This is a genomic window from Mucilaginibacter sp. FW306-07-L (assembly GCF_058782065.1).
Genome location: NZ_JBYSXI010000001.1, coordinates 1,093,828 through 1,151,498, shown reverse-complemented (window position 1 = coordinate 1,151,498; position 57,671 = coordinate 1,093,828). Strand labels below are relative to the sequence as shown.

Here is a 57,671-nt window from a genome sequence, read left to right as displayed (position 1 = left end):
TGCGCCCCGATGGCAGCCATGAGCATTATGATAAACGCCACTTGTTCGCCCTTGGCAAAGAGCACGAAAAGTTTACCGCGGGCAGCAAACGCCTTATTGTTGACCTGAAAGGCTGGAATATTTGCCCGATGATATGTTACGACCTGCGTTTCCCGGTATGGCAGCGCAACGTAAACGGCGAGTATGACTTATTGCTGATTGTAGCCAACTGGCCCGAACGCCGCGCCCTGCACTGGCGTACGCTGATACCGGCACGCGCCGTAGAGAACCAAAGCTATGTAGTGGCTGTAAACCGTGTGGGCCATGATGGCAATGAGATATATCACTCCGGCGATTCGACCTGTATTGACCCGAATGGCAAGGTTATCTATTATAAACGCGATGAGGAAGACCTTTATACCTTTACCATTGCCGCCATTGAACTGGAAAAAACACGCCGCGCATTACCTTTTTTAAAGGATGCGGATAGCTTTACCATCAATTTATAAAGTAAAGTTTTTTAATCTCCGGCACGCTGTGTAGCGTAAACTGCTTTTATTTACGTATGAATAGAATAAACATCTTATTTTGCGTTAATTAAACCGGTAATACTACTAACCTACATGAAGTTTACATTCAGCAGCGCGCGGGCGGCCGCATTAATGTTATTATTTACCATTAATGCATCGGCACAAAAAAAGAAGGATTATACCCCGCTTGTAAACACCTTTATCGGCACGGCAGGCGGCGGGCATGCTTACCCCGGCGCGGCAACACCGTACGGTATGGTTTTACTTACCCCAGTTACCGGTTCGGGCCAAAGTGGTTATTTGTATACCGATAGTACCATACATGGCTTTACCCATGCTGTTTATGCGGATGCTGCGTGCATACCGCACAGTGAGATCCTGTTTATGCCGACCATTGGCGAGCCTGAACTTAGCCAGGCTAAACGGGCTGCATCCTTTAAAAAGAAAGAAGAAAAAGCATCCCCAGGATTTTATACCGTTGTTTTTAATAATAAAACAGAAGCGGAACTGACCGCTACCACACGCGCGGGCTTACAGGTTTATGATTTCCCCTCGGCCCCGAAAGCCAATATTATCATCGACCTGCAATACGGCGGCGATGTACTGGATAGTGAGATTGACATAGTGAACGACCATGAGCTGCGCGGATTCCGAATTTCAGGATCAGCCGGGCAACAGCGTAGGACGTACTTTTACGCCAAATTTTCAAAGCCCTTTAAAACCTATGGCATAGCCATGAATGGCACCATGCAAGCCGGACAAAAAAAGGGGTCGGGTAAGGATGTAAAACTGTATGTTCAGTTTGATGATCCGGGTGAAGTAGCTATCCGCACGGGGCTGTCGCATGTAAGCACCGCCGGGGCATTAAAAAACCTGGATGCTGAAATGCCCGATTTTGATCTGCGTAAAATGCAAAAAGCGGCCCGTGCAGCCTGGGCTGTTGAATTAGCACGGTTGGAAGTTACCGGCGGCGCGCCACCCGTACCAAGGGTTGAAGATCCCGCGGCTTCAATATATAACCCTTATGGCAGGCCATCAGCCAAAACCGTAAAACTGCCCGATTTTGCCGCCATGAAACAGAACATGTTTTACACCGCGCTATACCACACCATGCTTACCCCGGCTATAGCCAGCGATGTTGACGGCACCTACAGTACGGGCGGTACCCAAACCGCTAAAGCCGAGGGCTATGTTTATTATGAGGTGAATACGATCAATACCTTTGGTTCACGCTACCAGTTACTTACCCTTACCGACCATAAACGTACTGCCGATTTTATCAAGAGCTACCAGGCAACCAACAAGCCCAGCAGTAACCTTGCTTTTAACGAGTTGATAGTGGATGCATTGGTAAAAGGCATTAAAGGTATTGATGCTGACAAGGCTTTTATACAGTTAAGAACCGCGTTGGATAGATTGAATAATGAAGGCTTAAAGCAAAATGGCTTTGTGCCGGCTAACCAGCCAAATTCAGTAAGCAAAACCTTGTACTACAGCTATTATAACTGGCTGGCATCACAACTGGCACAGGCATTGAAAAAGCCGCAGGAAGCGGCTGAATACAATCGTCTTGCATCTTCATGGAAAAATCTGTTTAATAAAACCTCGGGCTTTTTTCAACCTAAAACCGGCGACAAATGGCAGGAACCCTTTAAACCTGTTGACACCGCTGCTTACGAACGAGGCAACGGCTGGCAATATGCCTTTATGGTGCCGCATGATGAGGAGGCATTGTTAGAGATGATGGGCGGCAAAGAAGCCTTTGAAGAAAAACTGGACAGTCTTTTTGGTACGCTGACCGAGCACCCTACTTATGTTGATGGCTTTACCGGGCAATTCAGCGTAGCGTATTTATACAACAGTTTTATACCGTACTTATACGCGTTTACTGATAATCCGCAAAAAACACAGAGTTACCTTAACCGTATCACCGGGCAGTTATACGCCCCGGAAGCCACCGGTTTATGCGGTAACGACTATAATGGGCAACTATCAGCGTGGTATGTAATGAATAGCCTGGGATTTTATAGCCTGGTACCCGGCGGCCAGTATTTTATCGGGTTGCCCCAATTTGATAAGGCTACCCTCAACCAGCCAAATGGTAAACCGTTCAGCATAGTGAACAGCGGCGCGGCAATAACCCGTAAAAACTTTTACCTGCAAGGCATGAACCTCAACAAAAGCGGCTACACTAAACTATATATCAATTACAGCGATATTGCCAAAGGCGGAGATTTTGAGGTGTTTACCGGCACCATGGCCAACAAGCTTTTTATGCAGGATCTGGAAAAGCCAACTTCAAAACAACAGCAAACGGCAGGCACGGCACAAAAATAATTTAACGGTTATAAAATTTAGATACCCGGTTTACGTTGTTAAATTTTGTTATCCTGTTATGATTTAGCTTCATAATTTTACATCTTTACCAAATGTTCAAACGCATAAAGTACCGCGTCCTGCGCTATCTTGTTATATTTATATATTTTGTAATTATTTTTTTCTGCGCCATCGAACTTAACTTTTTGTGGTTGTTCGGCTATTCGCCTGACATGGAGGATATAAAAACCCCTGTGCTTTCGGTTGGATCAGAAGTATATACGGCTGATGGCAAGCTCATCGGCCAGTTTTATAAAGAGAACCGCTCGCCGGTCGACTACAAAAACATCTCTCCTAACCTTATTAACGCCTTAGTAGCCACCGAGGATTCACGTTTTTACAGCCACGGCGGTGTTGATTTTCTGTCATTTTTCAGCAGTATGGTATCAACAGCCCAAGGTGATCGCCGGGGCGGCAGCACCATTACGCAGCAGTTGGCTAAAAACCTGTTCAGCACCCGTAAAAAGAAAGCGAGAGGCGTATTGAGCCGAGTACCGGGCCTGGGTACCGTTATCTATAAATTTAAGGAGTGGCTTACCGCTTACAAGATAGAGCATTTGTATACCAAGCAGCAAATACTTACCATGTACTTTAATACGGTGCCTTTTGGTAACAACTCCTTCGGTATAAAAACGGCTACTTTAAAATACTTTAACCAACAGCCCGATAAAGTTAACCCGGCGCAAGCGGCAACCTTGATCGGTATGCTGAAGGCTACTTCTACTTACAACCCTATCCGTAATCCCGAAAAATCAACCGAACGCCGTAACATAGTTTTGGCGCAGATGCATAAGTATAACTTCATCAGCGAAGCTGAACAGAAACGCTATACCTCATCGCCCATGAAACTTGATTTGAGTTACATTGACCAGGATTCGCACGGCGACTCCTATCTGCGCCATGCCGTTGAAAAATGGCTGGACAAATGGTGTAAGGATAATGATTATGACCTGTATGAGGATGGGTTAAAGATCTATACGACGATTGACTCGCGCCTGCAAAAGTACGCCGAAGAGGCCGTTGCCGATAAAATGAAATCGTTGCAGCGCCGCTTTAACAACGTATGGGGCAAACAAAACCCATGGCGCGATTCAAAGGGAAACGAGATCAAGGATTTTATATTGAAAGCCGAGCAGCGCCTGCCAATTTACAGCATCCTGAAAAAGAAATATAATGGCGATACTACCAGGATACAGGAGTACTTTAACACCAAAAAAAGGATGCGCGTTTTTACCTGGAAAGGCGACCAGGACACCACTTTCTCCAGCATAGACTCTATAAAATATTACGCCCGCATACTCAATACCGGTATGATGACGCTTGAACCATCAACCGGAAAAATTAAAGTTTGGGTAGGTGGTATTGACTACAAGCATTTTAATTACGACCACGTTATACAGGCCAAACGCCAGGCCGGCTCAACCTTTAAGCCCTTTGCCTACCTTACCGCGCTGGACAACGGCTTTACCCCCTGCGATAAGTTTACTGATAAGCCGGTAACTATCCGTTATAAAGATGAAGGCAAGGATGAGGAATGGTCGCCTAACAATGCTGATTTTAATTTCTCGTACCGCGAAATGTCGTTACGCTGGGCTATGGGTAGATCAGTAAACTCTATTACCGCGCAGCTTACCGAGCAGGTGGGCTGGGATAAGGTGGTTGAATACGCCCATAAATGCGGTATCGATAGTTACCTGAAATCAGTGCCATCGGTATCATTGGGCTCAAACGATGTATCGGTATATGAGATGGTACGCGCATACAGCACCTTTTTAAACAAGGGCGAAAAGCTTGACCCGCTGCTGGTAACCCGCATCACCGATCACCAGGGAAACGTAATTGAAGAATTTGAACTAAAAAAAGAACGTGCCATAAGCGAAGAAACCGCCTGGCTAATGCTCTATATGTTCAGGGGTGGTATGGAAGAACCGGGTGGCACATCACAAGCGCTTTGGGAGTACGACCTTTGGAAAAAGAACAACCAGATAGGCGGCAAAACCGGAACCTCATCTGACTATGTAGACGGCTGGTACATGGGTATCACCAAGGATTTAGTTACCGGCGTTTGGGTGGGTGCTGATGACCGCAGTGTACACTTCAAAACATCTGAAACCGGCGAGGGCTCACGTACCGCGCTGCCCATATTCGGTAAGTTTATGGAAATGGTTTACGCCGATCCGAAATCGGGCTATACCGAGGGGCCGTTCCCTAAACCCTGGGTTAAGATCACTAAACAGTACATGTGCCCGTCGCCACGCATCAGGATAGATACCGCGGTTGCGGACAGCAGCGAAGTTAGTGCCGACTCGACAAGTACTGAACCGGTACTCACCTTGCCTGATAACCCGGAAGGTGGCGAAACACCGCCACCGGGCCAATAATTTTCGCGCATATTACCAAACCTTGTATATTTCAGTAAATTAGCTTCATTCTATCATAGCGTTTATGAACAAACTTTACACCCGCATTTTAACCGGCAAATCAGCCAGATACCTATTTGTGGTTTTAAGTATGCTTACCATAGCCATGCTTAACCCGCAGCAAAGTAAGGCACAATATTTCGGTCAAAATAAAGTGCGTTATAAAAAGCTCGACTTCAAGGTGTACAAAACGCCGCACTTTGATATCTACTATTACATGAAGAATGATAGCCTGATTCGCCGTTTCGCGCAGGAGAACGAGCTTTGGTATACCTTACACCAGCAGGTTTTCAGGGATACCTTTACCCGGGCAAACCCCATCATTTTATATAATAACCACCCCGATTTTCAGCAAACTACCGCTATTGACGGCGAGATAGGCGTAGGTACCGGAGGTGTTACCGAGGGCCTTAAAAACCGTGTGGTAATGCCGGTTATGGAAACCAATCACACCACCCGCCACGTACTGGGCCACGAGTTGGTGCACGCGTTTCAGTACCATTTGTTATTGGGTAAGGATTCAACCAGCTACGAAAACCTGAACAATATTCCGTTGTGGATGATCGAGGGTATGGCGGAATACCTTTCCATCGGTAAAAAGGATGCTTACACAGCCATGTGGATGCGTGATGCTTACCTGAATAAGGATATCCCGACGGTAAAAGATCTGACGGAGAGCAACAAATATTTCCCTTACCGGTACGGCGAGGCCTTCTGGTCGTTCATTGGCTCCACTTATGGCGATACCGTGATTGTGCCTTTCTTTAAAAACACGGCACGTTTTGGCTTACAGTACGGCATCAGGCGCACCTTTGGGTATGATGATAAAACGCTGTCGACCCTGTGGAAAAACTCCGTTGAAGCGACCTACAAGCCCATGCTAAAAGATACCGCCCAAAAGGCCATCGGCTTTAAGGTGATCGATAACAAAAATGGCAGCGACATGAACGTTGCGCCAAGCGTTAGCCCGGATGGTAAGTATATCACATTTCTTTCCTCAAAGGATCTGTTCAGTATCGATCTGTTTTTAGCAGATGCCCAAACGGGGAAGATCACCAAGAAGCTGACGAGCAAAATATCCAACACGCACATTGATGAGTTTAATTTCATCGAGTCGGCAGGCGCATGGTCGCCGGATGGCAAGCAGTTCGCGTTCAGCGTATTTAATAAAGGGCGTAACCAAATGGTGGTGATAGATGTACCAAGCGGACGCATGAGGCATAATATACCAATGGGTAAGGCGGAGCAATTCAGTAACCTTTCATGGTCGCCGGATGGCAAGAATGTGGTTTTCCAGGGATTGTATGAAGGGCAGGGCGATTTGTATGCTTATAACTTTGATACTAAAAAAGTAACGCAGCTTACCAACGATAAATATTCAGACTATCAGCCAAGCTATTCAAAGGATGGCAAAAAGATCATCTTCAGCAGCGACCGTACCACTTACGACAAACGTACAGCGCAGGATATCCCCTTTAACCTGGCGGAGCTTGACCTGGCTACCGGTAAGGTTACTGATATTAAAATATTTGATGGGGCTAATAACCTCAATCCGCAATACTCGGCTGATGGCAGTAAGATCTACTTCCTGTCCAACCAGGATGGTTTCCGTAACCTGTACAGCTATGAGCTGGCTACCGGCAAAACCGATAGGCTAACTAACTACTTTACCGGCATCAGCGGTATTACCGAATTTTCGCCAGCGCTGAGTGTATCAAACAATGATGATATTGTTTACTCCTATTACCGCGCGCAAAAATACACCTTGTACAATGCTAAAGCCGCAGACTTTAAGCCGGAAAGCGTACAGACCGGCACGGTAGACTTTACCGCAGGTATGCTGCCCCCGCCACGCTCGGTAGGTGTTGACCTGATCAACTCTAACCTGAATAACTTTTTGGCCTATCCCCGCCTGCGTACAGATTCTATAAAAAGCGCGCCTTACAAGCCTATGTTCAAGCTCGACGCGCTGGCAAGCAGCGGTATAGGTATTGGTGTAAATAGCTTTTATGGCACCGGCCTGTCAAGCGGTATACAAGGTATTTTTAGTGATATTTTAGGACAAAACCAACTGTATGCCGCGGCATCAGTAAACGGGCAGATCTACGATTTCGGCGCGCAGGTGGCTTATATCAACCAAAAAGGCCGTTGGGATAAGGGAATCAGCGTATCGCACATACCTTATCAGTTCGGTTTTTATAATAATTCGGTAGGAACGAAGGAGATTAACGGCAACCAGGAAAGGGTTTATAATGAGGACAGCTACGTGATTCGCAATTTTGAGGACGCGGTAAACCTGTTCACCTCCTATCCTATTTCACGAATTAACCGATTGCAATTCGGCGTAGGTGCATCATACAATACTTACCGTACCGACCGTTACCGTAATACGTACGTAATAGACACCGCTACATCCGGCTTATACTACTACAATTACGAACGTAAAAAAATCCCTAATTCCGAAGTTGAAAACTTGGGCTTGGGCTTTAACCTGAATTCTTTCGCGTTGGTGAACTCCAGCGTGGCGTTAATTGGCGACAACTCATTTTTTGGTATAGCGGCACCATTAAACGGTTTCAGGTACCATATTGAAGCGCAATATGTATTCGGTACCTATAAATTCTTTGCCCCTACTATTGATCTGCGTAAATACATTCGTGTAGCGCCGGTTACCTTTGCCGGCCGTTTATATGGCACGGGTCGCTTTGGCGAGAATAACCTTTATCCTTTATATGTGGGCTATCCGTTCCTGGTTCGTGGGTATGAGTCGCAAAGTTTTTATAATGCCAACAGCCAGCCAACCAATGGATTTGGTTTTAACCAGCTTTCGGGCAGCCGTATAGCGGTGGCTAACTTTGAGGTTAGGTTGCCATTTACCGGTCCTGAAAAACTGGCGCAAATAAAGTCAGGCTTTTTATTTACCGATCTTAACCTGTTTTTTGATGCCGGTTTAGCCTGGAACTCGGGCAATGAAATTAAATTTCAGCGTGGGCCTGATTTGTTAGGATATGATGTACTAAGAGATGAAAACGGCACCCCGATAATTGATGGCAACGGCCAAACCGTTGAAGACCGCAACACACCGCTTTACAATACCAACCAACGTGTGCCCGTTTTAAGCGCGGGTATATCATTACGTGTAAATTTATTTGGCGCGCTGATACTGGAGCCCTACTTTGCCATACCGTTTAACCGAAGCGATGTTAAAAAACCTGTATTCGGCCTCAACTTTACACCGGGCTGGTAGTTATAAGTATATGTATAGGTTATTATTTATATTGATGCTGGGCTCAGCACAAATGGGTTTTGCTCAAAGCGCTACGGTTACCTCAAAGGTTGTTGAAGGCAGCATCATGGCATCCAACAAAACAGCTTTTGATAATTTGAAAGCAGCATCAGCCTTTTCAACATTCGTTAGTTTGGCAGAAGCTGCCGGCTTGAAGAACAGTTTAGCAGGAGCAAACGCGATAACTTTGCTCGCCCCCGACAATAAGGCTTTTGAGAATTTGCCTGCCGGAATATTAGATACCTTACGCAAACCCGAAAACCAGGCACGTTTGGTAACTTATGTAAACAGCTATATTATACAAGGTAAACTTACCTTGGCGGATTTTGCAAGGTTGATAAAAACAGGCAACGGACAAACACCATTAACTACCGTTGCCGCGACAAAATTATCCGCCAAAATAAATAGCAACCGCAATATAACGCTTACTGATGCACTGGGTATGCAAACCATAATTGGCAGGTATGATATATTGTCCAGCAACGCTGTGATACATACTATAACGGCAGCTTTCCCGGTAAGCCTGGTTCCAATCCCTTTAAATTAAAAACAGTTTTCTGTTTAAAACTATATAGATTAGTTTATACTGCTGATGCACCATTTTGAATGGATAGCATACAGCCAATACCTATATTAAAAGGTTACGGCAGACCTGCGTGAACCAAGCGCGGGGCGCATTTGCGGCCTTTGGCGCATATTATTTTCCGCATTTAAACCGATGGTCAGGTCTATCCACTCCTTATTTACTGATCTGATCATTTTCTCCTTTTGCGGGCGGGTAAAGGTACTTACATATTTAAAGCGCTCCATAGCCTGCTCTTCAGAATTGATCTCCTCAAAATAAACCAGGCGGCTTAACTGTTGCGCGCTGTCAAAAAACAGGGTTGGCATCTGTTTGTAAAAATCCAGTGTTTTTAGCAAATCAGCACAAAGGCCTACGTGTAAGTTGTTGCGGTTACGGTCAGTAATGATATAAATATAGCGTTTCATGATAATAAAATTTGCTGTTTAAAAAAAAAATTACTAATTTTATGAGCATAAAAATACTAACAATTTTAGTAAATCCAAATTTTATGTCAATTATTTCATCAAATATTAAATTTCTCAGAAAGAAGAAAGGTTTAACACAGCAACAGTTTGCAGATCAGATCGGTATAAAACGATCGTTAGTGGGCGCATACGAGGAGCAGCGTGCCGAGCCGAAATATGATTTACTAAAAATTATAGCAGCCTTTTTTGAGATCAGCATTGATGATTTTATTAATGAAACCATTGATGAGAAATGGGCACCCAAGCCAAAAGGCAACCCGGCCAATTTAAGGGTGCTCAGTATATCGGTTGATAAGGATGATAACGAAAATATAGAGCTGGTACCGATGAAAGCCAGCGCCGGTTACCTCAATGGTTATGCCGACCCGGAATATGTAGCCAAGCTACCTAAGTTTTACCTGCCCATGTTTAACCAGGGCACTTACCGCGCCTTCGAGATCAAAGGAGACTCGATGTTACCACTCCCCTCCGGCGCTATAATTATAGGCCAGTATGTTGACAACTGGGCCGAAGTTAAACCCGGCGAAACTTACGTGGTAATATCAAAAAATGATGGTGTAGTATATAAACGTATCGGCAACAAATTCAAGGATAACAAAAAGCTGAAGCTGATATCAGACAACCCGGCTTATGAGCCCTACGAAATTAGCGGTGAGGATGTGGTTGAACTGTGGAAAGCCAAGGGTTATATATCTACCCAACTGCCCGAGCCATTGCCTGAGCCTACTATGGAGAGCATGACCGCTATGATGGCGCAGATGCAGCGCTCCATATCAAAACTGCAAGGCAACAATTAAGTTACACGGCTGAAACTAAACTATTTGGCAGTACATTTATCAAAGCATCTATAACACAACTAAAAAACGATGAAAAAATTTTTGTTAATGTGCTGCCTGTTTTTAGGCATAGCGGCAGTAAGCCACGCCCAGGGCGGCGGCAGAAGGTTTAATCCTGAAGACAGGGCGAAACAGCTACAAACAACGCTTAAACTAAGCGACGATCAAACCACCAAGGTTACGGCTATTTACAAAACGCAGTTCACCAAAATGGACAGCCTGCGTAAAGCCGGTGGTGACATGCGCAGCTCGATGCGCCCGCTGATGGATTCAACCAACAAGCAGGTAAAAGCGGTTTTAACGCCTGAGCAAGCTACCGAGTTTGACAAAATGCAGCAGGAACGCATGAACCGTATGCGCCAGAACGGCGGCGGCGGCAAATAAGGCTGTCATTTTTAATTGAGAATACAAAAGCGGCTATCGGCCGCTTTTTTTATTTTTGCCCAAACACATCGGCATTTTGAAACGGGCGGCAAACATTATTCAGCAACGATTGGCAGACAGGCAACAGGCCGGTAATTACCGTACCCTGAAACCGGAGAACAACCTGATCGACTTTTGCTCGAACGACTACCTTGGTTTTGCCCGGTCGCCAAGACTGAAACAAAAAATAGCTGAAGAAATTGCCGCCTACCCCGAAAGCCACAACGGTTCCGCAGGTTCACGTTTGTTAGCCGGTAATTTGAAATATACGGATCAACTGGAGGCAAGCATAGCCGGGTATCATGAAGCTGAGAGCGGATTGCTTTTCAATTCGGGATATGATGCCAATATCGGACTGTTCTCTTCCCTCCCGCAACGCGGAGATACTATTATATTAGATGAACTGGCGCACGCCTCCATCATTGACGGCGCGCGATTGAGCAACGCCAACCGTTATACCTTTAAGCATAACGATCTGCAAAGTTTAGCGGATAAACTCAAGGCAGCTAAAGGCACCATATATATAGGTATCGAAAGTGTTTATTCCATGGATGGCGATGCATCGCCCATTGCTGAAATAATTAATCTGGCCGACAGCTACAACGCCGCCTTAATTGTTGACGAAGCACACGCCATCGGCTCATATAAAACGGGTTTGGTGCAGCAGCTTGGCTTACACAACAGGGTGTTTGCACGAGTGATCACCTTCGGCAAGGCTATGGGTTGCCACGGTGCCATAGTTTTAGGGAGTGATGATCTGCGGAATTACCTGATCAACTTCGCGCGGTCGTTTATTTATACTACCGCGGCATCCTTCCATCAAGTGGCATCTATAAAAACAGCCTATACGTTTTTGGGGGATGCAGATGAGGCTATATATACACTAAAAAGTAATATCGCGCTCTTTAAAAGCAGCATTAATAAGCATGAGGATTTTCCGCTGATTGAGAGTGAAAGCGCCATTCAGTGCATTATCTTAAAAAGCAACGAGAAGGCGAAGCAGATAGCCTCGGCACTACAGCAAAAAGATATTGATGTACGCCCGATTTTGAGCCCGACCGTGCCGCAAGGCAGCGAACGTATCAGGATCTGTTTGCATAGTTACAATACGCCGGATGAGATATTATTACTTACCGACACCATAAACAAATTCCTGAATGAGCGATAAGCAACCCTTATTTATTACCGGCATTGGTACCGGCATCGGCAAAACCATAACATCAGCCGTTGTAGTTGAAAAGCTGAAAGCCGATTACTGGAAACCCATACAATCCGGCGATCTGGATGATAGCGATACGCTGAAAGTGCAGGCGATGGTGAGTAACCCCATAACTATTTTTCATCTGGAAACATACCGCTTGACACAACCTTATTCGCCGCATAAATCGGCAGCTATTGATGGTATCACCATTAATCTGAATAAATTTGTACTTCCGCAAACCAACAACCAACTGATTATAGAGGGTGCAGGCGGCCTGATGGTGCCGCTGAATAATGAGCATTTGATAATAGATCTGATCAAGCATTTAGGTGCGAAAGTGATCCTGGTATCGCAAAATTACCTGGGCAGCATCAACCACACGCTGTTATCCATATCCTTATTAAAACAATATAACATTGATATTGAAGGCATCCTGTTTAATGGCGATAGCGATAATTATTCTGAAGATTTTATACTCAACTATACGGGTGTAAAATTGCTTGGCCATATTCCGCAATTATCCGCTATCAACAAAGAAACCATCGCGCAGGCCGGTGCGCAAATTAGCTTTTAAGCGTCTGCCATACGCCTGCAAGCGGTCGCTTTTATAAGCTATACGGGGATCCATCACAAAATCATGTCTTTCCATTTTTGAAAAAAACCCTTCCATTTTGGAAGGGTTTTTTTGTGGGTAATTTTTTGATAATTAATCAAAATATTGAAAATCAACACATTAATACAAACCATTCTTCAATGGCATCCGCTTTGGCTATAGCCTTTCAAATAACATAAAAAGCTATGATGCCCATTTTACTCGTGTTAGCCCTGATTGTTTGCATGTGGCTATTCTACAAATCAATTGACTGGTTCGAAAAAATCTGAAAACTATGATCGCATTATTCATCATTTCCATTGCCGTATTCATTTACATGATCTACGTGCTGCTGAAACCCGAAAAATTTTAACTGACAAAAAATGAACTCTGAAATTTTAGGCGTTGTCGCCTCTTTTTTGATCACCCTGCTTATTGCCATACCGCTGGGTAAATACCTGGCCAAAATGTTCGCGGGTGAGCGTGTGTGGACCGACTTTTTAAAACCGCTCGAAAACGGCTTATTCAAATTAGCCGGCATCAGGCCCGGTGAGCCTATGGACTGGAAACAGTTTTTAAAAGCCATGTTAACCATAAACCTGCTGTGGCTGGTTTATGGCTTTTTTGTATTGATGTACCAGGATAAATTACCATTCAATCCGGATGGTAACCCCGGCATGACACCTGATTTGGCTTTCAATACCATCATCAGCTTTGTGGTTAACTGTAATTTACAGCATTACTCGGGCGAGAGCGGGCTAACCTACCTGACACAACAGATAATTGTGATGTTTTTAATGTTTACCAGCGCGGCCACCGGTGTTGCGGCGGCAGTTGGTTTGTTCAAAGCCTTTCGCGATAAAACCACCACCAACCTGGGCAACTTTTGGGAGTTTTTTATAAAATCCATCACCCGTTTACTATTACCCTTTTCATTTATAGTGGCTATTGTTTTAGCTTTTAACGGCACACCCGCCAGTTATGAGGGTAAGGATCAGTTTATATCCCTACAAGGCGATACCGTAAATGTATCACGTGGCCCGGCAGCGCAAATGATCGCCATAAAACACCTGGGTACTAACGGTGGCGGCTGGTATGGTGCCAACTCAACCCATCCTCTGGAGAACCCGAACTATGTAACCAATATGGTGGAGATCATATCGCAAATGATCATCCCGATGGCGATGATACTGGCATTCGGTTACTTTATACGCCGTAAAAAATTGGGCTGGGTAATATTTGGCGTGATGACGGTGGGCATGTTTATGCTGATGATACCGACCATCAGCAGCGAGTTGGGCGGCAACCCCAACTTTACCAAAATGGGTATAACACAAGCCACAGGCGCTATGGAGGGCAAGGAAGTGCGTATAGGCCCGTTAGCTACCGGTTACTGGAGCACACTGACCACCATCGTATCAACCGGATCAGTAAATGGTATGCACGATAGTACCATGCCGTTAACAGGCGCATGGCAGTTGCTGGGCATGATGATCAACGGTTTCTTCGGCGGTTGCGGTGTGGGTATACTTAACTACTTTATATACTTGATTATAGCCGTATTTATTTCGGGGTTGATGGTTGGCCGTACGCCTGAGTTTTTAGGCCACAAGGTTGAAGCCCGCGAGGTTAAAATAGCCGCGCTGATTACCCTGTTGAGTCCGTTCCTGATTATGGCAGGTACAGCTATTGCAACTTACGTATTTAATAATCATGGTGATACCGACTGGGCGGTTAAACCGGCCAACTGGCTGAACAACCCCGGCTACCACGGCTTTTCGGAAATGCTGTATGAGATAACTTCTGCCAACGCCAACAACGGTTCGGGCTTTGAAGGTTTGGGCGATAACAACATATTCTGGAACGTAGCTACCGGCTTTGTGCTGATCCTGGGCAGGTTCCTGCCGATCATTGGCCCGCTGGCTATTGCAGGTTTACTGGGTAAAAAGAAATATATCCCTGAGTCGGCCGGTACGCTTAAAATAGATACAGTAACCTTTGGACTGATGACACTGGCTGTTATACTGGTGCTTAACGCGCTGTCATACTTCCCGGCGCTGGCCCTTGGTCCAATTGCCGAATACTTTTCAATGATCAAATAAACCCCACCAACCTCCCCGATGGGGAGGCTTTTAAAAACAAAACTCAATTCATATTTAAAGTCTCCTCCCTGGGAGGAGATTTAGAGGAGGTAAAATGAAATCACAATCCAATAAATTATTTGAGCCGGCACTGGTGCAAACCGCCCTCAAACAATCCTTTATAAAACTTAACCCGAAAGCCATGCTGCGCAATCCGGTTATGTTTACTGTTGAAGTGGGCACCTTGATTATGGCGTACATGAGCTTTTACAGCTTTACGCATACCGACCAGGGATCATTCACTTACAACTTTATCATCTTCATCATCCTGCTGCTTACCCTGCTGTTTGCCAACTTTGCCGAGGCCATTGCCGAAGCACGCGGCAAGGCACAGGCCGATAGCCTGCGTAAAACCCGCGAGGAAACTCCGGCTAAAGTTTTAGGTAAGGATGGTTCGATAACAACCAAATCATCAAACGAATTGCGCAAAGGCGACCTGTTTGTTTGCGAACCGGGCGACACCATCCCGACAGATGGTGAGATAGTTGAAGGCTTAGCTACTATTGATGAATCGGCCATTACCGGTGAGTCTGCCCCGGTGATCCGTGAGGCGGGTGGTGATAAATCATCTGTTACAGGTGGTACCAAAGTACTGTCTGATAAAATAAAGGTGATTGTAACTACCGAGCCGGGTGAGAGCTTTTTGGATAAGATGATCGCGCTGGTTGAAGGTGCATCACGCCAAAAAACACCTAACGAGATAGCATTAACCATTCTGCTGGCCAGCTTTACGCTGATATTTATCATAGTTTGCGTTACGCTGAAACCCTTTGCCAACTATGCCAACACGCCTATCACCATCGCCGCGCTGATATCGCTGTTCGTATGTTTAATACCGACCACTATTGGCGGTTTGCTATCAGCTATCGGTATCGCCGGTATGGACAGGGCTTTGCGTGCTAACGTGATCACTAAATCGGGCCGTGCGGTTGAAACAGCCGGTGATATTGACGTATTACTACTTGATAAAACAGGCACCATCACCATTGGTAACCGTAAGGCTACCCACTTTTGGCCGGCCATTGATGTATTGCCTGATGACCTGATTAAAGCAGCGGTACTGTCATCATTAGCTGATGAAACGCCTGAAGGTAAATCAATAGTTGAACTGGCAGCACAAAGCAAAGTGAGTATATCGCTTAAAGCGCCGGAGCATTCTGAGTTCATTAAGTTTACGGCCGAAACCCGTTCAAGCGGTATCAATACGCCCGACGGCTTGGAAATTCGCAAAGGCGCGTTCGACTCTATGCGTAACCTGGCACAGCGTACCGGTAATAACGTACCTGCGGATGTGGAGGAGAGAGTAAAAACCGTATCATCAAACGGCGGTACGCCACTGGTAGTAGCTCAAAACGGCCGCATACTGGGTACCATTGAATTACAGGATATTATTAAAACCGGCATTGCCGAGCGTTTTGAACGCCTGCGTAAAATGGGCATCAAAACGGTAATGGTAACCGGTGATAACCCGCTTACCGCCAAATTTATTGCCGAAAAAGCGGGTGTAGATGATTTTATTGCTGAGGCCAAGCCCGAAGATAAAATGAACTACATTAAACACGAGCAGCAGGAAGGCCGCCTGGTAGCCATGATGGGTGACGGTACCAATGATGCCCCTGCCCTTGCCCAGGCCGATGTTGGCGTGGCCATGAACAGTGGAACCCAGGCTGCCAAGGAGGCCGGTAACATGGTCGATCTGGATAATGACCCAACCAAGCTGATTGAGATCGTAGAGATAGGCAAGCAATTGCTGATTACCCGCGGTACGCTTACCACCTTTAGTATCGCTAATGACGTGGCTAAATATTTCGCTATCGTTCCGGCCTTATTCATCGCCTCGATACCTGCTTTGCAAAGCATCAATATTATGCAATTGCACAGCCCGGAAAGCGCGATACTATCGGCGGTAATTTTTAACGCTATCATTATCCCGCTGCTTATTCCGCTGGCTTTAAAGGGTGTGGAGTACAAGCCGATTGGTGCCAGCGCGTTGCTGCGCCGCAACCTGCTGATCTATGGTTTAGGTGGTGTGATAGCGCCTTTCATCGGCATTAAACTGATTGACCTCGTGATAGGGTTGTTTATATAAAGCCCCCTCCAAACCTCCCCGAGGGGGAGGCTTTTAATATCAAGCTAAAAAAAATAAAAAGTTCAAATCTCATTCAAAATGAAAAAATACATCATACAGTCAATACGCTTAACCGTTGTGCTAACTGTATTGCTTTGCGTAATATATCCGTTGCTGGTTGCCTTCGTTAGTAAGTTCTCAGCCGGAAAAGGCAATGGCGAAACCATTACTGTAAATGGCAAGGTGGTTGGCTATGCCAACGTAGGTCAAAAATTCGATCAGCCTCAATACTTTTGGGGCCGCCCGTCAGCGGTTGATTACAATGCGGCAGGTTCGGCAGGCTCAAACAAAGGTCCTACTAATCCTGACTATCTGAAACAGGTAAGCGACCGTGTGGATACGCTGCTGAAGTATCATCCTTACCTTAAAAAAGGTGATATACCTGCTGATATGGTAACCGCATCAGGCAGTGGCCTTGACCCGGACATTTCGCCTGAAGGTGCCGCTATCCAGATAAAACGTGTCGCTCAAAACCGTGGTTTAAATGCGGAACAAGTAAACCAATTGGTTAATCAACAAACAGAGAAACACCTGTTCGGTCCGGCTACGGTAAACGTGCTTAAACTTAACGTAGCACTCGATCAGCTTAAGAAATAATTCATCTACCTGTAAATAAATACCCATGTGCAAGGCAGGCTATAAACCTGCCCTGCATTTATTCCACCTATTATACATGAAAAATTTATTGATTGCTGCCGGTCTATTAGGCAGCGTTGCAACCGCACAAGCTCAGGACACGGTTAAAAAGTCGAGCAACCTTACCATAAGCGGCTATGCAGAACTTTACTACGGGTTTGATTTTAACAAACCTGCCGATAATAACCGTCCGGGTTTTGTTTATTCGCACAACCGCCATAACGAAGCAAACCTGAACCTTGGGTTTATTAAAGCTAATTATGATAATGGCAGCATCCGTGCCAACATGGCGCTGATGGCGGGCACTTATGCTAATGCCAATCTTGCTGCCGAGCAGGGCGTACTGAAAAACGTGTTTGAAGCCAATGCCGGTATCAAACTATCGAAAACGGCTAACCTATGGATTGATGGCGGTATCTTTTCATCGCACATTGGTTTTGAAAGTGCCATATCCAAAGATTGCTGGGTGCTTACGCGAAATATATCATCAGAAAATACGCCATATTATGAATCGGGCGCTAAAATGACCTACACCACCAACGATGGCAAGCTTACCCTTACCGGTTTATACCTTAACGGCTGGCAGCGCATTAACAGGCAAAACGGCAACAGCAAACCTGCCGGTGGCGTACAGGTTTATTACAAACCAACCGACAAGATTACGCTGAACTACAGCAACTACCTGGGTACCGAGGGTGCCGACTCAATAAGAGTTCGCCGCTTTTACCATAACTTTTATGGCATATTCCAGCTTACCGATGCATTCGGCATAACTGCCGGGTTTGATTATGGCACACAGCAAGCGGCTAAGGGCAGTAACGATTATAATCATGTAATATCGCCGGTAGCTATAGCGCGTTACCAATTTGCCGGTAAATACGCCGTTGCGGGGCGGGTAGAATATTACCAGGATAAAAACGGTATGCTGATAAGCACCGGTACGCCAAACGGCTTTAAAACCACCGGCTACTCGCTAAACTTTGATTATGCACCGGTAGCCAACGCGCTTATCAGGCTTGAAGGAAAGGTGTATAACAGCAAGGACAAAATTTTTGCACGGCAGGATGCTCTGGTGAACTACAATTCACTGGTAACCGCCAGCTTCGCGGTATCATTTTAATACCATAATACTTATGCGCCGGTAAACTAAAAATGGCTTGCCGGTGCTTACTTTTACAACAGTTAACAATAGTAATGGCCGGTAATAACCAAAACAGCGACAATTCGGTAAAAGAATTCATCGAACTGGTGAAGCGCTCGAGGCGCGGCAAGCTAAAGGTATATATTGGCATGAGCGCCGGTGTGGGCAAAACTTACCGTATGCTGCAGGAGGCTCATGCGCTGCTGAAAAACGGCATCGATATACAAATTGGTTACATTGAAACGCATAACCGCGCCGAAACCCATGCCCTGCTGGATGGCTTGCCGATGATCGCACGCCGTAATACCTTTTATAAAGGCAAAGAGCTGGACGAGATGGATGTGCAGGCCATACTGAACCGGCACCCTGAGGTGGTTATTGTAGATGAACTGGCGCATAGCAACATTGAGGGCAGCAAAAACAGCAAGCGCTGGCAGGATGTAATGGATATTCTGGAAGCCGGCATCAGCGTGATAACGGCTGTAAACATTCAGCATCTGGAAAGTTTGAATGAGGAAGCCGAGGACATTACCGGCATTGCCATAACTGAGCGCATACCCGACAAAGTTTTGGAACTGGCTGATGAAATAGTAAATATTGACCTTACCGCCGACGAGTTGATTGAACGCCTGCGTGCAGGTAAAATATATGATAAGAGCAAGATAGAACGGGCGCTGCAAAACTTTTTCAGGAGTGATAAGATATTGCAACTGCGGGAACTGGCGTTGAAAGAGGTGGCCCATCACCTGGAGCGGAAGATAGATATTGAGGTGCCCAAACAGATCAAGCTGCGGCCCGAACGTTTTTTGGCCTGCATATCATCAAACCATGAAACCGCTAAGGTGGTGATACGTAAAACGGCAAGACTGGCTTCATACTACCGTTCGCCGTGGATAGTTTTGTACGTGCAAAGCAGCAGCGAAAGCATGGAGCGTATTAAGCTGGATAAACAACGCCACCTGATTAACAACTTTAACCTGGCTACCCAACTGGGTGCCGAGCTGATGAAAATAAAAAGCGACCAGATCACGCAAACCATTATGCAGGTGGCCGAGGAGCGTGAAATTACCACCATTTGCATAGGTAAACCGCACCTCAGCCTTTTCCAGGTGATATGGCGTACCACTGTATTTAACCAGTTACTAAACAAGATAGCCACTACTGAAACCGACTTAGTTATACTGTCATGAAGATAAAGACCAAATTGCGGCTGGGCTTCGGCTTTTTGTTTGCCGTAGTGATATTTTTTGGAGCGCTTTCATTATTCTACATCAACGAGATAGCCAAAAGCTCGCAGGTAATATTAAAGGATAATTATGAAACCCTGCGCTACATCCGCGAGATGCGCCGTGAGTTGGATGAGCAATTCCTCCCGCTGGATAAGGCATCGGCATATAAATTCAGCCGATCCTTACTAAAGGAGCGAAACAACATTACCGAAACCGGCGAACGGGAAGCTGTTGAGCGTTTAACCGCCGCGTTCAGTAAAATCACAATGCCCGGTATAACAGCCCCCCAATTGGAGGCTACGGAAAGGCAGATCCGCGCTATCCTGATGGATATTGAGGATGTAAATATGCGAGCCATTGTGCGCAAGCACGCCGCCGCCCAGGCATCGGTACAAAGAACAACCGTTTTGCTGGGCTTCGCGGGTACTGTTACCTTTTTAATATTGTTCAGCTTCAGCGTGAATTTTCCGGGATTTATATCAGGGCCGTTACGCAAGTTGCAGGAAGGCATCTCCGAGATCAGCAAAAAAAACTATGCTACCCGGCTGGATTTCAGGCAGGATGATGAATTTGCCGATGTTGCCCAGGCCTTTAATAACATGGCTACCCGACTGCGCGATTGGGAGAACAGTAACCTGGCCACCGTACTATCTGAAAAGCGGCGGATTGAAGCTATTATTGAGCAGATGCAGGATGCCATTATCGGGGTGAATGAAAAGCAGGAGATACTATTCATAAATACCGCGGCTAAAAAAATACTGAGTTTACAGGATGACCGCCCCGAGGGGAAACTCATCAGCGAGCTTACCCGGCAGAATGATTTGCTGCGATCTATTATTGATGAGCAGGTAAAAGCCAAGCCATTTAAAATTGTGGTAGATGGCAAGGAATCGCACTTTCAGTTGCAAACCCGTGAGATAAGCGTACCTAACATGAAGCCCGCCGTAACCGACGGCATTAACCTGGCCAATACACCTGCCGGGAAGGTATACATCCTCGAAAATATTACCGAATTTAAGGAACGCGACGAGGCCAAAACTAATTTTATCGCCACCATATCGCATGAGCTGAAAACGCCTATATCTTCGATCAGGTTAAGTTTAAAATTATTGAACGATCAGCGTATAGGCCCTGTGAACGAGGAGCAGCGCCAACTGGTAAATCATATACAGGAGGACACCAACCGCCTGCTTAAAATAACCAGCGAACTGCTTGAACTGTCGCAAGTTGAAACGGGTAACATTCAGCTCAATTTTGTACCGGCCGAACCTGCACAGATAGTGGATTACGCTATAGACTCAGTAAAATTTCAGGCTGAGCAAAAGGGTGTAGCGCTTGAAGTGCTGACCGATGCTAACCTGCCTAAGGTACGTGTGGATATGGAAAAGACCGCCTGGGTGCTGGTCAACTTTTTATCGAATGCGCTGCGGTATAGTCCGGAGAAATCAAAGGTGGTTATCCGGGTTACAAAACATGGCCAATGGGTGGAATTTTCGGTAAAGGATATGGGTAAAGGCATTGACGAGCAATTTCAGAAACGCCTGTTCGACCGTTATTTCCAGGTACCTACCGATGGGCAAAACAAATCCGGCTCAGGCTTAGGGCTGGCTATCTCCAAGGATTTTATTGAGGTACAACAGGGGCAGATCGGGCTGGAAAGTGCATTGGGCGAAGGCAGCAGGTTTTACTTTTTGCTTCCGGTCATTTAACATCCATTAAAACCAACTATAACATTTTATAAACAAATAAAGGGAGCCGCCTTACGGCAACTCCCTCTTAGTAATAAGTATTCAGGTTATTTGGTAAAATCAAATTTTCCCTCAAACAGCTTGCCTACAACCGGCAGCGGTTTAAGTGCCTCATTGTTGGCTGTAATTATGCCCAGCAATAACAATACAAGCGTAATTAAGCTTACAATAAGCGAAATAAAGGCTAATGATGGGATTATAAAAGCAAGTATAGATACGGCTATACTTAATACTATCGACAGTATAACAAGCCCCAGCGATTGCCCAAGGTGATAATTAACCAAGGCACTTTTATCAGTACTTTTTTTATACTGCAAATACGCGATCACCCATCCTATGATGGTGATGTAAGACACGATGGCCATGCTTTTGTTAGTCATGATATTTGTTTTTTTAAGTTAAATGATGAAGCCAAAATTAGGGTGGCTGCATAACCTTACCAAATAACCAATGCCTACAGCGTGTCTACATCCAAGTTGCAAAACGTCTACAAATCATCTACAACAATAAGGTAAGTATTTGTGTTACAAGGTATATTATGCTGAAAGCAGCGTTAACCGAACGCGTTAATTAGCTCAATATGATATATTTACACTTATGCCTTTCAAAAACATATTAGCCGTAGCCTTTTTAATTACGCTTTTTAGCCTTAGAGCACCTGTATATGCGCAATCAGGTGTTATTGATTCATTGAAGCTCAGCCTGCAAAAAGCAAACCGCCAAACCAAGCCGGTATTAACGGCTGAAATTGCCCGAGCGGGCTTTGAAATGAATATTGACCGTTCTATTGAGCAGGCTATGCAGGCTATAGCATTGGCAAAAGGCATTAAAGATGCGGGCACCAAAGCCTTTTGTTATGCTACTATGGGGCACTTGCTGGTACAAAAAAACCAGGAAAAAAGAGCATCAGCCTATATTGATAGCGCCGTAAGGTGTGCCGATAGATCAAACAACCGTACGCTGGCGGCATTTGCCTGGCTGCGCAAAGGCTGGCTTGAGATGGTAAAAGGCAATAATGAAAAGGCCATGTCGGGGTTTTTGAAAGCCGAGAAGCTGATTGAACAGGCTGATGACCGGCGTTCGACAAGTTACAAAGTACTTATTAACCATTACATTGCCGGTATATACGCTTACGGCAGCGACACCCTTAAACAGCATAAGTACGCTGCTGCCAGCCTTAACGCGGCACTACGCAGCGGTTACCCGGATGACCTGCAAATGGGCTACATGAGCGTGGCGCACAGCTATTTTTCGGCATTTGAGCGTGATACTACCAGGCGAAACCTGTTATATACCTCTCTGAATTACTTTAGGCAGGCCGCTGATATTTATCAGCGCAACCGCGATAAGATCATGATACAAAGCAATGCCTCGGCCGTTGCTTTAAATATGGCTAACAGTTATTTCAAATATTACCCGGTTAGTTATAAGGATAGCACCCAAAAGTATGTGAACATAGCCCTTGACATTGCCCGCCGCACTAAAAGCAAAGAGGTTATTGCCAATTGCTATGGTATATTAAGTGAGTATGCGCTGCGCGAGCGGAACTTTAAACAAGCGGAATTCTATCTGCAAACCGGTATAGCCGAAATGGCAGGCTCATCATCGGGTGTGGATATTACCCGGTCGCGCATGATGCTGGGGCTGGCAAATGTAGCCGAAAAAAGCGGCGATATAAATAAGGCCCTCGCTTACTACAAGCAATACAGCGCTTATTACGCCAAGGTTTTTGATGTGCAAAAGCTGGCTATTACGCAGCAACTGGAGGAAGAGTATCAATCAGCACAAAAGGAAAATGAGATTTTAAGGCTGCGCGAACGGGCTGATTATAATAAACGCCTTAATTGGTTGTATGTGGCCATTGGCTCGGTAGGCATAATCTCGCTGGGCTTGTTGCTGAGCTCCTATCATTTCAGGTTAAAGGCATCGCAAAAGCAAAAGCAACTGTCTGAACAGAAAAAAGAAGAAGCTGAACTTTTGGCCCGTTTACAACAAGCCGAAGCCCAGCGACTGACCCTTGAAAAACAGGAAGTGGAGTTACAAGCCAACCTGCGTAAAGAGGAAAGCGCCAAACTACAGGCACAACAAGAACTATTGCAGGACCGTACCGAATGGCTGGAAAAGGAACTATTGGCAGGAACCTTGAAAATCGAAGAAAAGAACGCTATACTTGAACTACTGAAAGAGAAAGCCCGCGCGGCGGACTCGCCTGCCATAGGGCGGCAAATAGGCCGTATCATTAACCAAAACCTGCGGATGGATAAAAATCTCGACGAGCAGCAACAGGCTTTCAGCAACATCCATCCCGGATTTTTCAGCAGTTTGCAGGAACGGGCCGACAATAGCCTCACCCGCCTCGACCTGAAATATTGCGCCTATATATTAATGCGTTTGGATAATAAGGAAGTGGCCAACCGCCTTGGGGTTGAACCTAAAAGCATCAGGATGGCACGTTACCGCCTTAAACAAAAACTGAAACTCGACAAGGATATGAACCTTGACCAATTTGTACAATCACTTGAAAAGACGGATCAGTAATTAAGCATTAACAAAAATTTGTTTATAGAACAGCTTAATTACTCAACATTGTAATAAAACACATTACGACCGAGTATGCCCGAAGCTCCGATCCCTTCAACAGTAACTTTGTAACGCCCTTTGCTGTCGGCGTTAAAATAACCTACAGTGGCTTTACCCTCCTTGTTGGTTCGCACATCAGGATTCCAATATATGGTTGATCGAAGGTCAGGAATATTTGCATCATGCTTAACATCATAACGCGGCGAGTAAAATTCTTTTACACGAGCGAAACCCCGTGGTGTGGTTATAACATTGGATGGCGTATATGATTTTCGGGTAAATCCCCGTTTGGTTTGTATCACGATGGCCGGGCCACCTAACATTGACATTTGCGCCATGCTTGTTCTCACTACCTGAATTTTTAGGATGTCGGTTATATTCATACCGTTTCCATTCAAAAGATCACTTGCTTCTATCGAATCGATCTTTGATCCGTCAACGATCACCAGCATAGGTGACAGCTTATCACCTACCCTTGAATGCGGCCAGTTTGATAGCGTTCCGTTCTGTGAAAATGTTACGCCACGTAATTCACCCTGAAAACACATCCAAAGTGCACCGCACGCTTTTGTTGTATCAGGTATATATACCTGATCGGCAACGGCCTCGGGGATACTATACCCCCCTAACGCACCTATCCGATTAATTTGCTTGCCTTTTATTTTAACCTCGGTAAGCTGTTTGCCCTGGCTCAGCATACCATATTTCTGATCGTCTGCCTTACGTTTATCTGTAAAAGCTTTAGTATTCTTGTATATGTCGGTCAGCAGATCAGGCTGATTTTTATTAAACCCGGCATCAGGAGTGGTGGTTTTATTTAATATTACCTGCACATTGTTACTACCTTTTGCCGTTTTTCCCTGCACTACAAACTTAATCGATTGGGGTAACACTACATGAAAGGCAAACTTACCGTCAGCATCAGTTATGGTATCAGTTGGCGGTATGCCCGGCGAAAACAACAATACATTCCCCCCCGAAACAGGCTTACCACCGAGGGTTAGCAAACGGCCCGAAATCTCGGTTGCTAATTTTTCAGCCTTATACTGCGGAACTATCGGTTTGCCGCTCAATAGCTCTTTCCAGGTAAAGCGCCGGTATCCCTGCGTCATCATCAGGTTATCCAAATGGCGGGCTGCATCAGTATTAGCATCATTAAAATAGTATCCCGGCTGTTCAACATATCCCTTTAAATCCGCAGTAAGCAATAATTGCGATAAGATGCTGTTTTCATTATCATGCTGCCCGGGCAGCATACTTTCGTTTACAGCGGTTATTGAAAAACTGCCTATTACCGGTTTGCCATCAGGCTGTAAGGCATCAATATTAATATTAACTTTTTCGCGGGTTTGGTATTCCTTTTTTTCGGCGTGGGCGTTTAGCGCCATGCGGTCGTTTTTATTAATAAAAGTAATACGCTCATTTAACGGTTCGCTATTTTGGTTAAATAGGGTAAAATGTGTTATACCTGATAGTAATTCCTTTTTCTCAACCCAAACAGATGTCATGGATTTGGAAGGTTTAAACGTTGCGGCAAAGCCGATATTACCACCATTTTGTGCCAGTAACGCCACAGTTGCCCCCTGCTGTAACAATGAGGCCGGGGTGTAAACACGAACGAGCACACTATCACCTGGTAAGTTATGTACAGCAAGTAAATAACCATTATCGTTAGCGGCAGGCAATGGTACCTGTGCTGTTGAGCCATCAATATATGTTATTTTAGCAATGTATTTTTTGCCTGACTGCGGCATAAAATTAAAAGCCCCCATACCTAAATGCATGCTCTCGAATGATGCCACTTCCTGATTATTATTATCTGATATAACACCTTTTACATCAGTGCCCCGGCCATCTGGCGATACCGCTTTAAAGGCAATGCGGCTTACAAAGCCATTCACCATGTTTCCTCCCTCCGGAAAAAACTGCACATCACTTTGAACCAACCCCGGCTGTAAAGCAAAAACCTTGATCAGCTCGCGTTTACCCGGCATTTCAAGTGTTGTTTGTATATGCGTTTGTTTGTAGCTTGCTATTTGCTCTGCGCTTAGTTGCACCTTAATTGTACCATTAGCATCAGTTTCTAAACGTTTAATAACCGTTTTACTCCCTGTTTTAATGTCGCATTTTACATCCTTGTTGCCAATAGGCTCGCCGTTTTCATTGGTATAGCTTACAATGGCGTACACTCTTGGCTTACCATCGTTCTGTTCATACTGATAGGTAATGTTAGCCGCAACCTCGGGGTGCACCTTAACAACAGTTAAAGTATGATCGAAAAAGTAATCTTCGCCCGCATTACGCATCCATTCCGTATAAGCCCGCAAACGATAGTTACCATCAGTCAAACCATCTTCAAGTACAATGTTACCATTACTTAAACCGGCAACTACAGGCAGTTTAAGGCTTTTTTCAACCTGATTGCGCTCGTTTATAAGGTCGACATATACGGCACCGCTGAGTGTTGATAGTAAATGCTTTGCCCCAACAGTAATATAAGCTTTAAAATATAGCGTATCGCCTACCGCGTAGTAGGGCTTATCAGTATGCAGGTATATTTTTTCTTGAGGAAGATTAGCTTTCCATTCAGTAAGTGCTGTTGTTATCTTGTCGAGAGGGGTATCGTCAATTACAGTGAAGGCCGTTAGCGTGGCTATTGATAAACAAATTGCCACAACTATACGTTGCGATAAAGATTTAGGCATTAGTAAGCAGGTTAATTCCTACAATTTTATGAAATTACCCGCTAAAAAGCAAATTAGTTTAAAGTCCTGATAACTATTTGATATAAGATCAATCATTATCATAAAACAGCCAAACAAAACACTATATAGATGGGCGCTGATGCACGCTGAACGGAACCGCTATTTTTTTGCATTCGTTATTAAGGATCAGTTCCGCTGTTTTTGAGCCTAACAAATTAAAGTCGGTTGATATGGTAGTGATCCCGTTCAGGATGATCTGTTTGATGGCTGTTTCGTTATAGGATATAATACCCACATCTTTCCCGATCTCCAGCCCCTGCAATCTGGCCGCCTGTATCATCCGTACCAAATCATTCTCAACAACAGTTATATAGGCCGTTCTTTCAGTTATCGGTTGATTTTCGAGCGAAGGAATTATCTCCTGCTCAAAAAAATACGCGTCGCAAAAATGCTTAAAACCGCTTATAATAGCATTGGAGTGATAGGTACCTGAAGGAAAAACGAGTTTCAGCGAATCGTACTTTTTTAGCGGATCCAACAATTTCACCAGCGCGTTAAATATATCGCTCTCAAAATCTTCATATACCGTGATGTATTTACCAGTGATCTGCGGAACAGGCTTATCCATAATAACCAGCTTTTCACGCGGTACCAGCCTGATCACGTCGATAGATTCTTCTTCGTTCTCTATAAAATAAGGCACGATGATGATCTTATCGTAATCTGATTTTACCTTTTCGGTGATGATCTTTTTAAACAGGTAAAAATCATTGTTATACACATAAAAATCAATCGCCGCGCTTTTGCCGATAGTTTCAACAAAGGCATCGTAAATAATCTTTTTATGGGTACTAAGCTTATTAAAAAGCAGCAGCAGCTTTAGCGGCCGGTCAAAATCAGTTTTTTGTATAAAGGCACCCTTGCCGGGTATGGTACGCATGATGCCCGCCTTTTTCAGTTCGTTATAAAAACGCTCAATGGTATTCCTTGAAATATCAAGCGCGAAACTCAGGTCGTTGATAGAGGGCATAACATCGCCTTCAATAATTTTACCGTTCTCAATAGCCAGCAGTACGCTGTTAACCAGTTGCAGGTACTTTGGCGTGATGGAGTACTCATCAACCGATAAAATCTTTAAAAAATTCTTCATCAAATACGCTGGCTTCGCTCAAACAAAGTTAATGGCTTTATAATGCCCTAATGTAAATAAACCTGTTCACAAAGCAATCTGCTCCATTACAATCCTGTCGCTACGGTTTTCAGGCCTCTTTCTTTTATCAACTGATCGCGGACGTTCAATTTGCGAAATGCCACCACAGGGTCAATTGCACCTCCCGTACGTAAACGCGCTTCGGCTAACATCGGGCGCACATCGGTACGGTAAGCCGTTTGCAGCATATCCTGCGCCCCGGCGACATCATTATTTTGCTGTGCCGTGCGTAATGCGGACTGATCTATTAACAATGCCTGCGCGTAAGCTATCTTGATCGCCTCTACTGATTGCAGCAAATCCTCAACCGGGTCTTTTACGTTGTGCGATGCATCGATCATCCAGCCTATACCGGTAGCATGATCTAATCCCCGGGCATCCATACCCTCAACCAACTCATTAAATATCAGGAATAACTGGTACGGATTGATGCTGCCTACGGTGAGGTCGTCATCACCATATTTTGAATCGTTAAAATGAAAACCGGCCAGTTTGCCTTCCATCAATAATAAGGATACGATCTGCTCGATATTGGTGTTTGGCAGATGGTGGCCCAGATCAACCAGCGTACTTGCCTTTGCGCCTAATTTATTGGCCAGCAGATACGATTGGCCCCAATCGCCAATAGTAGTGGAGTAAAAATTGGGTTCGTAGGGTTTGTATTCTATCCAGATCTTCCAATCTTCCGGTAGCGCGTTATAAATTTCCTGCAGGCTCTCGCAGGTATTTTGAAACGCGTTACGAAAATTCAACTGACCAGGAAAATTCGATCCATCAGCCAGCCATACCGAAAGCGCTTTTGAGCCAAGCTCCACGCCATACTTTATTACCTCGATGTTATGTTCAACCGCCTGCCTGCGCACGGCTTTATCTACATGATGCAGCGAGCCGTATTTATAACTGAGCGGCTGATCCCTTTGATCCTGAAAGGTATTGGAGTTTACGGCATCAAAATGTAACCCTAACTGTGAAGCAAGCGACTTTATTGACGAGGCATTGTCCGGAATATCCCAGGGTATATGCAGCGAGATACTGTTACTTGAGCGGTTAAGCGCGTGGATCAGGCCTACATCCTCAATTTTTTCTTCAAGGCTGCGGGGCTCTCCCCCACCCGAAAACCTGCCGAAACGTGTACCCCCTGTACCCAGCGCCCAACTTGGAATAGCAATATTAAATGCCTCCAGTTTTTTAACTACTGCTTCAGCTCCGGAAACCTCGCCTGATATATAATTGAACTTACGCTGATGTGCCGAAAGCACATCACTGTTCAGGTTTTGAATTAATTGCTTCTCTAATTGCATACAGGTATAATTTGGTATTATAACCGGACAGCAATTGGTAGGCTGCCCGGTATAAATTTAGCATTAACGCACAAATCCGGCAGCTACACCACCATCAACATTTATTACATTTCCGGTTGATTTATTGAGCAATCCCCCGGTAATAGCTACACAGGCATTGGCAATATCTTCCGGCAGTATGATCTCGTTCAGCAAGGTACGTTTTGCGTAATAGGCAGGCAATTCCTCAACAGTAATGCCGTAAGCCTTGGCACGGCCTTCGGCCCAGCCGCCTGCCCAAATATTACTATCACTGATAACCGCATCGGGGTTTACTACGTTCACCCGTATCTTATCAGCACCCAATTCAGCAGCGTTTAAACGGCTTAAATGTAATTGGGCTGATTTGGCGCTGCCATAACCCGCGTTGTTAGGGCCGCTAACCAACGCGTTTTTACTTACTATGTTGATAATATCGCCGCCAATAGCCTGCTTTTTCATGATAGCGGTTGCAGCCTGTGTAACCAAAAACTGGCCTTTCACCAAAACATCATACAACAGGTCCCAGTCCTTTTCGGTATGGTCAGCTATGGTTTTTGAGATGGAAAGGCCGGCATTGTTCACTATAATATCAACCCCGCCAAATGCCAGTGCGGCGGCATCAAACGCAGCCTTGATCTGGCCGGCATCGGTAACATCAAGCACAGCGGTAGTGTAGGCATCCTTACCAAATTTTGCATGAAACTCCTGCGCAGCGCCTTCAAGGCGTTCGGCATTCATATCATTAAGTATTACTACCGCGCCCTCCTCTACAAATTTTTTAGCGATGGCCTTGCCTATCCCTCCGGCACTGCCGGTTACCAATGCCACACGGCCTGATAGTATTTTAGGCTTAGGCATCCGTTGCAGCTTGGCTTCTTCAAGCAGCCAGTACTCAATATCAAATGCTTCCTGCCGTGGTAACGAGGTATACTCAGATATCGCCTCGGCACCTTTCATCACGTTGATGGCGTTGATGTAGAACTCGGCAGCAACACGGGCGGTTTGCTTATCCTTGGCAAAGGTAAACATACCCACTCCCGGATACAGTATAACCACCGGGTTGGCATCGCGGATAGCCGGGCTATTATCGTGTTTGCAGGTATTATAATAGTCGGTATACATCTGCCGGTAGGCTTCAAATGCCGGGGCAAGCTGTGCTTTTAACCCATCCACATCACTCAGATCAGCATTTTTATCCAGTTCCAGTACCAGCGGACTGATCTTGGTACGTAAAAAGTGATCGGGGCAACTGGTACCCAGCGGAGCAAGGCGTTCCTGGTCATTGGAGTTAATAAATTCCAGCACGCGCACATCATCAGTAAAATGGCCAACCATGCGGGTTTTTGATGAGCAGAAACCACGCAGTACAGGTGCCAGGGCGGCCGCCTGTTTTTTACGGTCAGCCTCAGCAAGGCTATCTATTTTTTGTCCGCCAAAAACAGACCCTTTTTTGCCATAGTTCTGTTCCAGGTATTCGGCGCATTTTTCAATTACTTCAAGGGTATTGATATAGCTCTCGTAAGCGGTATCGCCCCAGGTAAATAAACCGTGCGAGCCCAGCATAATGCCCCGTATGCCGGGGTTAGCATCTAAACAAGCCTTTAGCTGCAAGCCGAGTTCAAAGCCGGGTTTCTTCCATTCCACCCAACCTATGGTGCCGCCAAAAAGTTCTTCGGTTATTTTTTTACCATCCTTTGCTGCCGCGATGGCAATGGCCGCGTCGGGGTGCAGGTGGTCAATATGTTTAAATGGCAAAAAGCCATGCAGCGGCGTATCAATTGAAGGGGCTTTTGATGACAGATCAAAAATACAGTGGTTAAACAACTCAACCATTTCGTCCTCAAACTCAACCCCACGATAAATATTTTTCAGGCTGCGCAGCCTGTCCACATACAGTGCTGCAAGGCCGCTTTTTTTCAAAGTTCCTAAATCGCCGCCGGAGCCTTTAACCCACATTACCTCTGCATCGGCACCCGTTAACGGGTCTTTAGCTATTACTTTGCAGGAAGTGTTGCCGCCGCCGTAATTGGTAAGCCGCAGGTCAGCACCCAGCAAGTTGGAACGGTATATTAACAGGGCTACCTCATCACCGGCGAGCTTTGCAGTCTCCGCCTCATCCCACAAATAGCTTACATGTTTAAATTGTGTGTTATTGAACGACATATATAATTGTATTATTTATTAACTTATTTTAATGAATTGCCATACCCTACAAAAAGTACCGACAGAATAATAGTAACGATGCCAACCAGCAAAGTAGTTATAGCCATTTTACTTACGCCTTTCCACTCTTTTAATATCAGGCCCCATAAATTGGCTATCAGTATGATGGATGCCATGTGCAATATCCACGAGCTGGCACCATTACCCAGCTTGCTCTCCCCCATGCCATAAAAAAAGAATTGCAGAAACCACGTTGTGCCTGCCAGTGCGGAGAACAGGTAGTTTTTAAATAACGGCGTACCACTATCCGTGTAATTACCGAAAGTTTTATTGCGGGCGTTCAGTATCATGCACCATATAAAGTTGGTGGTAAGGCCGCCCCACAGGATCACTACATAGGTAACATTGTTTGAGAACAGATAATTGCCCTGCCCCGGATGCTGTGCCTGCCATGCCGCATTGGCTACATCGGCCATGCTTTTACCGGCCTCAATACCAAAATTAAAGCAGGCACTTAATACGCCCGATACAATGGCTACCAGTATGCCCAAGCCAAAACGATATTCCTTATTACTTGAATTTAGCTGCCCGCGGGCGGTAAGATCACGCTCTTTTAAAGTGCCTGCCCTGCCGCAGATAACAATGCCAACCACACATATTAAAATACCCAGCAACACCATTTGCCCCCAGTGGCTGTTAAGCATTTCGGTTATGGTGGTTTTACCTTCTTCAGGATAAATGTTGTAATAAACTGATGGTATTATAGAGCCGAAAACGGCGCACAGCCCTAAGATGATAGTACTACCTAATGATACCCCCAGGTAGCGTACCCCAAGCCCGTAAGTTAAACCGCCAATACCCCACAGTAACCCGAAAAAATAGGTTAAAAGCAGTATTTGTCCGTTGGTTTGCCGTATGATTTCGCTAAAGTTCGGGATCGTTAACCAAGCTGCAACAGGCGGTACAATCAGCCACGAGAAAATGCCGCCAACTATCCAGAAACTCTCCCATGCCCAGCCCTTTACCTTTTTATAGGGGATGTAAAAGCTGCCGGAAGCAAAGCCCCCTATAAAGTGATATATGATTCCGAAAATAACTTGCATGTAGTTTAAATAGGTTAGTATAACAGGTTATTACGAAAGTATATATTAACGGATGATGAACCGTCCTTTACTGTCTTTAAATTACAACAAGCATTGATATTGCTAAGCCGGGTAATGTTTTAGTTCGATCAGGTTGTTTGGTTGCGGCAATGTATTCCATGCCTGGTGCACCGCCAACGCGGCGCCAACGGCAGTAGCCTGTGCTACAGAGGCCGCGAAAACCTTTAATTCAGGAAAAGCGGATGCGAGCAGTTGCATAAAAACAGGATTTTTACTGAACCCGCCATCTACAAACAACTGCTTTACCGGGGTGCCTTTTATAACCAGTTCGGTAGCATACTTTTGCTGTGCTACCAGATCCATCATCAGTTGATGGTAAGCTTCTGTATCGTCAGTAAAAGCATGCAAATCGCGCGTAGAGAATGGTTGGGGTTGGTTATTATGATCTTCGTTTTTAAGATGATGATCCTGTTCTGTTAACCTTGATATTATAGCAGTATCCAACTCTGTGTATTTGTATTTAGATGCTTCCTGACCAAAGTATTCAGCTATCCGTTTGGTTTGCTGCTCGTATTGGTACCCTGCAAATAAGCGGGAGGCTTTTACAGGCAAGCCCTGGTATTGCATATATTTAAGCGTGTCGTTAGCTAATTCATCCGCTGTAAGTGGTAATTGGTTAAACGGGTTAAGGCTTATGTTCCAGGTCCCTGTGGATAGCAGTACAAAAGGCTCATTAAAACTCACCAGATAAGGTATAAGCGCGGCCGAACTATCGTGCAGCCCGATGCCAACGTGTAGTTGATGCCCCTCTAATTCAATAGCTACTGTTTTATTGCCGGGCATTACCGGGGCGAGTACTGCCGTTAGCCCTTCGGCCTGCACCCAGTTATGATAATCGCCTTTATTAAAATTCCAAAGGACGGTATGGCAGCCAATGCTCGTCAGGTCCGAAAAGGCTTTATTTGTAAGCAAATAACTCAGGTATTGCGGCAAATGCAGGGCTGATTGTACTTTTTGGTAAATGCCGGGTTGCTCCTGTTTGAGCCGGTAAAGCTGCAAGCCGGAGTTAAGGTTGCCCAAAGCAGGCGAAGCGGTTTGCATGGCAATTGTAGCTTCATCACCATACGTTTGGTAAAACCGTTGCTTCAACTCATCAGGATAAGGTTTGAGGTAACTGTAAAGCGGCGTAAGTATTTTTCCTGCTTCATCCAGGTAAACAAAACTTGCCCCGTAAGCCGAAAAATTGACTGCCTTTAACTCGTATTGCGGTAGGTTGATCACTTCCTTGAGCGAGTTTAAGATCCACTGACCAAGGTTATCTATATCTTCGCATGGATCGCCATCCTCGTCTATAGTTTCATCAAAACAAGCCGAGCTTTCCTGAACAATTTTATACTGCTCGTTAAATAGAAAAAGCTTTTTGTTGGTTTTACCAACATCAAAAATAGCAATTACAGGTGTAACATCAATCATTAATTGGTATCAGTAAGGCGCGTAATAGCCGCTCGGCAAATACAATATGAATAAACAAACTAATTTATAAAGCAGGTTAGCGGCGGTTAATAATTTGCCCTAAGTTAACAGTAACGGGCAATTTCACTATCCTTAGCTGTCTGCTTAATGTACAAATAATTAAATAGTTTAAAATTTATCCGCCGCTTGATCGTCTTTACAGTATATACATGAAAAAAACACTTCTTCCCCTGCTCTTTGTTATTGTACTTAGCGCAGACCCTTATTTTTACCAGGCTGTTAAAACGCTCACCAATAACACCTTTATACTTAACTTTTATTGGTTTATTGACCTGCTGCTGATTGCCGGTTTGATTTACGTACGCACCATGCGCCGCCCCGGTAATGCCATGCCCAAACTCGCCTCCGCATTGATGACGTTTTTTATGATAGCGGTTATACCAAAGGTGTTTGCCATGCCGGTATTGTTGCTGGAGGATCTGACCCGGCTTTTCCAGGGATTTCCGCCGCGTTCAGTATGGGTGAGTGAACTGGCCGTGGCCGTAGCCGCTATACCCTTTTTCGGGTTGATCTACGGGCTTACCGGCGGCAGGCATAGGTACACCGTTCATCGTGAAACGCTTTATTTTAATGATCTGCCACCTGCTTTTGATGGCTTTACCTTAACCCAGTTGTCGGATGTTCATTCCGGGAGTTTTACCAGTGCTGAGGGTGTTGAAAAAGGTGTCAATATGGTGAATGCCCAGCAAAGCGACCTGATCGTATTCACCGGTGATCTGGTAAATAACCAGGCTACTGAAATGGATAGGTGGATACCCGTTTTTGCCCGCCTCAAGGCGGCTTATGGCAAATATTCAGTTTTAGGCAATCATGATTATGGTGATTACATACAATGGGAAAGCGAGGCAGCCAAGCGCAACAATCTTACCCGACTAAAAGAAGTGCACCACGATATTGGCTTCCGCCTGTTGCTGAATGAGAGTGTATCTATACAAAAAGACGGGCAGCAAATAGCACTCATCGGTGTTGAGAACTGGGGTAAGGGCGGCTTTCATAAATATGGCGATCTGGCCAAAGCAACCCAAAACGTACCTGACGATGCCTTTAAGATACTCTTATCTCATGATCCATCTCATTGGGACGCGGTTACGCTTTCGCATCCGCAGCATATCCATCTTACACTTGCCGGGCATACGCATGGCGCGCAATTTGGCATTGAACTTTTTGGCTTTAAGTGGAGCCCCATAAAGTATGTTTATGAACAATGGGCGGGTTTATATAAAAAGCTGGGCAGCTATTTATATGTAAACCGCGGCTTCGGCTTTTTAGGCTTAAAGGGCCGTGTAGGTATCTGGCCTGAAATTACGGTGATCACCCTGAAAACGGCAACACACTAAACCAAGCCCGTTGCTTCGGCAATACGGCAGGCTTCCATGGCGTTGCTTACGTTTAGCTTTTGAAATATATTTTGCCGGTGCCTGTTAACCGTATGTATGCTGAGCGATAGTTTACCGGCTATCTCCTTGCTGCGGTGCCCATACTTTATCAGTTGGATGATCTCCTTTTCGCGCGGCGACAAAAATTCGGTTATTTTGTCTTGCCCGTTATTAATAACCGCCCCGGTACGTGTGTTGATGATCAGGCCATCAGGTGCATCAAACCCCGGATAGTCAAAAATGATATTATACAGGCAAAGTGCAAACCAAATGCTGCCATCAGCATAACTGCTGATGTATATTACCCGGTGTTTAAGCGTTAAATTCTTCCCCTCGCCTATTATTACCCGAAGCCTGGTAATAATTTCGTAACCGTCCCGGTCGGCAACGCTTAATGAATTAAGATGCTGAAAAAAGCGCAGCTCAAGCCGGTATTTTTTTTGCAGGTCTTCTGTGTGGATAAGGCTTAACAGTTCATCTTCCCAAATGGTGTTAACCTCTGCCTCCTGCTGTTTTAAGCCCAGTTTTTCGGCCATAGCACCATAGCAGATATAGCTTTTTCGTGATTTCAAATCACTCAGCACACTGATGCCGTTTTCCAGGCCGGTGTACAAGCGGGCTATTTGCCGGGCACTATCCAATGGCGATGGCGGCTGCGCATCGGTATCAAATGGTTGCGATAATAATTTTATGTCCAGTAATTCGCGGATGTTATCCATATTAGTAATGGTTATAAATCGCCATTTAACACTTTTAAAACGCTTAATAACTTTACGAACATACAAAAGCCCAATGGTTAATTAACCGGGCATTAATTAAAAACAAATGAAAAAAACATTTATCGCCATAGTTATGCTTTTTTGCGCCGGCCAGATTAAAGCGCAAAGCCTTGAAAAAATGACCTGGTTTAATGAGCCTGAACGCTGGGAAATAAAAAATAACAGCCTTATTATGCAGGTAACACCCAAAAGCGATTACTGGCGTATATCCCACTATGGCTTTACCGTTGATGATGCGCCCTTTTATTACAGCACTTATGGTGGTGAGTTTGAGGCCAAGGTAAAATTAACCGGGGCGTACAAGGCCCGGTTTGACCAAATGGGGCTGATGATCAGAACCGATCATGAAAACTATATTAAAACAGGCGTTGAGTTTGTAGATGGCAAATTTAATGTAAGTACAGTGGTAACACATACCAAAAGCGACTGGAGCGTTACAACCCTTGAAAAGGTGCCGCCGTTTATATGGATAAAAGTGGTGCGCAGACTGGATGCCCTGGAGATATTTTACTCGCTTGATGATAAAACCTATATAATGACCCGCAATGCACCGCTAAAAGATAACGCGCCGGTAATGGTTGGCCTAATGGCGGCCTGCCCGGATGGCAATGGCTTTGAAGCTAAATTTGAAAACTTTACCGTAAAGCACCTACCCGATCAACGCAGGCTGGAATGGCTTAAAAATCATCAGTAAGAAAAAACAACGGGCATTGTATCGGCTTGTCCGTAACAGCCCGTTATTATGTCCAAATAACACCCGCTGTTAATGGTAATTGAATAATAGATTTGTTAGGTAATCAAATTATTTACCGTGTTATAAATCACCATTAAAATGAGAAAGCAAACCGCCTGGCTGTTATTAATCTTATTAAGCCTTGTTGCTTACCAAAGCGACGCGCAACAGAAAAAAGCCAATCAACAAAAAAGTGTACCTGCCGCACAGTTAACCGCCAAACCAAAGCTGCTTAAGCCCGAAGAAAGAAGCAAAGCCATTAAGTTTTTAAAGCAAACGGCCGCTGATGTTTATAACGCGGTGAAGGCTTTAAGCAGCGCGCAGTTAACCTTTAAGCCCGCTGCCGATAAGTGGAGTATAGAAGAATGCGTTAAACACATCGCATCGTCCGAAAAAAACCTGTGGGCGATGGTTGAAGCATCATTAAAACAACCCGCTAACCCTGAAAAAAGAGCCGATATTAAAGCTACTGACGAAATGCTGATCAAGGGCGTTGAAGACCGCTCGCATAAAGCTAAAACCTTTGCAGCACTTGAACCGGCTAACGCGCCATACGCAAATACGGAGGCCGCGCTGAAAGCATTTCAGGAAGACCGGGATAAACTGGTAGCTTTTATTGACACTACAAATGAAGACCTGCGCAACCATGTATCGGCATTACCTATGGGTACCTATGATGCTTATCAGTTAATTATGCTGATATCCGCCCATACCGAGCGACACGTAAAACAGATCGAGGAAGTAAAGGCCGATCCGAATTATCCAAAAAATTAATGCGTTTAATGTAATACAACTTAAAGTTAAAGAGGCCATTTTTCATATATTTACCATACTTATGAAAAAAGGCCTTATCAACCTGCTGCTGCTTTGCTTATGTCATTCGGCATTTGCACAACAGCCCGGCAAACATCTTCCGCTCACCATTCAGGGTAAAATAACCAATACCACTGAAAAGATGATGAAGATTTTTTTTGAGGATGAAAACGGTTTGATGACCATTGATACGATCAAACTTAACGATGCCGGCGAATTTAATTTTAAAACCTACCACATTTCGCGCCCGCAGCGTACCAGCATTCAGCAAAACAGCTTACAGATAAACAAGATTTACGTTGCGCCCGGTTATAACCTAACCATAACCGGCGATGCTACAGATTTCCTCACTCTGCTTAAAACAAAAAGGATAAGCGGTACAGGAGCCATAACAAACAGCTATCGCCAAAAGATAGACTCGATCATGGTTGCCCGGAATGACCGTACGGAATGGTATGAGTTGAAACTGGATGACTTGCTGCGGTTCATAAAAAAGCAAAAAGCGCTTAATGATTCTGTAGCCAATGCGGTATTCATTAAAAACAGGCAAGGAGATAAATACGCGGCCACATTTAAAAAAATGGTTGATATAGATAATCAAAGCATGGCCTTTTACATGCTGCTGCAACACCTGGAAATGGGTAAATATACAGCCCGGCAAATGGTTGATATAGCAAAGCTAAACACGCCGCCTATATTTGCTAACAGCATCTCGCACGATGAATACCTGATTGCCGAAGATTATACGAGCTGGATAATGCCAGTTTATTTAACTTATATAAAAAAGGTGGATAAATTAAATGATTCAACCTTAGTAAAACAGCCCGACTATTTATTTAACGCTGTTAATAAATACTATACCGGCGAGGTAAAACAACGCTACCTGCATTATGCCGTTACCTCAGGCATTAACCGGGCAAGCTCTATAGAGCAATTAAACTGGGTAAAAAAAGACCTTAAACCTTTTGTTGACGCGGTTCAAATTGCCGCGCTGAAGAAAGACATCAGCACTAACTTTTACGAAAAGGAAAAGCAGTTGATGCAAATACAAATAGGTAAACCCGCCCCGGCTTTTACCTTACCAAGCGACAAGGGTAAAACCTACAGCCTCAGCGATTTTAAAGGTAAAGTTATTTATATAGACCTATGGGCAAGCTGGTGCGCCCCTTGCCGTGCGGAAATGCCAAACTTTCAAAAATTGGCAGACAAGTACAAAAACGACCCCAATATAGCTTTTGTGAGCATAGCGGTATTTGATGGCGACCGAGAATGGCGTAAAGCCCTCGCCACAGAAAAACCAACCTGGCTGCAACTTTATGACCGTGGCGGCTTTGTAGCCGGTGCATACGTGGCCAATGCCATCCCCAAATACATCCTGATTGATAAAAATGGCAACGTTGTAAATTACAATGCGCCGGGCCCGGGCACTAACGAGATCAGCGGATTAATAGATCAGGAGATCGGTAAATAATTAGTTATTTGCGCAGGCTTTACTAAACTTTTATGATGCCCCGCTTTTACGCCCTCTTTTTGCTGATCCTTATAACCAGCATTTGCCTGATGTAATCTCTGGTCATCAGCAGCTCGTTTTGTTACTTAACAATCGTATTCACAGTTGTGATATGAGCAAACAAGGCATCTCACGTTGAGTATATATGATACCTGATTATTCAATCCCACTATCTTTTTAGGCTTATTGATACAAAACAAAACACTGTTTATCAATCAGTTAATCCTGGTTAACATTTGTGTTATCAATATTAACAATATTTGTACCCGCTTATTTCAAAGCAGCCTAAATTCAACCACTGTAAATGGCCGTAAGTAACTAACCAGCTTACCATTTATATAACCCAATATTATAAACCAATTTTCCTAATAACATAACTGCTATGGTAAAAAACTTTACTTAAATATTTTGCTGTGCTGAAAATCTCAGCGATCAGTTGTTACTTAAACCGACAATTGATCATCCCGGCTGCTCTGCATGTGCGAGCTAATCCACTATCCATTTACTAACCATTTAACTTTTGTAAAAACCTTCGGCAAAGCCCGAACAGGTATTATGCCTGCTATTACCTATCTATTTATGCGTAACAGCGTACGCATTTTAAAAATCCGCTTATCCAATAAACCTAATTAAATAACCATGCGACAAATTTTACGAAGATTACTAACGCTGTGCTTGTTTACCTGCGCCTGTGCAACGGCATTTGCACAAAACCGGGTAGTAACAGGCGCAGTTACTGACCAAAATGGAGAAGTGCTTCCCGGAGCTACCGTTTCAGTAACCGGAACTACTGTTTCTGTTGCCACTAACCAGGTAGGCGTATACTCTATCAATGTACCTGCGGGCAGCAGCAGCTTAACTTTTTCATTTTTGGGAATGGAAAAGCAACAAGTTTCTATTAATGGCAAAACAAGCCTAAGCGTAGTGCTCAAACCATCGGCAACTACGTTAGAAGAGGTTGTGGTAAAAACAGCTTATGGCAGCGCTAAAAAGGCCAACTTATCAAGCGCGCAAACTTCTATTTCGGCCAAGGAGCTTAACCGTACGGTAAACACTACTATAGAACAAGCGCTGCAAGGACGTTCGGCAGGCGTGTATGTAACGCAAAACACCGGGCAGCCGGGTGGCGGCATGTCTATCAACATACGTGGGGTGAGCACAATTAACGGCGCTACAGACCCATTGTATGTTATTGATGATATACAGATAGCCCCTACGCAGATAGGTTTCGGTCCGCAAAGCTCTACCAACCCGTTAGCCGGTATCAACCCTAATGATATTGAGGATGTACAGGTATTGCAAGGCCCGGCCGCAACATCATTATACGGCTCACGCGCCACCAACGGTGTTGTGCTGATCACTACCAAAAGAGGCAAGGCCGGCGATATCAAAATAGCATATAATTATCAATACGGTTTACAAACCTCGCCAAAACATCTGGATGTAATGGATCTAAGGCAGTATGCACAGATGGTTAAAGAGTACCACGCCATTGCCGGCGGCGAAACACCACTTGAGTTTTTAGACCCCTCATTGCTGGGAAAAGGTACTGACTGGCAGGGCGAACTGTTTAACAACAGCGCGCGCCAAAACCATACACTAAGTTTAAGCGGCGGTACCGAAAAAACCAAATACTTTTTGTCCGGCGATTACCTTAACCAAAAAGGGGTTGCCGAAGGCTCAGACTTTAAAAGGTATTCGGCACGCTTAAATATGGATAGCAAGGCAAAAGAATGGTTAACCTTAGGCGCTGACCTTAACTTTAGCCAGACCAAAGAAATTTTAACCACCAGCCAGGAGAATATCATTTCTAACGGGTTACAATTAACACCACAAATACCGGTTAAAAATGTAGATGGCTCCTGGGGCGGCGGCGACCTTAATAACGGTGCTAACCAGTTTGCGCCTGTTAACCCTATCGCTATAGCTAATTTACTAACTAATAATTATTTACGCCGTGAGTTCCGTAGCAGCTTAAGGGCGGATATAAAAATCTTACCTGAATTACATTTCAAAACATCGTTAACCAACTATGTTAACTATTACGAATCGCAATATTATATGCCCACTTATAAAATTGGCTGGGCCGAAAATGCGACCGCATCCTTTTCAAACGGAAATGGATCATTCGCCAACATGGTTTGGAACCAGTTATTAGAATACAATAAAAGCTTCGCGAAGCATAACTTTAATTTGATCGCAAGTCATGAATCACAATCTAACGTATCTAAAAGTTTGTCAGGACGCCGTACAGGCTTCTTAACTAATGATATATTTGATTTAGAGGCCGGTGATCCGCTAACTGCCAGTAATAACGGAGGCTCCGGGCATTGGAATCTGGAATCATACCTGGCAAGGCTTAACTATAATTACAACGACAGGTACCTTGTAACCGCTGCTATACGTGCTGATGGTTCATCAAATTTCGGTTCAGAAAATCGCTGGGGCTACTTTCCATCAGTATCTGGAGCATGGCGGATAACTAATGAAAGTTTTTGGAATATATCTGCCATCAACGAATTAAAACTAAGGGTTGAAACAGGTGTAACCGGTAACCAAGGTGGTAATCCGTTAGCTATATATTCGCCTTTGGCCTCTGGTGCAACACCAACAACTACCGGTTTTTTACCAAGAAGCTACGCAAATACAAACCTTAAATGGGAAGAAACCCGTACCGACAATATAGGTATCAATATAGGTTTACTTAAAGACCGCATAACTATTGAGGCAGATTATTATGAAAAAAAAACCAGCAATTTGTTAATGAAGTTGGCGTTGCCATGGTACATGGGTTCAAATGGAACAGGAGCTGTAGAACCACCTGATTATAATACCGGTTCATTATCAAATAAAGGCTGGGGTATCACCATAAATACAACAAATATTACTAACAAGAATTTTACCTGGAATACAAACTTTAACATATCTCATTTTAATACCAAGATCACAAAGTTAAATAGTGACAAAGCATCCATCACCCGTGTGTCATGGTGGTTAGATAACTGGACTCAAAGATCAGTAGTAGGCACAGCTCCATGGTTGTTCCAGGGATATGTTGAGGAAGGCATATTCCAATCTGTTGATGAAATTAACAAAAGCGCTGTACCTGTTGACAACAATGGCAACAGGCTGCCCACTGCCGATGTAAACGGCGTTTGGGTAGGCGATGTTAAGTACAAGGATATTAATGGCGATGGCAAGATTGATGTAGATGATATTACCAACATCGGCAATCCATGGCCTAAGCTTTACGCGGGTTTTACCAACAACTTCTCATACAAAAACTTTAACCTTAGCGTGCTTTTAACCGCCGCTTACGGTAACGATGTTTATAATTACCTGGCCAGGGTAAACTCAAACCCAAACAATATTAACCTGAGCCGTAACCTGCTGGTTACCGCTATGAATTATGCCCGCCCTGTAAATAACCCTGATGGTACAGCATCCCTTGCCAACCCGGGTACAAACGTTGCCAGGATATCATTCGGGCCAAACGGCAACTATGCCCGTATTACCGACAAATGGGTAGAGGACGGATCATTTATCAGGCTGAAGAACGTAACCCTCTCCTACAACGTACCGGCCGCGTTTTTAGCTAAACAAAAAGTTGTACGTGGTGCAAGGTTAGCGTTTGGTGTACAAAACCTGGCCACCATAACCGGCTATAAAGGCTTAGACCCTGAAGTAGGCTCGTACGTTGGCCGCGATGCTTCGGCTTCCAACCAGGCTATCGGGCTTGATAATGGGCGCTATCCGCTAACGCCGTTCTATACATTCAGTTTTGGAATTGACCTATAAGAATTAAAGAGATGAAGATCAATAAGAATAAGATTTTTTGGGGCTTGTTGCTAATCCCCGTTATGATGCTCTCGGCATGTAAAAAAAGCTTTTTAGAAAAGCTGCCAACTGATGCTATAGTTGATGCCAGCTTTTATAAAACAGACGACCAGGTGCTGGCAGGTACAGGCCTGCTGTATAGCAAGGTTTGGTTTGATTATAATGATAAGGCCTCCTATAACCTGGGCGATTTTAGGGCAGGTACAGCATTTTCGGCTTATAACGATAAAGGGAACGTATTATTCAACACCACCGGAGATAATCCTGAAAACTCAGCCGCATGGCGGGCCTTTTTTATTGTTGTGGCCCAATCAAACCTAACCAGGCAAAACATTGAAACCTACGCCGGCGAAGGCGTGTCACCGGCAATTAAAAAGCACGCTATCGCTGAAACACGTTTTATGCGCGCGCTGGCTTACCGCTTTTTAGTAATGAACTGGGGCGAAGTGCCCGTTATAGAAAATAACAGCAAACTATTTTTAGATACCAGCTTACGCAAAAATACGGTGCCCAGCGTGTGGAAATTCATAATTAATGATATGCGCGCCGCCGCTAATGATTTAACCGCCACACCTATACGCCCGGGCCGGGTAACCAAATGGGCTGCCGAAGCTATGCTGGCACGTTTTTACCTGAACAGGGCCGGTGTGGGCAGCAATGGCGCAGGCCAACGCAACCAATCAGACCTTGACAGTGCCAAGTATTTTGCCGACAGGGTGATTAAACAAGGCGGTTATGCCTTATTACCCAATTATGCCAATTTGTTTTTATTCCCTTACGATAATAATAGCGAATCTATATTTTCACTTCAGTGGGTATTTTCACCGGGTGCATGGGGTACACAAAACTCTCCCCCTGCTTACCTCGCTTACAGTGGCGATATTGCCAACGGCGATGGCTGGGGCGGCGATAAAAGCGCTACCTGGTGGATGATGAAACAGTACGATGGTTTCACCGTAAATGCCGCCGACAATGAAATTAAAGGCCGCACGCTCGATCAGCGGCTTAAAGCTACGTTCATGCTGCCGGGCGCTTCGTATCCTGAGATCACCCAGGCTATAACCGGTGGTGAGCAAAAACTGGTATTTCCTTTTACCGGTAGTGATAATAACTTTTTATCTATCAAAAAATATGTAACCGGCAAAGCCAAGGACGTTGGTGGCCAGGCCGCTCAACAATACTATGGGCACGATACCTACATGATGCGTTTGGCCGAAATGTATCTGATTTATGCTGAAGCTGAATTAGGCAACAATACATCGACCAATGATGTGATAGCCAGGGAATATTTTAACAAGGTGCACATGCGGTCGGGCCTGCCTGAGTTTGAAGACCCGCTTACTTTGGATGTGATATTTAAAGAACGTACGGTAGAATTCGCGATGGAAGGCATGGCCTGGTATGACCTAGTGAGCATGCATTATTACAATGCGCAAAAAGCATACGACATTCTTAATGCCCAGGACAGGGGCCTATTTTTCACCGCGCCTAACCAGTTCCCTAACCCAACCCAATGGACAATGACCAAAACCCCATGGGCCACTACCGATAGGGTAATTAACGCTAACAGCGGCAACTTTTTGCTACCCATACCATCACCTGAGTTAGACCAGGCACCAAACCTAAAGAAACCCGCGGTTGATTACTACGCGCAATAACATTGTTTATCAAAATAAATATGGAGATGAAAAATATATTAAAAACATTACTCATACTCGTGGCAGGCGTGCTTACCATGAGTATATACTCCTCCTGCTCAAAAAAGGATAGCAGCGAGGGAGGCACCCCTACCATCAGCTATATTCGCATAACTGATCCAAATTCGTCCGATTCGCTGCTGGTATCGGCAGGCCAGGGCAACTTGATCGCGATAGTAGGTACCAACCTGCAAAACGCGCGCGAAATTTGGTTTAATGACAGGAAAGCCGTTGTAACTACCACTTATGTAACCAACACATCTATACTGGTGAGTGTACCAAGTGAGATACCGGTTGACATCAGCAATAAGATAAAGATCCTGTTTTCGGACGGAAAAATGCTTGAACACAGTTTTACGGTTGATATTGCCGAGCCGGCTATCTCCTACATGGATTGTGAATATGTACCAACCGGTGAAGTAGCCACCATTAACGGTAATTACTTTTATGAACCATTGACCGTAACTTTTACCGGTGGTGTTGAAGGTGAAATTGAATCGGTAACAGATGCTGTTATTAAAGTGCGTGTTCCGGCCGGCGCGCAACCGGGCCCTATCACTATCAAAAATAATTTTGGCGAAACCAGGTCTGACCTGTATTTCAGGGATAACCGTAACATTATACTCAGCAGTGATCCGTTTACCGGCTGGTGGAATTCTTCGTTCGTTGTTACATCGCCGGGCCCTGATGACCCGATAGCGATCAACGGTAATTACATCCGTGTAAAACGTGTAATTGGAGCATGGGGATGGACAGAAGCAGCCGGTGGCCCGCCGGATGCCATGGGTCCTATCAGTAAAAATATACCGGACGAAGCCATCTTAAAACCTGAGGATTATGAACTCAAATTTGAGGTAAATACAGTAAAACCGTATAATAACAACACCATCAGGTTTAACTTCGGCCTCGCAAAAGATTTTTATACTGATGCTTACTTATGGAATCCGCCTATTGATACCAAGGGAAAATGGCAAACCATTACCATACCTTTTGATGAATTTACTGAAAACTTCCCAGCCCCGCTAACGGTAAATCCTAATGGCTATTACACCCGCATACTTTTTCTTGGCCCTGGCGAACTGGATGCCGATATATCTTTCGACAATTTCAGGGTAGTACCAAAAATCAATAAGGACTGATACTTTTTAAAACGAATAAATAATATGAAATTAACCTATCATAAACCATTGCTTACATTGTTAACCGGCTTTATGCTGCTTATCACCATGGCGATGTCATGTAAAAACACGGATAACGAGGTAGACTCGGGCAAGGTTGAATTGTTAAGCTTCGGCCCTGCCGGTGTTAAGCACGGTGAGCAGATACGCTTTATTGGTAAAAACCTGAATAAGGTTACCGAAATAGCGCTTCCGGGTGCTTCGGTCTCCAGTTCGGCATTTGTTGAGCAATCGGCAGATCTGATCGTGATCACTGTACCGCAAGAAACTGAAAAAGGCTTTGTAACCTTAAAAACTGCCGATGGCGATATCACCTCAAAAACCGAGATACAGTTTGAGGTACCGGTAACCATAACATCAGTACCCGCAACCGCACACGCCGGAGACAACATTACAATAACCGGCGATTTTGTGAACTGGGTAACCGGTGTACAATTTGCTCCCGATACACTGGTTGAAAATTTTGTAAGCAAATCATTAACAGAAATTGTTGTTAAGGTGCCTGTTGATGCCGCAACCGGTAAAGTGGTATTTTATACCGGCGGCACAAAACCACTTGTAATTGAATCAGAGGCGGAACTGGTTATTTTACCCTGATTAAGTACAGGTTAATAATTGTGTATACTATAGGCCCGCTGCAATAAATATTGCAGCGGGCCTCTTTTTTGAGGCTTATTTGTTGTGCCATAATACATTTAAACATTGATTGTAAGATGTATTTGATAGATTTGGGTACCGATTTTAATGAAGCCTGATTTTTTAAAATACCTGCTTATACTATGGTTATGCTCAAGCTATGCTTTTGCGCAAAACAACCAATACGCATTTTCGCACATTAATGTTAATACCGGGCTATCACACAATAGTGTAACAACTTTTTTAAAAGATAGCCGTGGCTTTTTATGGATAGGTACACAAAACGGCCTTAACCGCTATGATGGCAATACGTTTAAGTTGTACCAGCATGATGCCAGCGATCCTAAGTCAATAAGCGACAATTTTATACTTAACATTTATGAGGCACCCGGCGATAAATTCTGGATAAAAACACAGTCGGGCTATAGTATTTACGATCAGTTAACCGAAAGCTTTAGTGAAGATGTTGGTGCTTACCTGAAACCCTATGGCGTGCCTGATTACCGTGTATTAAAAATAGCAAAGGGAGCCAACGGTAACTTTTACTTTCTCCATGCTGTTGAAGGGCTTTTTGTTTATAACTCATCAACAAAAAAAACAAGAAGCTACCCGCACATTCAGGGCAACCCGGCTTCGTTGTATTCCATTAACGTGGTTGATATGTACCCTGACTCCAAGGGGAATATTTGGCTTGTTTACAATAACGGCGCTATTGACAGGTTTGATCCGCGTACAGGGAAGGTAACCTATCGGTCATTAGCCATAGCTAATGCGCTTCAGCGTAAAGCTTATCAGTTTTACAAGATATTTGTTGATGCTCAGGATGATGTATGGTTTTTTTCAGGCCCTATCGGTACATTTTATTTAAACCCTGTAGATAACATAGTTAAACACTTTTATAAGGATGCGCCCGGGCATAGCCTGAATGCCAATATTGTAAATAGCGTAATGCAGGACAATAAAGGCAAAATATGGGTTGCTACAGATCCGGGCGGAATTAACATGATTGATAAAGCTGATTTTACCATCAGCTACCTGTTAAAAAAAGAAAATGATGATAAAAGTTTAAGCCAAAACAGTTTAACAGAGCTTTATAAAGATAATTCGGGCACTATATGGATAGGCACCTACAAAAAAGGGCTCAACTTTTATCACGAAAATATTATTAAGTTCCCTTTATACAGGCACAACCCTTTACAGCCAAATACGGTAAGTTACGATGATGTAAATGCTTTTGCCGAGGACAATAAAGGCAATATATGGATCGGTAGTAACGGCGGCGGGTTAATATATTACGACAGGAAATCCGGGAAATTTACCACCTATTTACACAGTAAAACCAACCCCAACAGCCTAACCAGCAATGTAATAGTGAGCCTGGCCATTGATCATGAACAAAAGCTTTGGATAGGCACTTATTTTGGCGGGCTTGATTGCTTTGACGGTAAAACATTTACCCACTATAAGCACAATGATGCCGACCCTTACAGCCTCTCGGATGATCGTGTGTATGAAATAAAAGAAGATCACCTTAACAGACTTTGGGTGGGTACCCTATCAGGTGGGTTAAACATGCTCGGGGCTGACAGAAAAAAGTTTACCATTTACCGGGCGTACCGGCCAAATTCTATTCACTCCGATTATGTATTCAGTATAATAGAAGACCGCAAAAACAATATATGGGTGGGTACTTCTGATGGGATAGACGTAATTGATCCGCAGGGAAAAATAATACATTACAAACACATAAACGGCGACCCTAACAGCCTGGTATATAACAATGTTTACTCCTTACTGGAGGACCGGAACGGCAATATATGCATCGGCACGCGCGAAGGGTTGAACATACTGAACCCAGTAACCAAACTATTAAAACTTTACCGCAAACAGGATGGATTGCCTGATAACAACATCGTATCGCTGGAGGAAGATGCTAAAGGCAACCTTTGGATGGGAACCGCCAATGGGCTGTCTCAAGCCAGGCTTTCGATAACTAACGGCCAATCAAAGCTCAGGTTTATTAATTTTAATGAGCGGGATGGTTTGCAGGGCAGGCAGTTTAATGATGATGCCTCATTAATTACCCGCGAAGGCGAACTGCTTTTTGGGGGCGGCAATGGTTTTAACCTGTTCAACCCAAACAATATTAAACTGAATAAAACAGCACCACCCTTTGTTTTTACCGACTTTCAGTTATTTAACACCAGCATTAAACCAGGTAATGAAATAAATGGAGAGGTGGTTTTATCAAAATTGATTACTGATACCAGGGCGCTTACCCTGAGCTACGATGCAGATTTTTTTTCGGTCGATTTTGCCGCGCTTGATTTTTTAAATCCGGATAACGTAAAATACAGCTATAAAATGCAGGGTTTTGATGACGAATGGGTAATGGCTGATAACAAAGTACGTAAAGCCACATATACCAACCTAAGCCCTGGGGAATACACGTTTATAGCCCGTGCCGAAGCGATTGATAACTCGTGGAATGACCAGGTTATATCCTTAAAAATTAAGGTACTCCCACCCTTTTGGCGAAGCACATTGGCTTACCTGTGTTACCTGGCAATGACGCTGGCTATACTTTTTTACATACGTTACCGAGGTATTAAAAAACTAAAGGCCCGGTTTGCCCTTGAGCAGGAAAGAAAAGAAGCAAACAGGCTACGCGAGCTCGACTCGATGAAGATCAAATTTTTGACCAATGTAAGCCATGAATTTAAAACACCCATATCACTAATTATGGCGCCGGTTGATAAGTTGCTTAAAGACCCGGAGATGAGTGAGCGGGGTAACGACCTGGGTATCATTAAAAAAAACGCGTACAGGCTACTTAACCTGGTTAACCAGCTTTTGGATCTGCGTAAAATGGAAGACCGCGAATTAAAGCTCAACCTAAAAGAAGGCGACATCATCGCATTTATTAAAAATATAGCTTATTCGTTTACTGATATTGCCGAACAAAGCCACGTACAGTTTGCATTTGATACCGATACCATTAAGCTCACCACTATTTTTGACCATGATAAAGTTGAGCGTGTGCTGTTAAACCTGCTTTCAAACGCATTCAAATTCACCCCGGCAGGCGGTAATGTAAGTGTATTGCTAAGCAGCGTAACGCATCCTGAAAAAGACGGATTCCGAGTGCTAAAGTTAAACGTTATTGATACCGGCATAGGCATACCTGCTGATAAGGTTGATAAAATATTTGAGCGCTTTTTTCAAAATGATTTGCCGGCCTCGTTAACTAACCAGGGCAATGGTATCGGGCTTTCAATAGCCAAAGAGTTTGTTAAAATGCACAATGGCTTAATATATGTTGAACACGTGGCTAATGGTGGAAGCTGCTTTATAGTTGAGCTGCCTTTACCTGTAAAAGCGGTACAGCTTGCCGGTGTTACACCGGCTGGCATCAGCATAAAAAACACTGGGAAAGACCTTTCAAAAAAAGCGAAGGTTTTACTGGTAGAAGATAATGACGATTTCAGGTATTACCTGAAAGACAACCTGGCCGGGCATTATACTATACTCGAAGCTGTAAACGGTAAGGATGGCTGGCAAAAAGCCCTGGCATTCCACCCGGACCTGATCGTGAGCGACATTAGCATGGCCGAAATGGATGGCTTGCAGCTTTGCGGTAAAATTAAAGCTGACAGTCGCACCTCACACATCCCTATTATATTATTAACCGCTATGCCAAATGAGGAGATGTTGTTAGAAGGTTTAAGCAACGGCGCGAACGACTACTTGATCAAGCCACTTAATTTTGAAGTTCTGCATTCAAAAATCAAGAATTTAATGGCACTGCAAACGGACATTAAAAACAGTAAAAAGATTGATGTTAAGCTAAACGAAAAGGTAATACCATCGGCTGATGGCAAATTTATGGATACAGCCCTGCTTTATATTGAAAGCAACCTGCAAAACCCTAACTTAAACGTTGAAGAACTAAGCAGGCACATGTGCATGAGCAGAGTATCATTATACAAAAAAGTGCTGCTGCTCACGGGTAAAACCCCGGTTGATTTTATACGGTCGATAAGGTTACGGAGAGCCGCCGAGCTATTAACAAAAAGTAAGCTCTCTATTGCGGAGATATCTTACCAGGTAGGGTTTAACACGCCGCACTACTTTGCAAAATCATTTAAAGTGGAGTACGACTTGTTGCCGTCTGATTATATCCAACGCTTTCGTAAGGAAACAAGTCAGTGGCAAGCCTGAGTATGTAAATGAAGCCAAAGATATTTTGGCTTCATTTAACAGTTTTTCAATCAAAGTTTAATACCCGTTTTAACTAAGGACTTTTTAAACTTTGCAGATAATAAGTTATTACTTGTACTCAATTACAAACTCATCAACCGGATTGCGTACTTTTTTCATTGGAGCCAACCAATCTGTTTCATCACGGTAGCCTAAATATAACAGGGTTACGCTTTTTAATCCCAATGATTTAAGGTCAAGCAATTCATCAACCAGGGCATTGTCAAAACCCTCTGCCGGTGTGCTGTCAATCTTTAGTTCGGCAGCTTGGGCGATAGCCATTGAAAACCCGATGTATGACTGCCGGGCAGTATGCACAAAGTTCTCTTCCGGGGTTTCGTTCAAATAAATATTTTTGATCTTATCCGTATAGCTGTTAAATCTCCCTTGTGGCAAGCCCCGTTCGTCAGTAATTCGATCATAAATGGTATCAATCCGCTCAGCGGTATACCTGTCCCAGGCGGCAAATACCAGCACATGCGAGCAATCCACCATTACCTCTTTGTTCAGCGAACTTGGCGCGAGTTTTTCCTTGATCTCCTGACTTGAAACTACCAGCACCCTAAACTGCTGCAAGCCCGAAGATGTAGGTGCCAACCGGGCGGCTTCTACAATTTTATCAATATCTGCCTGGCTTACTTTTTTAGTCGGGTCGTAGTTTTTGGTGGCATAACGCCACTTTAAATCATTTATTAATGACATATTATAACAGTTTTATAAACAGCGGGCCTAAATAACTTTAAGCCCACTGTTGAATTTTTAATTATTGGTAACCGCCAATTTCACTTCAATATTGCCACGGGTGGCATTAGAGTATGGGCACACCTGGTGCGCTTTGGCTACCAGTTCGTTCGCTTTATCCTGGTCAACACCATTAACATTTACGTTAAGTTCAACAGCCAGACCAAAACCTCCGGCATCGCTTTGCCCGATACTTACTTTCGCGGTTACGGTAGTACCACCGGTAGAAACCTGCTCCTGCTTAATTATTAAATTCAGGGCGCTATCAAAACAGGCGGCATAACCTGCCGCGAACAATTGCTCAGGATTGGTATAGTCATCATTGGCACCACCAAGCGCTTTAGGCATTCTAACCTCAAGATCTAATACACCATTACTGCTTTTTACATGGCCATTACGGCCGCCGGTCGCGGTTGCATCCGCGGTATATAATGTTTTCATTTTAATGAATTCTTTACAGATGATAATTATTTTAAACGGGCGATCATTTTTTCGGCAACACTTTCTGACGAGGCCGGATTTTGCCCGGTGATCAATAAACCGTCTTCAACCACGTGTACACCCCAATCTTCCACTTTGCTGTAGTTAGCGCCTAAATTTTGCATTTCGGTTTCCACTAAAAACGGTACTACCTCGGTTAATTTTACGGCTTCTTCTTCCGTATTTGAAAATCCGGTTACGTTTTTACCTTTTACAAAAGGTTCGCCATTTTCAAACTTCACATTTTTAAATGCGCCCGGTGCGTGGCAAACCGCGCCTACCAATTTACCGCTGTTATAAAAATCCAAAATCAGTTGTGCTGATTTAGCATCGTTAGCCAGATCCCAAAGCGGGCCATGCCCTCCCGGATAAAACACAGCATCAAAATCAGACGCGTTCACATCGGCAAGCTTGTGGGTGTGGGCAATAACATCCTGCACCGCGGTATCATTATAATAGCGCTTGGTAGCGTCGGTTTGTGCCGAGGGCGCTTCGCTGTTCGGGTCAATAGGTGCCTGCCCGCCTTTAGGTGTGGCTACTACTACCTCATAACCGGCATCGGTAAATTTATAATACGGAGCGGCAAATTCCTCTACCCAAAAACCTGTTTTGTGGCCTGTATTGCCTAATTCATTGTGCGAGGTAACTACAAATAAAACTTTCATTGTTTAATTTTTTAATGATATAATTATTGATTTTTATTTTTGAGCGCATTGGTACTCCAAAGCGCCCACAGGATAAGGACAGGCTGAAAAAACAACCTTATTAACCTTGCCTTATCGGTATCCAGGCCGAAGGCATCTACTTTATTAATATACTGCGAAATATTTCCCGGAAAGATCAGCACAAAGAAAACAGCTGTAATAATGCCAACCCATTTTTTGTTTTTAACCATAAAAATGAGTGCCAGGCCTAAACTGACCTCTACTACTCCGGACAGTATAACCGTCAGATCAGGGTTAACAGGAAGCCATTTGGGCACCTGCGCTAAAAACTCGGAACGGTTAAACGTAAGGTGGCTTACACCCGCGAAGGCTAAAAAAGCGCCTAATGTAACCCTGGCTATATTTTGTATTTTAGAGGTTCGCATCTGTTTTAATGATTTTATTTAAAAGATTTTTTAGCTGCAATAATTCATCCATAGTAACATCCATACATTTTACCAACTCCATTGGAATATGCTTTGCCCTGTCCTTCATCTGCTTACCATATTCGGTTAAGGAGATGTTTACCACACGCTCGTCTTCGCGGCTTCGGGTTCTGTTCACTATTTGCTTTTGTTCTAACCTTTTTAACAGTGGCGTAAGCGTACCCGTGTCCAGGTATAGTTTATTTCCTAACTGCTGTACGGTTTGCTGTTCATGCTCCCACAGTACCATCAATACTAAATACTGTGGATAAGTAATATCCAATTCGGCCAGTAAGGGCCTGTACAGGTTAGTCAGATTTCGTGAAAAAGCGTACGCCGGGAAACAGATCTGTTTTTCGAGCTTAAGTAAATCTTCCATATATGGTAAACTCCAAAACATCATAAATGTTTTGCACAATATAATTTTGTGCTACATAAATATATTATTACTGAAACTTCCCCTTATTTTAATAATCTTAGGTTTTGCCTTTGCTGCGTTTTATTAATGCCTTAACTTATTACTATAGGAAGCTGATGCTCTTTCAAATAAAGATTGATCCGTTTATTCGGGTGGCTATGGCTAATTCAAATTTAGCCTTTATTATATCTTTGTATTATCTCTGTTCAAGTATGCTACACATCATAGGATCTGCCATTTCTATACTTCTTTCCACACTGCTTTTTACCAAACGTGGACGATCGGCTGCTGATCTGATATTGGCTTTATGGCTACTGCTGATAGCCTGCCATCTGCTGTGCTATTATTTACTGGCATCCAATAAATTTGTAGAATATCCCTACTTGCTGGGTATTGAAATTGCTATGCCTCTTCTTCACGGCCCGTTTTTATATATGTATATCGCATTGGTTGCGAAAAAAAAATCCAGGCCGCTATACGTTTTACTTCATTTTGTACCTGCAATTATTACTTACATCGCTCTATCAAGGTTTTTATTGTTAACACCGGCCGAAAAGATCTTCATTTATCAACATGATGGAATTGGCTACCTTAATCTTTTGTACTTCGTCCATCTTTTAATTTTACCCTCCGGTTTGCTATATATCTCACTTTCAGTTCATCTGTTGTATAGAGTCCGAAAACTACTATCTCATACGGAAAAGGTTAAAGCAAAATGGTTAGCAACACTTCTTGCCGGCATGTGCATAATCTGGATCTCTATTCTACTGGGTAATGATCTGTCTACATTCGCATTAGTAGACCTTTTCATCTTGCTCATTGCATTTTTCGGAATTAAACAGGTTGGATTGTTTACCGATAATACCGTTCCCGCGCTCGCTGCTGCTTTTGAATCTGAATTATTAGTAACAATGCAAGAGCAGCCCAGCCTAACATCCACAATAAAGTATCAAAAGTCAGCAATAGAGCAAGCGCATTTGTTAAATATGCATGCCCAACTTAAACAGATGATGCAAAAAGATAAGTTGTTCAAGAATGCTGATCTAAGCCTGCAAGAACTGGCTATCAAAATGAATATTCATCAAAACACGTTATCTCAGTTAATCAACACCATGGAGAATAAGAGTTTTTATGACTATATCAATGATCTGCGGATTGAAGAGTTTAAGCAAATTTTATTGTTGCCTGCAAACCATAAATTCACCCTACTGGCATTAGCTTATGAAGCCGGCTTTAATTCTAAAACATCATTTAACAGGAATTTTAAAAAGAAAACAGGATCATCACCAACAGCTTACGTAAAAGAGCTGAAAATACACCTGCAAACCCCCGATGTAGTAAAATAACAGGTACCAACTTATAAAGTGGAACGCTTGTAAACCGCTTAATATACAGTTTTGTAAAAATTACCGGTCAAGACCATATAAACCGGCTAATCATCAAAATACAATGCTGACATGAAAAAAATTCTTTGGGTACTATTTGGCTTTTTCGCGATAACTATCGGCTTTTATCCGCTAAAGTATTTTATATTACATGGAAAGGTTGGTATACTGAATGGTAAACCGTTGTGGCTTTTAAGCAGCTTTACCTGGAGCGCCGCATTCTATACACATATTATCGCAGGAGGCCTCGCGCTGCTTGTGGGCTGGATTCAATTTAGCTATAAACTCAGGTTAAAAAACATCAATACCCACCGGCTGATTGGAAAAATCTATGTGGTGTCAGCATTATTAAGCTCTTTTTCGGCCTTTTATATCGCCCTTTTTTCTGATGGCGGCTTATGGGCATCATTAGGTTTTGGTTGTTTGAGTGTGATTTGGTTCTCTACCACCTTTGCTGCTTACCTTACCATCAGAAACAAACAGATTATAAAACATCAGATTTTGATGACCTATAGCTACGCGGCTTGCTTTGCTGCTGTTACACTAAGAGTATGGTTACCTATTTTGATCCTAATCAATGGCAATTACAATAAATCATATCTAATTGTGGCTTGGTTGTCATGGGTACCGAACATGCTCGTAGCTTATTTAATAGTAAAATTTCATACGTCTAACTCCAGGTCAAGCTTAGAAAAAAGAGTCTACAATTAAACCGGATCACGGTTGCTTTCAGTTAATCAGAATTTATTTTAACGGTTTTAAAGTCGCCTCCACTGCTATCACTGTAAACAGCCTGATTTTCCGGATATTCAAATATTAAGTTTTTCAACCATCAGCGAAGCCGGCCTCGTTGTTTATGTACGGCTTAACAGTTGTAGGTAGATATTTCTCGCCGAAAGTATCAAAATTGAAAGAATCATATCTTATTTAACCCAGGTTGCGAAAAACAAACTTATATCAAATAATTATGATGTACGTTATTACAAAAGCAGTATTGTAAAATTTTTGCTATATTAGTTTTTTTGCTTTTCCCTAATGAGTAGTTATATTGGTAAAACGGACGAGGAATTGGTTGTGCTGATGAGAGAAGGCAGTCTGGATGCCTTTAATGAGATTTATAACCGCTACTGGAAACCGCTGCTTGCGAAAGCGGTGGACCGCCTTAAAAGCAAGCAAGATGCCGAAGAGGTTTTACAGGAGCTGTTTGTGAACCTTTGGCGACGTAGAGAACGGATGCAACTACAGTTTACCTTTCGCACCTATATATATGCCGCGTTAAAATATGAGATACTTAATCAGGTAACCAAAAGCCAGATCCGAAAGAACCAGGTAACACTTGAAGATAGCAGCCTTTTACAATTTCTTCGCCATGATGAAAGTTTTTTTTCGATTGAAATAAAAGAATTACAGTCACAGATTGACGCAGAAATAGATAAACTGCCTGAAAAATGCCGTTTGATTTTTAAAATGAGCCGAAATGACGGTCTTAGCGCGAAACAGATTGCCGAAAAACTTGACATTTCTGCACGAACAGTCGAAACACAGATCGGAAAGGCCCTTAAAATTTTAAAGAAAAGCTTTCAGATGCTTACTTTTTTATAATTGCACCTATTAAACAACGTGGTTTTAAACTAAATTAAGTTTTTAGTGATTTTTTTTCAATAGACGTACGTATTACCTCCTATTTTTCACGCTATCTTTTTATAAACAGCTAATCTAAAGATGGCGATCCCTGAAAAAATTAAAATTCTTGTGTTTAAATGGCGCAAAGGCACGCTGACTCCGGCTGAAAAAAAAGAGTTGGATGCCTGGTACAATACTGAAATGCCGGGCGAGATCCATTTTTCGGATGATGATACAGAGGAGTCTTATAAAGAAGCCTTGCTCAGCCGCATACATCATAACATCGGCGAAACAAGCGGCACGCAAATATCCATGATCCCGGGTTGGTTGCGCATTGCCGCCGTGCTGCTGCTTGTGGCAAGTGCTGCTTTAATAACATACCGCTATTCCGTTTCAAAAAAGGATATCCCTTTGCAATCCGTATACACAAAAGCCTCATCCATCAGGCGCGTAGTTTTGCCGGATAGCAGTATTGTATGGTTAAAGGGCAGCAGCTCATTATCGTTCCCTAAAATCTTTGGTAAACGTACCCGCCAGGTTGTATTACATGGCGAGGCTTTGTTTGAAGTGAGCCACCACAGTAACTGGCCGTTCAAAATCAGGTCGGGTAATTTTACTACTACCGTGCTGGGTACCAGTTTCAATATACGTACCGGTAAAAATGATGATGACTACAATATTGATGTATTAACCGGCCGCGTACAAGTAGTACGCACCAAAAAAGGCAAGCAGGATGATGTTTAC

Annotated in this window: 44 protein-coding genes (2 of these 44 only partly in view); 30 read left to right on the top strand and 14 right to left on the bottom strand. The window is 43.9% G+C overall.

The features are described 5' to 3' along the window. The 5 genes from AC3WJC_RS05210 to AC3WJC_RS05190 form a co-directional block, all read left to right on the top strand. On the top strand, nt 1-488 hold the 3' portion of the coding sequence (locus AC3WJC_RS05210) for an amidohydrolase (RefSeq protein WP_492398013.1). 292 nt of this gene lie to the left of the window's left edge; 488 of the gene's 780 nt are visible here — the last part of the coding sequence; its start codon lies off the left edge, out of view; it ends in the stop codon at nt 486-488. Nucleotides 489-602: 114 nt separating this feature from the next. Beyond that, complete coding sequence (locus AC3WJC_RS05205; RefSeq protein WP_492398012.1) at nt 603-2,846, top strand: GH92 family glycosyl hydrolase; 2,244 nt, start codon at nt 603-605, stop codon at nt 2,844-2,846. A 92-nt stretch (nt 2,847-2,938) separates the two neighbouring features. Next, nucleotides 2,939-5,266 (top strand): penicillin-binding protein 1A, encoded by a 2,328-nt coding sequence (locus AC3WJC_RS05200; RefSeq protein WP_492398011.1) that lies wholly within the window; start codon nt 2,939-2,941, stop codon nt 5,264-5,266. Between the two features lie 64 nt (nt 5,267-5,330). Then, nucleotides 5,331-8,552, top strand: coding sequence for a tolB protein precursor (locus tag AC3WJC_RS05195; RefSeq protein ID WP_492398010.1), 3,222 nt, complete (start codon nt 5,331-5,333; stop codon nt 8,550-8,552). A gap of 10 nt (nt 8,553-8,562) precedes the next feature. Then, nucleotides 8,563-9,138 carry a fasciclin domain-containing protein gene (locus AC3WJC_RS05190; RefSeq protein ID WP_492398009.1) on the top strand — a complete coding sequence of 192 codons (576 nt, stop codon included), beginning with the start codon at nt 8,563-8,565 and terminating at the stop codon, nt 9,136-9,138. 86 nt (nt 9,139-9,224) lie between these two features. Here AC3WJC_RS05190 and AC3WJC_RS05185 read toward each other — a convergent pair whose 3' ends face one another. Then, nucleotides 9,225-9,581, bottom strand: a complete 357-nt coding sequence (locus AC3WJC_RS05185; RefSeq protein ID WP_492398008.1) for a GIY-YIG nuclease family protein — start codon at nt 9,579-9,581, stop codon at nt 9,225-9,227. An 83-nt stretch (nt 9,582-9,664) separates the two neighbouring features. Here AC3WJC_RS05185 and AC3WJC_RS05180 point away from each other — a divergent pair, with 83 nt between their 5' ends. From AC3WJC_RS05180 to AC3WJC_RS05130, 11 genes are all read left to right on the top strand, one after another. Then, a complete protein-coding gene (locus tag AC3WJC_RS05180; protein ID WP_492398007.1) occupies nt 9,665-10,438 on the top strand; it encodes an XRE family transcriptional regulator in 774 nt (257 codons plus the stop codon). A 69-nt stretch (nt 10,439-10,507) separates the two neighbouring features. Next, nucleotides 10,508-10,861, top strand: a complete 354-nt coding sequence (locus AC3WJC_RS05175) for a Spy/CpxP family protein refolding chaperone (RefSeq protein ID WP_492398006.1) — start codon at nt 10,508-10,510, stop codon at nt 10,859-10,861. 76 nt (nt 10,862-10,937) lie between these two features. Further along, the gene (locus tag AC3WJC_RS05170) at nt 10,938-12,068 is read left to right on the top strand and encodes an aminotransferase class I/II-fold pyridoxal phosphate-dependent enzyme (protein WP_492398005.1); all 1,131 of its coding nucleotides are present in this window, start codon (nt 10,938-10,940) and stop codon (nt 12,066-12,068) included. Then, nucleotides 12,058-12,675 (top strand): dethiobiotin synthase, encoded by a 618-nt coding sequence (gene bioD, locus AC3WJC_RS05165; protein WP_492398004.1) that lies wholly within the window; start codon nt 12,058-12,060, stop codon nt 12,673-12,675. Before AC3WJC_RS05170 ends, bioD begins: the two co-directional genes overlap by 11 nt. A gap of 313 nt (nt 12,676-12,988) precedes the next feature. Next, nucleotides 12,989-13,066 (top strand): K(+)-transporting ATPase subunit F, encoded by a 78-nt coding sequence (kdpF, locus tag AC3WJC_RS05160; protein WP_157540818.1) that lies wholly within the window; start codon nt 12,989-12,991, stop codon nt 13,064-13,066. 10 nt (nt 13,067-13,076) lie between these two features. Beyond that, nucleotides 13,077-14,795 (top strand): potassium-transporting ATPase subunit KdpA, encoded by a 1,719-nt coding sequence (gene kdpA, locus AC3WJC_RS05155; RefSeq protein WP_492398003.1) that lies wholly within the window; start codon nt 13,077-13,079, stop codon nt 14,793-14,795. A gap of 94 nt (nt 14,796-14,889) precedes the next feature. Then, the gene (gene kdpB / locus AC3WJC_RS05150; RefSeq protein WP_492398002.1) at nt 14,890-16,923 is read left to right on the top strand and encodes a potassium-transporting ATPase subunit KdpB; all 2,034 of its coding nucleotides are present in this window, start codon (nt 14,890-14,892) and stop codon (nt 16,921-16,923) included. A gap of 78 nt (nt 16,924-17,001) precedes the next feature. After that, complete coding sequence (locus AC3WJC_RS05145; protein WP_492398001.1) at nt 17,002-17,559, top strand: K(+)-transporting ATPase subunit C; 558 nt, start codon at nt 17,002-17,004, stop codon at nt 17,557-17,559. Between the two features lie 76 nt (nt 17,560-17,635). Continuing rightward, nucleotides 17,636-18,718 carry a porin gene (locus AC3WJC_RS05140; protein ID WP_492398000.1) on the top strand — a complete coding sequence of 361 codons (1,083 nt, stop codon included), beginning with the start codon at nt 17,636-17,638 and terminating at the stop codon, nt 18,716-18,718. 74 nt (nt 18,719-18,792) lie between these two features. Beyond that, entirely contained in the window at nt 18,793-19,929 is a 1,137-nt protein-coding gene (locus AC3WJC_RS05135; protein WP_492397999.1) for a sensor protein KdpD, read from the top strand. Beyond that, nucleotides 19,926-21,677: an ATP-binding protein gene (locus AC3WJC_RS05130; protein WP_492397998.1), complete on the top strand. Its 1,752-nt coding sequence runs from the start codon at nt 19,926-19,928 to the stop codon at nt 21,675-21,677. Before AC3WJC_RS05135 ends, AC3WJC_RS05130 begins: the two co-directional genes overlap by 4 nt. A gap of 86 nt (nt 21,678-21,763) precedes the next feature. Here AC3WJC_RS05130 and AC3WJC_RS05125 read toward each other — a convergent pair whose 3' ends face one another. Further along, a complete protein-coding gene (locus AC3WJC_RS05125; RefSeq protein ID WP_492397997.1) occupies nt 21,764-22,096 on the bottom strand; it encodes a magnetosome magnetite crystal formation protein family in 333 nt (110 codons plus the stop codon). Nucleotides 22,097-22,313: 217 nt separating this feature from the next. Here AC3WJC_RS05125 and AC3WJC_RS05120 point away from each other — a divergent pair, with 217 nt between their 5' ends. Beyond that, complete coding sequence (locus tag AC3WJC_RS05120; protein WP_492397996.1) at nt 22,314-24,254, top strand: LuxR family transcriptional regulator; 1,941 nt, start codon at nt 22,314-22,316, stop codon at nt 24,252-24,254. A gap of 38 nt (nt 24,255-24,292) precedes the next feature. On the opposite strand, the gene AC3WJC_RS05115 is transcribed toward AC3WJC_RS05120, so the two are convergent. The 6 genes from AC3WJC_RS05115 to AC3WJC_RS05090 all read right to left on the bottom strand — a co-directional run bounded on the left by AC3WJC_RS05115 (nt 24,293) and on the right by AC3WJC_RS05090 (nt 34,272). After that, complete coding sequence (locus AC3WJC_RS05115) at nt 24,293-27,001, bottom strand: carboxypeptidase-like regulatory domain-containing protein (RefSeq protein ID WP_492397995.1); 2,709 nt, start codon at nt 26,999-27,001, stop codon at nt 24,293-24,295. Nucleotides 27,002-27,122: 121 nt separating this feature from the next. After that, nucleotides 27,123-28,151: a GntR family transcriptional regulator gene (locus AC3WJC_RS05110; RefSeq protein ID WP_492397994.1), complete on the bottom strand. Its 1,029-nt coding sequence runs from the start codon at nt 28,149-28,151 to the stop codon at nt 27,123-27,125. Nucleotides 28,152-28,237: 86 nt separating this feature from the next. Continuing rightward, nucleotides 28,238-29,512 (bottom strand): sugar isomerase, encoded by a 1,275-nt coding sequence (locus tag AC3WJC_RS05105; protein ID WP_492397993.1) that lies wholly within the window; start codon nt 29,510-29,512, stop codon nt 28,238-28,240. Nucleotides 29,513-29,575: 63 nt separating this feature from the next. Continuing rightward, the gene (locus tag AC3WJC_RS05100) at nt 29,576-31,696 is read right to left on the bottom strand and encodes a bifunctional aldolase/short-chain dehydrogenase (protein ID WP_492397992.1); all 2,121 of its coding nucleotides are present in this window, start codon (nt 31,694-31,696) and stop codon (nt 29,576-29,578) included. A gap of 23 nt (nt 31,697-31,719) precedes the next feature. Next, nucleotides 31,720-32,799, bottom strand: a complete 1,080-nt coding sequence (gene rhaT, locus AC3WJC_RS05095) for an L-rhamnose/proton symporter RhaT (RefSeq protein WP_492397991.1) — start codon at nt 32,797-32,799, stop codon at nt 31,720-31,722. A gap of 102 nt (nt 32,800-32,901) precedes the next feature. Then, nucleotides 32,902-34,272 carry an FGGY-family carbohydrate kinase gene (locus AC3WJC_RS05090; RefSeq protein WP_492397990.1) on the bottom strand — a complete coding sequence of 457 codons (1,371 nt, stop codon included), beginning with the start codon at nt 34,270-34,272 and terminating at the stop codon, nt 32,902-32,904. Between the two features lie 209 nt (nt 34,273-34,481). Here AC3WJC_RS05090 and AC3WJC_RS05085 point away from each other — a divergent pair, with 209 nt between their 5' ends. After that, nucleotides 34,482-35,669: a metallophosphoesterase gene (locus AC3WJC_RS05085; RefSeq protein ID WP_492397989.1), complete on the top strand. Its 1,188-nt coding sequence runs from the start codon at nt 34,482-34,484 to the stop codon at nt 35,667-35,669. Here the strand turns inward: AC3WJC_RS05085 and AC3WJC_RS05080 are convergent. Beyond that, nucleotides 35,666-36,427: a response regulator transcription factor gene (locus AC3WJC_RS05080; RefSeq protein WP_492397988.1), complete on the bottom strand. Its 762-nt coding sequence runs from the start codon at nt 36,425-36,427 to the stop codon at nt 35,666-35,668. The two genes, AC3WJC_RS05085 and AC3WJC_RS05080, sit on opposite strands and share 4 nt — an antisense overlap. A 106-nt stretch (nt 36,428-36,533) precedes the next feature. Here AC3WJC_RS05080 and AC3WJC_RS05075 point away from each other — a divergent pair, with 106 nt between their 5' ends. The 8 genes from AC3WJC_RS05075 to AC3WJC_RS05040 all read left to right on the top strand — a co-directional run bounded on the left by AC3WJC_RS05075 (nt 36,534) and on the right by AC3WJC_RS05040 (nt 51,112). Next, on the top strand, nt 36,534-37,181 hold the full coding sequence (locus AC3WJC_RS05075; RefSeq protein ID WP_492397987.1) for a DUF1349 domain-containing protein: 648 nt from the start codon (nt 36,534-36,536) through the stop codon (nt 37,179-37,181). Between the two features lie 138 nt (nt 37,182-37,319). Next, complete coding sequence (locus tag AC3WJC_RS05070) at nt 37,320-37,994, top strand: DinB family protein (protein ID WP_492397986.1); 675 nt, start codon at nt 37,320-37,322, stop codon at nt 37,992-37,994. 61 nt (nt 37,995-38,055) lie between these two features. Continuing rightward, nucleotides 38,056-39,504, top strand: a complete 1,449-nt coding sequence (locus AC3WJC_RS05065; RefSeq protein ID WP_492397985.1) for a redoxin family protein — start codon at nt 38,056-38,058, stop codon at nt 39,502-39,504. Nucleotides 39,505-40,182: 678 nt separating this feature from the next. Next, a complete protein-coding gene (locus tag AC3WJC_RS05060; protein WP_492397984.1) occupies nt 40,183-43,341 on the top strand; it encodes a SusC/RagA family TonB-linked outer membrane protein in 3,159 nt (1,052 codons plus the stop codon). A gap of 11 nt (nt 43,342-43,352) precedes the next feature. Continuing rightward, on the top strand, nt 43,353-45,038 hold the full coding sequence (locus AC3WJC_RS05055; RefSeq protein ID WP_492397983.1) for a RagB/SusD family nutrient uptake outer membrane protein: 1,686 nt from the start codon (nt 43,353-43,355) through the stop codon (nt 45,036-45,038). 26 nt (nt 45,039-45,064) lie between these two features. After that, nucleotides 45,065-46,216, top strand: a complete 1,152-nt coding sequence (locus tag AC3WJC_RS05050; protein ID WP_492397982.1) for a glycan-binding surface protein — start codon at nt 45,065-45,067, stop codon at nt 46,214-46,216. A gap of 24 nt (nt 46,217-46,240) precedes the next feature. Further along, complete coding sequence (locus AC3WJC_RS05045) at nt 46,241-46,852, top strand: hypothetical protein (RefSeq protein WP_492397981.1); 612 nt, start codon at nt 46,241-46,243, stop codon at nt 46,850-46,852. Between the two features lie 147 nt (nt 46,853-46,999). After that, nucleotides 47,000-51,112, top strand: a complete 4,113-nt coding sequence (locus tag AC3WJC_RS05040; RefSeq protein WP_492397980.1) for a hybrid sensor histidine kinase/response regulator transcription factor — start codon at nt 47,000-47,002, stop codon at nt 51,110-51,112. 108 nt (nt 51,113-51,220) lie between these two features. On the opposite strand, the gene AC3WJC_RS05035 is transcribed toward AC3WJC_RS05040, so the two are convergent. The 5 genes from AC3WJC_RS05035 to AC3WJC_RS05015 are packed head-to-tail and all read right to left on the bottom strand — an operon-like array spanning nt 51,221 to nt 53,880. Further along, nucleotides 51,221-51,853 (bottom strand): NAD(P)H-dependent oxidoreductase, encoded by a 633-nt coding sequence (locus tag AC3WJC_RS05035; protein ID WP_492397979.1) that lies wholly within the window; start codon nt 51,851-51,853, stop codon nt 51,221-51,223. Nucleotides 51,854-51,910: 57 nt separating this feature from the next. Beyond that, a complete protein-coding gene (locus tag AC3WJC_RS05030) occupies nt 51,911-52,333 on the bottom strand; it encodes an organic hydroperoxide resistance protein (RefSeq protein ID WP_492397978.1) in 423 nt (140 codons plus the stop codon). Between the two features lie 26 nt (nt 52,334-52,359). Further along, nucleotides 52,360-53,037: a type 1 glutamine amidotransferase domain-containing protein gene (locus AC3WJC_RS05025; protein ID WP_492397977.1), complete on the bottom strand. Its 678-nt coding sequence runs from the start codon at nt 53,035-53,037 to the stop codon at nt 52,360-52,362. 23 nt (nt 53,038-53,060) lie between these two features. Next, nucleotides 53,061-53,462: a DoxX family protein gene (locus AC3WJC_RS05020; RefSeq protein ID WP_492397976.1), complete on the bottom strand. Its 402-nt coding sequence runs from the start codon at nt 53,460-53,462 to the stop codon at nt 53,061-53,063. Further along, the gene (locus AC3WJC_RS05015; RefSeq protein ID WP_492397975.1) at nt 53,449-53,880 is read right to left on the bottom strand and encodes a MarR family winged helix-turn-helix transcriptional regulator; all 432 of its coding nucleotides are present in this window, start codon (nt 53,878-53,880) and stop codon (nt 53,449-53,451) included. The genes AC3WJC_RS05020 and AC3WJC_RS05015 overlap by 14 nt, the downstream gene beginning before the upstream one ends. 155 nt (nt 53,881-54,035) lie before the next feature. On the opposite strand from AC3WJC_RS05015, the gene AC3WJC_RS05010 reads away from it, so the two are divergent. From AC3WJC_RS05010 to AC3WJC_RS04995, 4 genes are all read left to right on the top strand, one after another. Beyond that, on the top strand, nt 54,036-55,265 hold the full coding sequence (locus AC3WJC_RS05010; RefSeq protein WP_492397974.1) for a helix-turn-helix domain-containing protein: 1,230 nt from the start codon (nt 54,036-54,038) through the stop codon (nt 55,263-55,265). Nucleotides 55,266-55,376: 111 nt separating this feature from the next. Continuing rightward, entirely contained in the window at nt 55,377-56,015 is a 639-nt protein-coding gene (locus AC3WJC_RS05005) for a DUF2306 domain-containing protein (protein ID WP_492397973.1), read from the top strand. 324 nt (nt 56,016-56,339) lie between these two features. After that, on the top strand, nt 56,340-56,906 hold the full coding sequence (locus AC3WJC_RS05000) for an RNA polymerase sigma-70 factor (protein ID WP_492397972.1): 567 nt from the start codon (nt 56,340-56,342) through the stop codon (nt 56,904-56,906). A 120-nt stretch (nt 56,907-57,026) separates the two neighbouring features. Beyond that, nucleotides 57,027-57,671 carry the 5' portion of a FecR family protein gene (locus tag AC3WJC_RS04995; RefSeq protein WP_492397971.1) on the top strand. 336 nt of this gene lie beyond the right edge of the window, so 645 of the gene's 981 nt are visible here — the first part of the coding sequence; the start codon lies at nt 57,027-57,029; the stop codon falls past the right edge of the window.

Bases quoted from the DNA above. Each gene is read 5' to 3' on its own strand.
- AC3WJC_RS05205 (WP_492398012.1), top strand. From the start codon at position 603: ATGAAGTTTACATTCAGCAGCGCGCGGGCGGCCGCATTAATGTTATTA.
- AC3WJC_RS05200 (WP_492398011.1), top strand. From the start codon at position 2,939: ATGTTCAAACGCATAAAGTACCGCGTCCTGCGCTATCTTGTTATATTT.
- AC3WJC_RS05195 (WP_492398010.1), top strand. From the start codon at position 5,331: ATGAACAAACTTTACACCCGCATTTTAACCGGCAAATCAGCCAGATAC.
- AC3WJC_RS05190 (WP_492398009.1), top strand. From the start codon at position 8,563: ATGTATAGGTTATTATTTATATTGATGCTGGGCTCAGCACAAATGGGT.
- AC3WJC_RS05185 (WP_492398008.1), bottom strand. From the start codon at position 9,581: ATGAAACGCTATATTTATATCATTACTGACCGTAACCGCAACAACTTA.
- AC3WJC_RS05180 (WP_492398007.1), top strand. From the start codon at position 9,665: ATGTCAATTATTTCATCAAATATTAAATTTCTCAGAAAGAAGAAAGGT.
- AC3WJC_RS05175 (WP_492398006.1), top strand. From the start codon at position 10,508: ATGAAAAAATTTTTGTTAATGTGCTGCCTGTTTTTAGGCATAGCGGCA.
- bioD (WP_492398004.1), top strand. From the start codon at position 12,058: ATGAGCGATAAGCAACCCTTATTTATTACCGGCATTGGTACCGGCATC.
- kdpF (WP_157540818.1), top strand. From the start codon at position 12,989: ATGATCGCATTATTCATCATTTCCATTGCCGTATTCATTTACATGATC.
- kdpA (WP_492398003.1), top strand. From the start codon at position 13,077: ATGAACTCTGAAATTTTAGGCGTTGTCGCCTCTTTTTTGATCACCCTG.
- kdpB (WP_492398002.1), top strand. From the start codon at position 14,890: ATGAAATCACAATCCAATAAATTATTTGAGCCGGCACTGGTGCAAACC.
- AC3WJC_RS05145 (WP_492398001.1), top strand. From the start codon at position 17,002: ATGAAAAAATACATCATACAGTCAATACGCTTAACCGTTGTGCTAACT.
- AC3WJC_RS05140 (WP_492398000.1), top strand. From the start codon at position 17,636: ATGAAAAATTTATTGATTGCTGCCGGTCTATTAGGCAGCGTTGCAACC.
- AC3WJC_RS05135 (WP_492397999.1), top strand. From the start codon at position 18,793: ATGGCCGGTAATAACCAAAACAGCGACAATTCGGTAAAAGAATTCATC.
- AC3WJC_RS05130 (WP_492397998.1), top strand. From the start codon at position 19,926: ATGAAGATAAAGACCAAATTGCGGCTGGGCTTCGGCTTTTTGTTTGCC.
- AC3WJC_RS05125 (WP_492397997.1), bottom strand. From the start codon at position 22,096: ATGACTAACAAAAGCATGGCCATCGTGTCTTACATCACCATCATAGGA.
- AC3WJC_RS05120 (WP_492397996.1), top strand. From the start codon at position 22,314: ATGCCTTTCAAAAACATATTAGCCGTAGCCTTTTTAATTACGCTTTTT.
- AC3WJC_RS05115 (WP_492397995.1), bottom strand. From the start codon at position 27,001: ATGCCTAAATCTTTATCGCAACGTATAGTTGTGGCAATTTGTTTATCA.
- AC3WJC_RS05110 (WP_492397994.1), bottom strand. From the start codon at position 28,151: ATGAAGAATTTTTTAAAGATTTTATCGGTTGATGAGTACTCCATCACG.
- AC3WJC_RS05105 (WP_492397993.1), bottom strand. From the start codon at position 29,512: ATGCAATTAGAGAAGCAATTAATTCAAAACCTGAACAGTGATGTGCTT.
- AC3WJC_RS05100 (WP_492397992.1), bottom strand. From the start codon at position 31,696: ATGTCGTTCAATAACACACAATTTAAACATGTAAGCTATTTGTGGGAT.
- rhaT (WP_492397991.1), bottom strand. From the start codon at position 32,799: ATGCAAGTTATTTTCGGAATCATATATCACTTTATAGGGGGCTTTGCT.
- AC3WJC_RS05090 (WP_492397990.1), bottom strand. From the start codon at position 34,272: ATGATTGATGTTACACCTGTAATTGCTATTTTTGATGTTGGTAAAACC.
- AC3WJC_RS05085 (WP_492397989.1), top strand. From the start codon at position 34,482: ATGAAAAAAACACTTCTTCCCCTGCTCTTTGTTATTGTACTTAGCGCA.
- AC3WJC_RS05080 (WP_492397988.1), bottom strand. From the start codon at position 36,427: ATGGATAACATCCGCGAATTACTGGACATAAAATTATTATCGCAACCA.
- AC3WJC_RS05075 (WP_492397987.1), top strand. From the start codon at position 36,534: ATGAAAAAAACATTTATCGCCATAGTTATGCTTTTTTGCGCCGGCCAG.
- AC3WJC_RS05070 (WP_492397986.1), top strand. From the start codon at position 37,320: ATGAGAAAGCAAACCGCCTGGCTGTTATTAATCTTATTAAGCCTTGTT.
- AC3WJC_RS05065 (WP_492397985.1), top strand. From the start codon at position 38,056: ATGAAAAAAGGCCTTATCAACCTGCTGCTGCTTTGCTTATGTCATTCG.
- AC3WJC_RS05060 (WP_492397984.1), top strand. From the start codon at position 40,183: ATGCGACAAATTTTACGAAGATTACTAACGCTGTGCTTGTTTACCTGC.
- AC3WJC_RS05055 (WP_492397983.1), top strand. From the start codon at position 43,353: ATGAAGATCAATAAGAATAAGATTTTTTGGGGCTTGTTGCTAATCCCC.
- AC3WJC_RS05050 (WP_492397982.1), top strand. From the start codon at position 45,065: ATGAAAAATATATTAAAAACATTACTCATACTCGTGGCAGGCGTGCTT.
- AC3WJC_RS05045 (WP_492397981.1), top strand. From the start codon at position 46,241: ATGAAATTAACCTATCATAAACCATTGCTTACATTGTTAACCGGCTTT.
- AC3WJC_RS05040 (WP_492397980.1), top strand. From the start codon at position 47,000: ATGAAGCCTGATTTTTTAAAATACCTGCTTATACTATGGTTATGCTCA.
- AC3WJC_RS05035 (WP_492397979.1), bottom strand. From the start codon at position 51,853: ATGTCATTAATAAATGATTTAAAGTGGCGTTATGCCACCAAAAACTAC.
- AC3WJC_RS05030 (WP_492397978.1), bottom strand. From the start codon at position 52,333: ATGAAAACATTATATACCGCGGATGCAACCGCGACCGGCGGCCGTAAT.
- AC3WJC_RS05025 (WP_492397977.1), bottom strand. From the start codon at position 53,037: ATGAAAGTTTTATTTGTAGTTACCTCGCACAATGAATTAGGCAATACA.
- AC3WJC_RS05020 (WP_492397976.1), bottom strand. From the start codon at position 53,462: ATGCGAACCTCTAAAATACAAAATATAGCCAGGGTTACATTAGGCGCT.
- AC3WJC_RS05015 (WP_492397975.1), bottom strand. From the start codon at position 53,880: ATGGAAGATTTACTTAAGCTCGAAAAACAGATCTGTTTCCCGGCGTAC.
- AC3WJC_RS05010 (WP_492397974.1), top strand. From the start codon at position 54,036: ATGCTCTTTCAAATAAAGATTGATCCGTTTATTCGGGTGGCTATGGCT.
- AC3WJC_RS05005 (WP_492397973.1), top strand. From the start codon at position 55,377: ATGAAAAAAATTCTTTGGGTACTATTTGGCTTTTTCGCGATAACTATC.
- AC3WJC_RS05000 (WP_492397972.1), top strand. From the start codon at position 56,340: ATGAGTAGTTATATTGGTAAAACGGACGAGGAATTGGTTGTGCTGATG.